Source organism: Streptomyces sp. NPDC028991 (assembly GCF_055564775.1).
This window is the reverse complement of record NZ_JBVHVP010000036.1, coordinates 1-46,029: the sequence shown is the minus strand read 5'-3', so window position 1 is coordinate 46,029 and position 46,029 is coordinate 1. Positions and strand designations below refer to the sequence as shown.

General features: G+C 71.4%; 42 protein-coding genes and 6 pseudogenes. 24 read left to right on the top strand and 24 right to left on the bottom strand.

Features of this window, described 5'->3' with window-relative positions; translation table 11 throughout:
* Window positions 1-318: 318 nt before the first annotated feature.
* The 7 genes and pseudogenes from ACZ4V1_RS34205 to ACZ4V1_RS34175 all read right to left on the bottom strand — a co-directional run.
* A complete protein-coding gene (locus ACZ4V1_RS34205) occupies window positions 319-726 on the bottom strand; it encodes a DUF6278 family protein (protein ID WP_468344484.1) in 408 nt (135 codons plus the stop codon).
* Window positions 727-874: 148 nt separating this feature from the next.
* Window positions 875-1,654 (bottom strand): exodeoxyribonuclease III, encoded by a 780-nt coding sequence (locus ACZ4V1_RS34200; protein ID WP_468344481.1) that lies wholly within the window; start codon window positions 1,652-1,654, stop codon window positions 875-877.
* A 130-nt stretch (window positions 1,655-1,784) separates the two neighbouring features.
* Window positions 1,785-2,420: an MBL fold metallo-hydrolase gene (locus ACZ4V1_RS34195; protein ID WP_468344478.1), complete on the bottom strand. Its 636-nt coding sequence runs from the start codon at window positions 2,418-2,420 to the stop codon at window positions 1,785-1,787.
* A 43-nt stretch (window positions 2,421-2,463) separates the two neighbouring features.
* Window positions 2,464-3,801: a bifunctional 3-oxoadipate enol-lactonase/4-carboxymuconolactone decarboxylase PcaDC gene (gene pcaDC / locus ACZ4V1_RS34190; protein WP_468344475.1), complete on the bottom strand. Its 1,338-nt coding sequence runs from the start codon at window positions 3,799-3,801 to the stop codon at window positions 2,464-2,466.
* Window positions 3,802-3,830: 29 nt separating this feature from the next.
* Window positions 3,831-4,214 (bottom strand): tyrosine-type recombinase/integrase, encoded by a 384-nt coding sequence (locus ACZ4V1_RS34185; RefSeq protein WP_468344473.1) that lies wholly within the window; start codon window positions 4,212-4,214, stop codon window positions 3,831-3,833.
* Between the two features lie 747 nt (window positions 4,215-4,961).
* Entirely contained in the window at window positions 4,962-5,858 is an 897-nt protein-coding gene (locus ACZ4V1_RS34180; protein ID WP_468344493.1) for an SCO4651 family lipoprotein, read from the bottom strand.
* A gap of 513 nt (window positions 5,859-6,371) precedes the next feature.
* Window positions 6,372-6,847, bottom strand: a pseudogene (locus ACZ4V1_RS34175) (IS630 family transposase); the annotation flags it as partial.
* A gap of 182 nt (window positions 6,848-7,029) precedes the next feature.
* On the opposite strand from ACZ4V1_RS34175, the gene ACZ4V1_RS34170 reads away from it, so the two are divergent.
* Together ACZ4V1_RS34170 and ACZ4V1_RS34165 are read left to right on the top strand one after the other, a co-directional pair.
* Window positions 7,030-7,599: a TetR/AcrR family transcriptional regulator gene (locus tag ACZ4V1_RS34170; RefSeq protein WP_468344469.1), complete on the top strand. Its 570-nt coding sequence runs from the start codon at window positions 7,030-7,032 to the stop codon at window positions 7,597-7,599.
* Window positions 7,596-8,231 carry a hypothetical protein gene (locus ACZ4V1_RS34165; RefSeq protein ID WP_468344466.1) on the top strand — a complete coding sequence of 212 codons (636 nt, stop codon included), beginning with the start codon at window positions 7,596-7,598 and terminating at the stop codon, window positions 8,229-8,231. Before ACZ4V1_RS34170 ends, ACZ4V1_RS34165 begins: the two co-directional genes overlap by 4 nt.
* Before the next feature lie 27 nt (window positions 8,232-8,258).
* Here ACZ4V1_RS34165 and ACZ4V1_RS34160 read toward each other — a convergent pair whose 3' ends face one another.
* The gene (locus tag ACZ4V1_RS34160; RefSeq protein WP_468344463.1) at window positions 8,259-8,633 is read right to left on the bottom strand and encodes a hypothetical protein; all 375 of its coding nucleotides are present in this window, start codon (window positions 8,631-8,633) and stop codon (window positions 8,259-8,261) included.
* Window positions 8,634-8,806: 173 nt separating this feature from the next.
* A complete protein-coding gene (locus ACZ4V1_RS34155) occupies window positions 8,807-9,187 on the bottom strand; it encodes an ArsR/SmtB family transcription factor (RefSeq protein ID WP_468344460.1) in 381 nt (126 codons plus the stop codon).
* A gap of 111 nt (window positions 9,188-9,298) precedes the next feature.
* Here ACZ4V1_RS34155 and ACZ4V1_RS34150 point away from each other — a divergent pair, with 111 nt between their 5' ends.
* Window positions 9,299-10,561, top strand: coding sequence for an MFS transporter (locus tag ACZ4V1_RS34150; RefSeq protein ID WP_468344457.1), 1,263 nt, complete (start codon window positions 9,299-9,301; stop codon window positions 10,559-10,561).
* 996 nt (window positions 10,562-11,557) lie between these two features.
* Window positions 11,558-12,056, top strand: a pseudogene (locus ACZ4V1_RS34145) (transposase); the annotation flags it as partial.
* Between the two features lie 15 nt (window positions 12,057-12,071).
* Here ACZ4V1_RS34145 and ACZ4V1_RS34140 read toward each other — a convergent pair.
* Complete coding sequence (locus tag ACZ4V1_RS34140) at window positions 12,072-12,719, bottom strand: ScbR family autoregulator-binding transcription factor (protein ID WP_468344454.1); 648 nt, start codon at window positions 12,717-12,719, stop codon at window positions 12,072-12,074.
* A gap of 187 nt (window positions 12,720-12,906) precedes the next feature.
* Here ACZ4V1_RS34140 and ACZ4V1_RS34135 point away from each other — a divergent pair, with 187 nt between their 5' ends.
* From ACZ4V1_RS34135 to ACZ4V1_RS34065, 15 genes and pseudogenes are all read left to right on the top strand, one after another.
* On the top strand, window positions 12,907-13,896 hold the full coding sequence (locus tag ACZ4V1_RS34135; RefSeq protein WP_468344451.1) for a ScbA/BarX family gamma-butyrolactone biosynthesis protein: 990 nt from the start codon (window positions 12,907-12,909) through the stop codon (window positions 13,894-13,896).
* Window positions 13,890-15,158 carry an acyl-CoA dehydrogenase family protein gene (locus ACZ4V1_RS34130; RefSeq protein WP_468344448.1) on the top strand — a complete coding sequence of 423 codons (1,269 nt, stop codon included), beginning with the start codon at window positions 13,890-13,892 and terminating at the stop codon, window positions 15,156-15,158. Before ACZ4V1_RS34135 ends, ACZ4V1_RS34130 begins: the two co-directional genes overlap by 7 nt.
* Window positions 15,155-15,856 (top strand): HAD family hydrolase, encoded by a 702-nt coding sequence (locus ACZ4V1_RS34125; RefSeq protein ID WP_468344446.1) that lies wholly within the window; start codon window positions 15,155-15,157, stop codon window positions 15,854-15,856. The genes ACZ4V1_RS34130 and ACZ4V1_RS34125 overlap by 4 nt, the downstream gene beginning before the upstream one ends.
* An 83-nt stretch (window positions 15,857-15,939) precedes the next feature.
* Window positions 15,940-16,569 (top strand): TetR family transcriptional regulator, encoded by a 630-nt coding sequence (locus tag ACZ4V1_RS34120; RefSeq protein WP_468344443.1) that lies wholly within the window; start codon window positions 15,940-15,942, stop codon window positions 16,567-16,569.
* A gap of 115 nt (window positions 16,570-16,684) precedes the next feature.
* Complete coding sequence (locus ACZ4V1_RS34115) at window positions 16,685-17,713, top strand: LysR family transcriptional regulator (protein ID WP_468344440.1); 1,029 nt, start codon at window positions 16,685-16,687, stop codon at window positions 17,711-17,713.
* A gap of 344 nt (window positions 17,714-18,057) precedes the next feature.
* Complete coding sequence (locus ACZ4V1_RS34110; protein WP_468344437.1) at window positions 18,058-19,056, top strand: NAD(P)H-dependent flavin oxidoreductase; 999 nt, start codon at window positions 18,058-18,060, stop codon at window positions 19,054-19,056.
* Window positions 19,057-19,106: 50 nt separating this feature from the next.
* On the top strand, window positions 19,107-19,697 hold the full coding sequence (locus ACZ4V1_RS34105; RefSeq protein WP_468344434.1) for a YciI family protein: 591 nt from the start codon (window positions 19,107-19,109) through the stop codon (window positions 19,695-19,697).
* A gap of 43 nt (window positions 19,698-19,740) precedes the next feature.
* Window positions 19,741-21,174, top strand: a complete 1,434-nt coding sequence (locus ACZ4V1_RS34100; RefSeq protein ID WP_468344431.1) for an FAD-binding protein — start codon at window positions 19,741-19,743, stop codon at window positions 21,172-21,174.
* Between the two features lie 33 nt (window positions 21,175-21,207).
* Window positions 21,208-22,143 carry a beta/alpha barrel domain-containing protein gene (locus ACZ4V1_RS34095; RefSeq protein ID WP_468344428.1) on the top strand — a complete coding sequence of 312 codons (936 nt, stop codon included), beginning with the start codon at window positions 21,208-21,210 and terminating at the stop codon, window positions 22,141-22,143.
* On the top strand, window positions 22,140-22,913 hold the full coding sequence (locus tag ACZ4V1_RS34090) for an alpha/beta fold hydrolase (protein ID WP_468344425.1): 774 nt from the start codon (window positions 22,140-22,142) through the stop codon (window positions 22,911-22,913). The genes ACZ4V1_RS34095 and ACZ4V1_RS34090 overlap by 4 nt, the downstream gene beginning before the upstream one ends.
* Window positions 22,910-24,694 carry an isocitrate/isopropylmalate family dehydrogenase gene (locus ACZ4V1_RS34085; RefSeq protein WP_468344422.1) on the top strand — a complete coding sequence of 595 codons (1,785 nt, stop codon included), beginning with the start codon at window positions 22,910-22,912 and terminating at the stop codon, window positions 24,692-24,694. The genes ACZ4V1_RS34090 and ACZ4V1_RS34085 overlap by 4 nt, the downstream gene beginning before the upstream one ends.
* Complete coding sequence (locus ACZ4V1_RS34080) at window positions 24,687-25,547, top strand: DUF6282 family protein (RefSeq protein WP_468344419.1); 861 nt, start codon at window positions 24,687-24,689, stop codon at window positions 25,545-25,547. The genes ACZ4V1_RS34085 and ACZ4V1_RS34080 overlap by 8 nt, the downstream gene beginning before the upstream one ends.
* Window positions 25,548-25,579: 32 nt before the next feature.
* Window positions 25,580-26,167, top strand: a pseudogene (locus tag ACZ4V1_RS34075) (phosphoenolpyruvate carboxylase); the annotation flags it as partial.
* Between the two features lie 49 nt (window positions 26,168-26,216).
* Window positions 26,217-26,468, top strand: coding sequence for a phosphoenolpyruvate carboxylase (locus ACZ4V1_RS34070; protein ID WP_468344490.1), 252 nt, complete (start codon window positions 26,217-26,219; stop codon window positions 26,466-26,468).
* A gap of 28 nt (window positions 26,469-26,496) precedes the next feature.
* Window positions 26,497-27,531 (top strand): MBL fold metallo-hydrolase, encoded by a 1,035-nt coding sequence (locus tag ACZ4V1_RS34065; protein WP_468344416.1) that lies wholly within the window; start codon window positions 26,497-26,499, stop codon window positions 27,529-27,531.
* 36 nt (window positions 27,532-27,567) lie between these two features.
* Here ACZ4V1_RS34065 and ACZ4V1_RS34060 read toward each other — a convergent pair.
* The 6 genes and pseudogenes from ACZ4V1_RS34060 to ACZ4V1_RS34035 form a co-directional block, all read right to left on the bottom strand.
* Window positions 27,568-27,858 (bottom strand): annotated as a pseudogene (locus tag ACZ4V1_RS34060) (spermidine/putrescine ABC transporter substrate-binding protein); the annotation flags it as partial.
* A gap of 274 nt (window positions 27,859-28,132) precedes the next feature.
* Window positions 28,133-29,020 (bottom strand): carbohydrate ABC transporter permease, encoded by an 888-nt coding sequence (locus tag ACZ4V1_RS34055; RefSeq protein WP_468344413.1) that lies wholly within the window; start codon window positions 29,018-29,020, stop codon window positions 28,133-28,135.
* Complete coding sequence (locus ACZ4V1_RS34050) at window positions 29,017-29,982, bottom strand: carbohydrate ABC transporter permease (protein WP_468344410.1); 966 nt, start codon at window positions 29,980-29,982, stop codon at window positions 29,017-29,019. Before ACZ4V1_RS34050 ends, ACZ4V1_RS34055 begins: the two co-directional genes overlap by 4 nt.
* Complete coding sequence (locus ACZ4V1_RS34045) at window positions 29,982-31,316, bottom strand: ABC transporter substrate-binding protein (protein WP_468344407.1); 1,335 nt, start codon at window positions 31,314-31,316, stop codon at window positions 29,982-29,984. The genes ACZ4V1_RS34050 and ACZ4V1_RS34045 overlap by 1 nt, the downstream gene beginning before the upstream one ends.
* Before the next feature lie 104 nt (window positions 31,317-31,420).
* A pseudogene (locus tag ACZ4V1_RS34040) lies at window positions 31,421-31,576 on the bottom strand (alpha/beta hydrolase); the annotation flags it as partial.
* A 2-nt stretch (window positions 31,577-31,578) separates the two neighbouring features.
* A pseudogene (locus tag ACZ4V1_RS34035) lies at window positions 31,579-31,737 on the bottom strand (hydrolase); the annotation flags it as partial.
* Window positions 31,738-32,012: 275 nt separating this feature from the next.
* Between ACZ4V1_RS34035 and rpmF the strand changes: the two are divergent.
* Both rpmF and ACZ4V1_RS34025 read left to right on the top strand, forming a co-directional pair.
* Window positions 32,013-32,183 (top strand): 50S ribosomal protein L32, encoded by a 171-nt coding sequence (rpmF, locus tag ACZ4V1_RS34030; RefSeq protein WP_468344404.1) that lies wholly within the window; start codon window positions 32,013-32,015, stop codon window positions 32,181-32,183.
* Between the two features lie 7 nt (window positions 32,184-32,190).
* Window positions 32,191-33,378, top strand: a complete 1,188-nt coding sequence (locus tag ACZ4V1_RS34025) for a GTP-binding protein (RefSeq protein ID WP_468344401.1) — start codon at window positions 32,191-32,193, stop codon at window positions 33,376-33,378.
* Window positions 33,379-33,997: 619 nt separating this feature from the next.
* On the opposite strand, the gene aztD is transcribed toward ACZ4V1_RS34025, so the two are convergent.
* From aztD to aztB, 4 genes are all read right to left on the bottom strand, one after another.
* Window positions 33,998-35,197 (bottom strand): zinc metallochaperone AztD, encoded by a 1,200-nt coding sequence (gene aztD / locus ACZ4V1_RS34020; RefSeq protein ID WP_468344399.1) that lies wholly within the window; start codon window positions 35,195-35,197, stop codon window positions 33,998-34,000.
* A gap of 88 nt (window positions 35,198-35,285) precedes the next feature.
* Window positions 35,286-36,248: a zinc ABC transporter substrate-binding protein AztC gene (gene aztC, locus ACZ4V1_RS34015; protein ID WP_468344397.1), complete on the bottom strand. Its 963-nt coding sequence runs from the start codon at window positions 36,246-36,248 to the stop codon at window positions 35,286-35,288.
* Window positions 36,245-37,483 (bottom strand): hypothetical protein, encoded by a 1,239-nt coding sequence (locus tag ACZ4V1_RS34010; protein WP_468344394.1) that lies wholly within the window; start codon window positions 37,481-37,483, stop codon window positions 36,245-36,247. Before ACZ4V1_RS34010 ends, aztC begins: the two co-directional genes overlap by 4 nt.
* A 10-nt stretch (window positions 37,484-37,493) precedes the next feature.
* Window positions 37,494-38,390, bottom strand: a complete 897-nt coding sequence (gene aztB / locus ACZ4V1_RS34005) for a zinc ABC transporter permease AztB (RefSeq protein WP_468344391.1) — start codon at window positions 38,388-38,390, stop codon at window positions 37,494-37,496.
* Window positions 38,391-38,404: 14 nt separating this feature from the next.
* On the opposite strand from aztB, the gene aztA reads away from it, so the two are divergent.
* The gene (gene aztA, locus ACZ4V1_RS34000) at window positions 38,405-39,148 is read left to right on the top strand and encodes a zinc ABC transporter ATP-binding protein AztA (RefSeq protein WP_468344388.1); all 744 of its coding nucleotides are present in this window, start codon (window positions 38,405-38,407) and stop codon (window positions 39,146-39,148) included.
* A 132-nt stretch (window positions 39,149-39,280) separates the two neighbouring features.
* On the opposite strand, the gene ACZ4V1_RS33995 is transcribed toward aztA, so the two are convergent.
* From ACZ4V1_RS33995 to ACZ4V1_RS33985, 3 genes are all read right to left on the bottom strand, one after another.
* Window positions 39,281-40,078: a DUF1963 domain-containing protein gene (locus ACZ4V1_RS33995; RefSeq protein WP_468344385.1), complete on the bottom strand. Its 798-nt coding sequence runs from the start codon at window positions 40,076-40,078 to the stop codon at window positions 39,281-39,283.
* 428 nt (window positions 40,079-40,506) lie between these two features.
* The gene (locus ACZ4V1_RS33990) at window positions 40,507-41,385 is read right to left on the bottom strand and encodes an alpha/beta fold hydrolase (RefSeq protein ID WP_468344487.1); all 879 of its coding nucleotides are present in this window, start codon (window positions 41,383-41,385) and stop codon (window positions 40,507-40,509) included.
* Between the two features lie 175 nt (window positions 41,386-41,560).
* The gene (locus ACZ4V1_RS33985) at window positions 41,561-42,139 is read right to left on the bottom strand and encodes a TetR/AcrR family transcriptional regulator (protein ID WP_468344381.1); all 579 of its coding nucleotides are present in this window, start codon (window positions 42,137-42,139) and stop codon (window positions 41,561-41,563) included.
* A 258-nt stretch (window positions 42,140-42,397) separates the two neighbouring features.
* Here ACZ4V1_RS33985 and ACZ4V1_RS33980 point away from each other — a divergent pair, with 258 nt between their 5' ends.
* Both ACZ4V1_RS33980 and ACZ4V1_RS33975 read left to right on the top strand, forming a co-directional pair.
* Entirely contained in the window at window positions 42,398-42,544 is a 147-nt protein-coding gene (locus tag ACZ4V1_RS33980; protein WP_468344379.1) for a hypothetical protein, read from the top strand.
* Window positions 42,545-42,879: 335 nt separating this feature from the next.
* Window positions 42,880-44,328 carry an alanine/glycine:cation symporter family protein gene (locus ACZ4V1_RS33975; protein ID WP_468344376.1) on the top strand — a complete coding sequence of 483 codons (1,449 nt, stop codon included), beginning with the start codon at window positions 42,880-42,882 and terminating at the stop codon, window positions 44,326-44,328.
* A 421-nt stretch (window positions 44,329-44,749) separates the two neighbouring features.
* Here the strand turns inward: ACZ4V1_RS33975 and ACZ4V1_RS33970 are convergent, their stop codons facing one another.
* Window positions 44,750-45,823, bottom strand: coding sequence for a hypothetical protein (locus ACZ4V1_RS33970; RefSeq protein ID WP_468344373.1), 1,074 nt, complete (start codon window positions 45,821-45,823; stop codon window positions 44,750-44,752).
* Between the last annotated feature and the right edge of the window lie 206 nt (window positions 45,824-46,029).

Genomic DNA, 46,029 nt, shown 5'->3' with positions numbered 1-46,029 from the left:
ACTCGCTACGACAAGACCCGCGAGTCCTACCAAGCCGCCGTCACCATCGCCTCAATCCTGCTCTGGATCTGACCTTTGAAGACGATCTCTAGGCCCGGTGCGCAGCTGACCTTCTTCTCGCCTGCGGACGGTCCGGCTTCGGGTCCTGTCCGCCGCGCGAGCAGTGATCTCCGGCTGCACCCCGCGTACGCCCCTGTGCGTTTGTGTGTGCTCCGACCACTGCAACGTATCGACACAAACGGCAGGTATGCCAACGACACGCACCTTCCGGGCATTAGCCCTATTTACGGCGGAAGCGGCGATCGCCGAGCCAAGGGTTCACGTTTCCGCGACTTCGCCGTAGAGCTGCGAGAGTTCGGGCACCCCGTCGGCCGCCCACGCGTGGCCGGACGCCACCACGTCGAACTCCCGGCCGGAGGCGAGCCGGACGACGGGCTGCCCGTCGGACCGGATGGACCAGACGGCACCGGGCACGGTGCGCACGATCACGGTGCCGAGGTACAGACCGGCGTCGTTGCCGAGCCAGGTGAGGATCTCCTCGTCGCTCCGCCAGCGCGGCAGCACCTGGTCGAGCTGCTCGAGCGAGACCGCGGAGTCGTCGAGCCGGACACCCTCCCGCGACGCCTGCGAGCGCAGCAGATCACACTCGGCGAGCAGCTCACCGATGCCCTCGGCGTCGTGAGCCCGGGGATCTTCGCGCCGCTTGCCCAGGAAGGGGAAGTTCATACCTCCAGACTGTCATTCGTACCGCCATGTGCACCACAGGCACGCAGGGGCCGCGCGACGGGGAGGCGAGCGGGGTGGCGGGCGAGCGGGGTGGCGGGCGAGCGGGACGGGCGGGCGAGCGGGACGGGCGGGCGAACAGGGGAGCGTCCTACACGTCCAGGTCCACCACGACCGGCGCGTGGTCCGAGGCGCCCTTGCCCTTGCGCTCCTCGCGGTCGACGTAGGAGTCGGTGACCGCCTTGGCGAAGGGCTCGTTGCCGTACACCAAGTCGATGCGCATGCCGCGGTTCTTGGGGAAGCAGAGCTGGCGGTAGTCCCAGTAGGTGAAGGGGTGGTCGTACTTCAGCGGACGCGGGACCACGTCGGACAGCCCGGCGCCGCGCAGGGAGGCGAGGGCGGCGCGCTCGGCGGGGGTGACGTGGGTGGAGTCATCGAAGGCGGCGCGGTCGTAGACGTCGTCGTCCGTCGGGGCGACGTTGTAGTCGCCCATCACCGCGAACGGGCGACCGCCGCTCGCGTCACCCTCGACGGCCGCGCGGAGCGCCTCGAGCCACTGGAGCTTGTAGGCGTAGTGGGGGTGCTCCACCTCGCGGCCGTTGGGCACGTACACCGACCAGACGCGGACCGGGCCGCAGGTGGCGGAGATCGCGCGGGGCTCCTGGACGCCGTCGTAGCCGGGGTCGCCGGGCAGGCCCTTGACCACGTCTTCCAGGCCCACACGGGAGAGCACCGCCACGCCGTTCCACCGGCCGGTGGCGTGCACCGCCGCCTCGTAGCCCTTCTCGCGCAGCTCGTCGAAGGGGAACTGCTCCTCGGCGACCTTGGCCTCCTGGAGGCACAGCACGTCGGTGCCGCTGCTCTCCAGCCAGGCGAGCAGCCTCGGCAGGCGGGCGGTGATCGAGTTCACGTTCCAGGTCGCGATGCGCATGTCCCAAACCTACCGGGCGGCACTGACAACCCGGCCGGGTCCCCGTCCCGCCCGGGCGCCGGGGTGGGCGGGGGGCCGGGACGGGCGGGGCAGACGGGCGAGCGGGCCGGTGGGCGTGCGGGACGGGCGGTCACACCCGCGCGGAGTCTCCGGGGGCCAGGCGCAGATGCTCCGAGCCGCCCAGCTCGCCGATCTGGCGGTCGTAGATCGGCCGGGCGAGGTCGGTGAGCAGCGCGTCGTGGATGTCGTACGCACGCTGCGGCTTCACCTCGCGGACGTAGTCGATGACCTCGGAGATCTTGTTCCACGGCGCCATGACGGGGAGCATCAGCGTCTCGACCGGGTGGTCGGGGACGGTGAGGGCGTCGCCGGGGTGGAAGACCTTGCCGCCGTCGACGAGGAAACCGACGTTGGTGACGCGTGGAATGTCCGGGTGGATCACCGCGTGCAGTTCACCGTGGACCTGCACGTCGAAGCCGGCGGCGGTGAAGGTGTCGCCGTGGCCGACGGTGTGCACGCGGCCCGGGAACGCCGCCGAGACCTTCTCCGCGACGGACTTCAGCGTCCAGATCTCGGCGGTCGGGTTGTTCTCCATCGCGGCGCGCAGCCGCAGCTCGTCGAAGTGGTCGGGGTGCTCGTGGGTGACGAGGACCGCGTCCGCGCCGAGGGCGGCGTCCTCCTCGCTGAACCCGCCGGGATCGAGGACCAGCGTGCGCCCGTCCTTCTCGAGGCGGACGCAGGCGTGCGACTTCTTGGTGAGCTTCATGACTCCATCCTGCCGCCGCGGGCCGGACCGCGGCGGCAGGCACTCACTCCGGCGGCGTGGTCTCCTCGCGGATGACCTGCTGCGCCACCCGGAAGGCGCCGTTCGCCGCCGGTACGCCGCAGTAGACGGCCGCCTGGAGGAGTACTTCCTTGATCTCGGCCGGGGTGAGGCCGTTGCGCAGGGCGGCCCGGATGTGCGGTGGGAGCTCCTCGAGGTGGCCGCCGGCGACGAGGGCGGTGAGGGTGACGCAGCTGCGGGTGCGCCGGTCCAGGCCCGGCCGGTTCCATACCTCGCCCCACGCGTATCGGGTCAGGAACTCCTGGAAGTCCCCCGAGAACTCGTCCGCCTGCGCCAGCGCCTGGTCGACGTGCGCGTCGCCGAGGACTTCGCGGCGCGCCTTGAGCCCCGCCTCGTATGGGTCGGGACGCCCCTGCGCCGGGACCTGCGGCGGTGCGGCGGCCGGGGCGATCTCGGCGAGGGGCGCGGTCGGCTGCGGCGGCGGGGCCATGGCCGGCTGGACGGGGGCGGCGGATACCAGGGCCGCGGGTCCCGCGTGGGCGGCGGGGACGGCGATCTGGCCGGTGGAGGCGTCGAGGCCGGTCTGCCAGGCGGTGGTGAAGTGCCGGACCAGGAGGTCGGTGACGGCCGTGGGCTGCTCGACCGGGACCAGGTGGGAGGCGCCGGGGACGACTGCGAGGCGGGCGTCCGGGATGCCGGCGACCAGGGTGCGAGCCTCGGCGGGACCGGTGACCTGGTCGTCGGAGCCGACCAGGACCAGGGTCGGGACGCCGACGTGACCGAGCTCACCGCGCACGTCGAACGCGGCGAGCGCCTCGCAGGCGGCGATGTAACAGCCGGGGTCGGTGGTCCGCACCATCTGCACGGCCCACTCGGTGATCGCGGGCTGGGCGGCGGCGAAGCCTCCGGTGAACCATCTCTCCGGCGAGCTGCGGGCGATGGGGTCGAGCCCGTTGGTGCGGACGATCACACCGCGCTGGCGGAACTCGTCGGCCGTGCCGAAACGCGGCGAGGCCGCGATCAGCGCGAGGGAGGCGAGGCGCTCGGGGTGGCGCAGGGCCAGCTCGAGGCCGACGGCGCCGCCGAAGGCGCAGCCCGCGTAGCCGAAGCGCTGCACGCCGAGTCCGTCGAGGGTGGCCAGCAGGCGCGTGGTGAGCTCGGCGACGGAACCCGCCGGGTGGCCGGGGGCGCCTCCGTGTCCGGGCAGGTCGAAACGGAAGACGCGCCACTGCTGCGCCAGCTCAGGCACCTGCCGGTCCCACATGTGCCATGTGGTACCGAGGGACGGCCCCAAGATCAGGACTGGTAGGTGTTCTGGCCCGTCAAAGCGGTATTGCAGCGTCTCGGTCTTGCCTTCGGTCACGGGTTCACACCTTCATCTGTCACGATCTTTCACACTCCCCCTGCGAGACCTCCCCACGCCTCCGCCGCCGGAAGCAGGTCCGCTACGTCTGGCTTCACGTACCACTTCTTCGTCGTCTTCACGTTCGTGTGCCCGGCCCACCTGGCGAGCAGGTGATCCGGCACACCGCTGTTGGCGAGGTACGTGAGGCAAGACGCCCGAGCATCGTACAGACGGACCCGACGAAGGCCGTTTGCGTCCATTATCTTGTCGGCCCGAGTCCGGAGCTGCCGACCGTTCAGCGCGCCCCCGAGTTCATCCACTAGCACATACCCGCCGCACTCGTACCCCTCGCCCGCGGCCAGGCGTTCCACTGCCTGCGCGGCGCGGAACGTCTTCAGCGCCTCCCGTACGAGGCCCGGCAGCGGCAACACACGCTCCCCCCGCCATGCTCTTCGTGTCCTTTTCCACCACCGTGCGGTTGCCCCTCATGGTCCGGGTGTTGGCGATGCTGAGCGTGGCGGCGTCCAGGTCGATGTCCGACCACCGCAGGCCGCAGACCTCCGCCGGACGGAGCCCCATCAGGGACAGCAGCAGCGGTGCGAACAGGCGGTCACCCTTCATCGCAGCAACGAAGGCACCCACCTCCGAGGCGTTCCATGGCTGGACAACCGCCTTGGTCCTCCGCTCCTCCTTCCGGGCCTTCAGCGGAATGTGCACCTCGCTGGCTACGTTGACAGTCACCGGACCGCGCGTGACTGCACGGTCCGGGGCGTCTTTCAACCTGGCCAGACTCATGTCACCCGAGGTGACCCCGAGACCCGTTCCGGCCTTCCCGCCTCGCGCCCGGCCTTCCTGGAAAGCCCACCGCAGCCACGCCATGACATGGTCCTCAGTGAGTTCTTGCAGCCGGACGTTCCCGAGCTTTCCGCGCGTCCGTCCGCGCGGTCTGCGAGCACGCGTTCGCACACCTGAAGAACTGACGCATCATCACCAAGCTTCGGCTGTCGGCCCGTTACGTGACGACGCTGCTGCGGACGCTGCTCGTGCTGGCCAACACCGAAGTCGCATGCCGACAGACGATCTTGAGAGCAGGCAACCGTCCGCCACCAGTACGAGTACGAGATCGCTGACTCACACCAGTCCCGATGACCTGCGTTTTGCAGTCGGAGGAGAGTGAATCAGCCCTGCAGGTTCTTGGACAGTTGTGCCGCGTCCAGCACCTCGTTCGCCGGAGGCGTGGCGACCTTGGGGGCGTTGCCGTAGGCGGAGTAGGTGGTCTGGATGCCGGCCTTGTAGGGCAGGCCGGGGTCGCTCACGCGGACCTGGACCAGGTGGTTCTGGTCGTCGATCCAGAAGTCGTAGGTGGCCGACTTCTGGTCCGTGGCCTCGGCGACCTCTTTCTGCTGGGCGGCGGTGAGGCCGGGGAGGGCGGCGGACCAGGCGTCGGTCTTGATGAGGCTTTGGATGTGGACCATGTTCGTGCCGCCGACTGTCTCCTTGCCCACCTTGGTGAGGCGGCCTGCCTTCGCGTTGGCGGTGAGCTGGGCGACAGGGTTGATGAACATGCGCATCTGGGTCATGGCGGCCGGGCTCGGCACTGAGAGGTCCGTCTTGCCCATGGTCGCGGAGGTGGTGGAGTCGTACTTCAGCCACTTCTTACCGCCGCCGTTTTCGGTGATCTTGTCGCCGCCGAAGTACATCGCCCCGCCGACGTGCAGCGTGATCTCCTCTCGGCTGCCGTTGTTCATGGACATCTGGAACACTTCGGGCGACTTCCAGGTGTACGACCCGCTGCCGTCGTTCCCGGAAGACGCTCCGCTGCCGCCTCCTGCGGGGGAGCGACAGTCGATGTGGCCATACGGGCGCTGCCCGCCTGGGTCATGGCGTCGGCCGCAGCCTCCAGTGCGTCCTTGGGGTCCAGGTCGGCGGCCTTTTCCGGGACTGGCGAACCTCCGCCCGACGACCCCCCGCAGGCCGACAGGCCGACCGCCAGCAGGGCCGAGACCGTGGCAGCGGCGGCAATACGCCAGGTGGTACGCATGAACAGTTCCCTCGTCTTGTCGAACCGTAGACATCTCAACCGGGCTGATATTGGCAGGCCTTGCGGACTTCCGTATGAAGATCCACAAGACTTTTGCGTGCCCTGCTCGTCTTGACCAACACCGAGATCGCACGCTGACAGACGATCTTGGCGCCAGGCGACCCTACCCGACCGGCACGAGTACAGGACCCTCCGCCCAGACCAGCCCCACGACCAGCAACTTCAGGTTGAACATCGCTCAATCGTCCATCTCCAGCAGACCTGACTTTCGCAGTTCGCCGAGAAGTATCGCGTGCAGGCGGGGCCAGACCCCGGCCTCAGTCCAGTCCCGCAAACGGCGCCAGCCACCGGTCACCCCCGAGCAGCCCACTATCCGGAGCAGGAACGTCCCACCAGGCCACGCCCTTACGGAGCACCTAGACGATTCCGGCCGGCGCGACCCGATCAGCCACTCGACGCCGACCGGGGTGCCGGTACCTGCGCTCGGGATGCGACGGAAGCAGCGGAGCTAGTGCTGTGACCGGATACGTTTGCCGGGATGCGGATGTCAGGCCGCTGCGTCGTTGATGGGGCGACCTCCCCAGCGGATGCCTTTCTCACTGCGGATGCGGGCTCGTTCGCGACGTTGAGCGGTGAGCACGTCGGGGTGGCGGGCGTTGGCGTTGCGCCAGCGCAGGTAGGCGTGCAGCGCTCGGGTCTGCGCGGTGTGGTTCGGGTGCTGCGAGTTGGCCAGGGTGAACTGCCGCAACGGCCCGAAGTGGGCTCCGGGCGGGCCGCTCTGATCGACTTCAGCGCGGTGAGGGTGTTGGCCGTGCCTTTCCGTTGGTGGTTGATGCCCCAGAGCGTGTCGTCGCCGATGGAGTAGCAGCCGTGGAAGTAGGTGACACCGTGGGTGCGGTGATAGGTCGCCGCCACCCGATCCGGTCGACCTTGCTCAGCCCAGCAGGCACCGCCGGTTGGCCGGATCCCAAGCGGGCCGAACTCGTCGAACGCGAACGTGCGGTCCGGAAAGTGTTCAAGCACGTTCCACGGATCGACGAGGTCCCCACCATCGAACCGGTGATGGCCCGTCACCACCTGGCGACACCCCGGTGAACCATTCCGGTCACCTCGGTACGGGCTCGTTCACAACAGCGCTGTTACACGCGTGTCGTACCCAACGATGTCGCGTTGACAATGACTGACCAGTCAGTCATTGTCACGGCATGGCGAAGGCAGTTGATCGGGTTCGGCGGCGGGAGGACATCCTGGGTGCGGCGGTGCGAGTGTTCGCGCGCAAGGGGTTCGCCACCTCGCGCGTGGAGGATGTCGCGGCCGAGGCGGGCATCGCCAAGGGCAGCGTCTACCTCTACTTCGACAGCCGCGACGCCCTGCTGGCGGGCGTGTTCGAAAGCTACCGGGCCCGCTCGGACGCGGTGCTGGCGACAGTGGGAGAAGGGCCGGCGCTGGAGCGTCTGGCGCGACTGGTGGGTGGGGTGGTCGACATGCTCGCCGCGCACCGCGAGCATGCCCGCGTCTTGCTGGATGTGTGGGCGTCGGCGCCATCGCTGGACATGGCCGCGTTCTACCGCCAGTACCGAGAGGCGATCTCGGAGTTGCTGCGCCAGGCGCGGGCCGAGGGCGAATCGCGGCCCGACGTCAGCGAACACCACGCCACGCTGATCGTCGCCGCGGTCGAGGGCTGCCTGCTGCAATGGCTGGCCGACGATCGGGTGCCCCTCACCGAACTGGCGGCACCGATCATCGAGCTGACCGTTGAGGGGATCCGCGCGTGAATCTCGTCGACCGTGCCATCGCCCCCGGCGCGACCCGGCAGGAAGCCCTGGCCGGGTTCGGAGCCGCCCTCGCCGGCGCCGGGCTCGCCCTGTCGCTCGCGCTGGACGCACACCTGCCCGCGCTGTCCGTGGCCGTCGTGGCGGTGGTGGCCTTCGACCTGTTCGGTGGGGCGGTCGTCAACGCCACCGACGCGGCGAAGCGGTGGTACCACAGACCGGGGCGCACCGCCCGGCACCACCTGACCTTCGTCGCGCTGCATATCCAGCCCTACCTGCTGGCTTGGACGGTGCCCGGGGTCACCTGGACCGCCGCCGCCGCGATCCACGGTGCAGCCCTGGCAGGAGCCGTATTGGTGACCGTCGCTCCGGCACCAGCGCGGAGGCCGGTCGCCTTCGCCGTCACCGCGTTCGCCCTGACGTTGACCACCAGCGTAGTCACCCTCCCGCCCGAACTCGGTTGGTTCGCCCCGCTGCTGCTCGTCAAACTCCTGCTGGCTCACCTACTTCCGGAAGTGCCCTCCCGGTGCCCCAACACCTCCACGTCGGGCTGCGATCCCGACTGCCACAACCAACGCGCCGAGAGTTGCTGGCCGCCTGACCACCCCGGCAAACCTTCCCGGTCACAGCACTAGACAGCCGTTCGCGCAGGGTGGGGTCGGCTATGACCAGGACGGGCTTGAGCTGTTGATCGCCTGGGTGCGGTCCTTGACCGTGGAGTCCTTGGCGAGCTTGAAGATCCGGGGGAGCTCGACACCAACGCCCTCCACCCCGACGTCCTGACCGCCGAGCGCTTCAGACTGCCGCTCCGAGCGATCGGGCCGGTTCACTTCAAAGGCCCGGACATGCTGGGCCGGCAGGTAGCGGGACAGGCCCGCGCCGAAGGTACCGGTGCCCCCCGCACCGGCCCGGCGGTAGGTGCTCCGGCGTTCGTGCCGAAGGAGCAGGACGAGGGTGACCTGATCACCACGCCCGCCCGCCCGCCCTGGCCGCAGCACGTGCCTCGCCTCCAGCTCGACGACCATCGCCGTGCGCACGGCAGCCGGATCCACCGCGGCAGGCCGCGCCGCACCCGGCGGGGCACGGCCGCCAGCTCCTCGGTGTCGTTCGCCGCCCAGGCGGCCGACAGGCCGAGCGTCACCCAGGCGGACGGCTTTTCACCGCTCGATGAATTGCCCACGCCGGTCATTCCGCTACGGCGGCACCGCCGTCACGCCTGCGGGGTCCAGGCCGCCACCAGGTCGAGGAGGCCGGGGAACCGGGCATTGAGGTCGTCGACCCGGACCTGGCTTCGGCGCTCGAGCCCGTACTGGCGCTGACGCGTGATCCCCGCCTCGCGCAGCGCCTTGAAGTGGTGGGTGAGCGACGACTTGGGGCGGTCGAAGCCGAACCAGCCGCAGGAGTGGTCGAAGTTCTCCGACTCCAGGAGGAGTTTGCGGACGATCGTCAGCCGCAAGGGGTCGCTGAGCGCACCGAGCACAGTCTCCAGGCGCAGCTCGCCCACCCCCGGCTCCGGCAGGGGTTCCGGCAGGTCGGGCGGCTCGGGGAACACCTTGACGGCGGGCGCGGCGGCGGCCGTGGTCGCGGGCATAGGCAACTCCTCATAACGGCATTCCTATGTACGACTTCGATCGTACTGCATGCTAAGTTCGACTCGACTCGTACTGCTGGAAGCCGGCAGGGAAGATCGGGAGGAACAGTCATGTCCGAGACCCGGACCGCAACCGACCAGGCCATCGACGGGAGGCGACGTACAGACAGCGCGGACGCCGGCGGGCGCTCCGTCACGCCGCTGTGGTGGGTGTGGCTGGCCGCATGGCCGGTGACGGCCGTGTTCGTGCTCTCCAACGCGGCGACGCCGCTGTACGTGCTGTGGCAGCGCGACATCGGCTTCTCCAAGGGCACGCTGACCGTGGTGTTCGCCTTCTACATCGTCGGCCTCATCGGCTCGCTGCTGGTCTCCGGCGTGGTCTCCGACCGGGTCGGCCGCAAGCCCGTCCTGCTGCCCGCCCTGGCGCTCGCCCTCGCCGCGTGCGCGATCTTCGCGACCGCCACCAGTGTGGCCGCGCTGATCGCGGCCCGGCTGTTCACCGGGATCGCGGTCGGCGCCGTCGTCTCGGCCGGCATGGCCGCCGTGACGGACGTCGCCGGGCCCGAGCGCAAGCGGATCGCCGCCCTGCTCGCCTCCTGCGCGATGGTCTTCGGCGCGGGGCTCGGCCCGCTGCTCGCCGGCGTGCTCTCCGAGACGGTGCCCGGACCGACCGTCACCGTCTTCGTCGTCGAGGCCGCGCTCCTGATCACCGCGGCGCTCTGCGTGCTGCGGATGCCGGTGCGCCGTCCCGAGGTGCGCGCCAAGGGCGCCTGGGTGCGGGTGCCGGGCGTGCCGCACGGCAACGGCCGTCAACTCGCCCTTGGCATCGCGGTGTTCGCGCCCGGCATCACCGCCACGTCCTTCGTGCTCTCGCTCGGCCCCTCGCTGCTGTCCGGCCTGCTCGACACCACCAACCGGATCGTCGCCGGCGCCATGGCGTTCGTGATGTTCCTCGCCGCCACCGGGGTGCAGTTCGCCGTCCAGCGGCTGCGCCGCCGCACCATCCTCACGGCCGGCGCGGTGAGCACCACGCTCAGCATGATCACGCTGGTGATCGCCGTGCACACCTCGGCGGTGGCGGTGCTCATCCTCTCCGCCCTACTGGCCGGCGCCGGCCAGGGCATGGGCCAGCTCGGCGGACTGTCGCTGCTCAACTCCAGCATCCCGCCGCAGCGCCTGGCCGAGGCCAACGCCGCGCTGAACGTGGGCGGTTACATCCCGGCCGGTGTGCTGCCGGTGTCCGCCGGCTACCTCAGCGACGCCGTGGGCCTGACCAACGGCGCCACGATCTTCGGCGTGGTCCTGATGGGCGTCGCCGTGATCGGCGGGCTGGTGGTCCTGGCCACCAAGCGCCAGGTGACGGACCCGGCCTGACCGGGGCCCGCCCGACGGGGCTGCCGTGGACGGCCTGCTCCTGGGGAGCGGTGCACCGCTGGACGGCGGCGGTGCACCGCTCCCCTGGCACACGCCGTCCACGGCGCCCCACACCCCCGACTGCCCGGGCCGGCGCACCTGCCGGCCCGCGGCGCACAGCGCCCGGCCCGTTCCTCGCGCCGGGCCGGGCCGTGCCGTATCGCTCGCCGGGCGACCCCTTCCTGGAGTCGGCCGCCCCGGGCCACGCGCGAACACGCCAGCCGACCCACCTCTCGCGCCGACCGACCCGGGCCCCGCAGGGAGCGCCACGGGCCACGCGTCGCACACGCCAGCCGACCCACATCTCTCGTCAGGCACCCTGTACCCGCTCGGCCGCCCCGGACCGAGTCTCGCAAGCGCCGACCGCCCGGGAACCCGCGCCCGTCGCCCCGGACCACGGACCGGACGCGTCAGCCGACCCCCACCCCGGGCACCCCGCACCCGCCCCGGGCGCCCCGGGCCGAGCCCCGCGAGCGCCCGCCGGCCCGGAACCCCACGCCGGGCGCCCCACCGCCGGGGGCGGGCGTCCCGGACCGCCCCATGCGAGCGCCGGACGCCCCGGACGGACCCACGCAGGCGTCGACCGACCCCCGGCGCCCCGCCCCCCGAGGGCCGTGCCTGGCAGCAACCCATCCCAGGCCACAGAAGAACTCCCACAGTTATCTTCTTCGCGGTCCTGCAAGAGGACCGCTGGCCTCCGGGCCCGGCATGACTGGTCCCCCCTGTCGAATGATGAGGAGCTGCGAGCCCTCGGGTATCGCTGAGTAGGGCCATGCTGGCGGAGTCGTCCGGATGTACGGAGTACGTCGAACGACCGGAGGGACCATGGTCTGGCATTGGGCGGGAACCGACATCGGCAAGGCTCATCACCACACGGTTGTCCTGGACAGCTAGGGCGAGGTGCTGTTGTCGCGGAGCGTGGTCAACGACGAGCCGGAACTGCTTGAACTCCGAATCCCGTCGCCGGCCCGCTCGCTCGGCGCCGTCCACGAACAACGCCGGGCCACAGAAGCCCAGATCAGCACCCTGCTGGAGGCGCACCCTCTTTCCCAGGTCCTGACGTCGCTGCCCGGCGTCGGCGTCAGGAACGCCGCCACCACCCTGCTGGGCACCGTCGGCGACGGCACCGGCTTCCCCACCGCCGCCCACCTCGCCTCCTACGCCGGACCCGCCCCGACCACGAAGTCGTCCGGGACCTCGATCCACGGCGAACACGCGCCACGCGCCACGCGGCGGCAACCGCGTCCTGAAACGCGCGATGTTCCTGTCCGCGTTCGCCGCCCTGCACGACCCGGCCTCCCGCACCTACTCCGACAAGTGCCGGGCCCGAGGGAAAACACATACACAGGCACTTCTCCGCCTGGCCCGGCAGCGGATCAACGTGCTGTTCGCGATGCTCCGCAACGGCACCTTCTACGGAACCCGAACACCACGCCTCGCGAGACCAAAGACATAGAGGCACCCCCGCGCGTCAGTCGGCCCGGATCGACCGGAAGAGCAGGTCGCTCAGGTCTCGCCAGCGTTCCACCACGTCCGCGCGTCCGCTGAGGACGTCGGAGACGTGCTGGGAGCCGAAGAACGCGGAGACCAACGAGCGTGCGGCCCGGCCGGGTTCGACCCCGGCACGCAGCTCGCCGGCCTCCTGGGCGGAGGTGAGCAGGGACTCCAGCAGGGAGACCCAGTCGACGTAGGGGGTGGGCAACTCGGCTTCGATCTGCGGGCGTTCCAGCTGCAACCGGGCACCGGCCTGCACGATCACGTCGTCCTGGAACGCGGTGGCCGCGCACTCGAGCATGCGCGCGGCGGTGTCCAGCGGTCCCCGACCCTCCCTGGTGACCTCGTCGAGCATTTTCGGCCAACGCCCGTAGTGCTCCTCCACGATCGCCACGGCCAGGGCTTCCTTGGTCGGGTAGTGGAAGTACACGGCGCCCTTGGTCATCTCGACGCGGTCCGCCACGTCCTTGACCGACGCATGGCGGAAGCCGCGCTCGGTGAACAGCTCCGCGGCCCCGGTCAGGACCCGCAGACGCGTGCGGGCGGAGCGCTCCTGTTTGGGTGCGGACCCCCTTCTGACCGTGGGTCTCGGCTGGGTGAACACGGTGGCTTGCGGCTCTGTCATGAGCGACGGTCCCCTGTCCTTCGGCATGCTCGCGCATGCGGAGTGCGGCTCTGTGCGGTGACGAAAAATGATCTCCCAATATACCTTCCCGAAGGTATATTTCTTCGAAGTCGCCACGTGCTGCGCCGGGACGATACCGACGCTTCGAAGTCACGGCGGCCAGGGGAGGAGTCTACGCGTGTACGTCATGCCTGAGCTCGAGCTGCGCACCGACCGACCGGGGCCTGAGCTCCACTGGGGAAGGCTGAACTTCGACCACCGGGTTCCGCGTGAGTCCGTCCACAAGGCGGCCGAGGCGGAAGTGTTCCTGACGGACGCCGAGCGGCTCGGCGACGAACGCTTCGCGGTCGCCGCCGCGTGGCGCCGGGACCACTACCTCGGCCACGAGGACGGCCCGGCGGCCGACCCGGTCCTGCTCGCGGAGACCGCGCGGCAGACCGCGATCCACCTGTCCCACCGTTTCCTCGACGTCCCGCACGGGATGCCGTTCGTACTGAGCGCCCTCACCGTCGACCTGACCGAGGCCCTGCCGCCGCTGGGCCCGGGACACCTCACCCTCGGACTCGACGTCGTCTGCCGCCCGCCCGCCGAGGGCGCGCGGCGCCTGCGACTGGAACTGCAGGCCGACGTCCTGGTGCAACACCGCCGCGCCGGACGGGTACGGGTGCACTGGGAACCGATGGAGCCCCGCCGCTACGCCCTGCTGCGGCATCGCGTCGAGCGCGGCCCGGAAGCGCGGGAGCCTCGTCCGGCGCCGCCGCGCGTGCCGCTGCCGCCGGCCCGTGTCGGCCGGCTCACCGAGCGGGACGTGCTCATCGAGACCGACCCGCTGCGGGCGAACGGCTGGTGGCTGCGGCTCGACCAGGAGCACCCCGTGCTCTTCGACCACGAGTCGGATCACGTCCCGGGCATGGCGTTCGTGGAGGCGTTCCGGCAGGCGAGCCAGGTCGCCGCGGCCGACGGTGAGCCGGGCGCCGGCGCGTTGACCCTGCTCGACGTGCGGTTCACGGCGTTCGGCGAACTCGACGCGCCGGTGGCGATCACCGCGGAACCGGCCGAACGCGGCGGGCGTTCCTTCACCGTCCACGCCCACCAGGGCGACCGCGAACTCGCCCGGGCCACGGTCCGCCGCGGCATGGCGGAGCCCGCCCTGACCCGGCTGGGCACGGCATGCTGAGCGAGCGCCCCGGCATACGGCGCGATGACGCGCCCAGGGGCGAGGAGGTCGCGCGCACGGGCGAGGAGGTCTCCCTCATGGGTGAGCGGATACCCGGCGGCGGGAGCGAGCGCAGCGGGCGCCACGACGGAAGCAGCAGGCGCCACGACGGAAGCAGCCGCCACCGTCCGGACGGACGGGACGCGCTCGGCCCGCTCCTCGAGATGGCCGAACGGGACGCTCCCGCCGCCGACGAGCGGCGCAGGCTCGACGCGCGGGTCGCCGCCGCCGTCGTCGACGCGGGGTTCGCGCGCCACTTCGTACCGGCCGAGTGGGGCGGGGCGGCCGGGAGCTTCGCCCGGCTGATCGCCGACGCCTCGGCTGTCGCGGAGGCCTGCGCCGCCACCGGATGGTGTGCCGCCCTGTACGCGGCACACGGCCGGCTCGCCGCGTATCTGCCCGAACGGGGACAGCGCGAGGTGTGGACTCAGGGCCCGGACGTCCGTATCGCCGCGTCGGTCGTGCCGCCGCAGGGCAGCGCCACGGCCGTGCCCGGCGGCTGGCGGCTCGACGGGGAGTGGCGGACGGCCAGCGGCGTCGACCACGCGGAGTGGGTGCTGCTTGCGTCCTGGACGCCGGGGTCCGACGGCGCCCGCGAGCACCGGGTCCTCGCCGTGCCGCGCGCGGAGTTGACCGTCCGGGACACCTGGGACTCCGTCGGGTTGCGGGGAACCGGCAGCAACAGCGTGACCGGTGAAGGGATCACCGTTCCCGCCCATCGGTCGTTCACCCTGGGCGCGTTGCTGCGTCCGCTGCCCGGCGCCGCCCGCTGCCACCGCGTCCCGTACCCGATGGTCGCCGCGCCGATCTTCGCGGCGCCGGTACTGGGGGCGGCCCGGGCGGCGGTGCGGGCCTGGACGGCCGAGTGCGTGCGGCCCGAGGCGCGCAGGCCCGGCCAGGACCTGCTGCTGGCGTCGGCGTCCGCGCGCGTCCACGCGGCGGGCCTGCTGCTCGCGGGCACTGCCGAGCGCGCCGACCAGGGGGAGAGCACGCCGCTCACGGTGGCCGAGAACCGCCGGGACGCGGCGACGGCGGCCGCCTGGTGCCGCGAGGCGGTGAACGACCTGTTCCATGCGTCGGGCATGCGCGGGCAGGCGCCGCACAGCCGGGTGCAGCGGGCCTGGCGGGACGTCACGACGGCCGCGTCGCACGGGGCGCTCGGCCTCGACGCGGCGGCCGGCGCGTATGCGGACGCGGCCCTGGCGGGCGGGGACGGGCGATGACGACGGTGGCCACGAGGACGCGCCCGGCGCTCGCCTTCTTCGATGTCGACGAGACGGTGATCGCCGCCAAAAGCATGATCGCCTTCTGGGACCACTGGATGCGCCGGCATCCGGCCGGGTCCGCCGCCCAGGCGCCCTGGCCGGATGCCGGTGCGGCGGCGCCCGTCGACCGCGCGGAGCTGAACCGCCGGCACTACCGGCGTTACGCGGGTGTGCCCCTGGCCACCCTGCAGGCCGCGGGCCGACTCTGGTACGACGGCTACCGGCGTGGTGAGGCGGCCTTCGTGCGGCCCGTCGTCGACGCCGTCGCCGCGCACCGGGCCGCCGGTTGCGAGGTGGTGCTGGTCTCGGGCTCGATGCGTCCGCTGCTGACCCCGCTGGCCCGGGACATGGGGGCCTCGACGATCCTGTGCACCGAGCTGGTGGTGGGCGCCGACGGCGTGCTGACCGGGGAGGTGCACCGCCCGATGATCGGGGACGCCAAGGCCGAGGCCGCGGTCGGTCTCATGCGGGAGCGCGGTGTGGACCCCGGTGAGTGCTTCGCGTACGGCGACCACGAGAGTGACCTCGCCCTGCTGCGCTCGGTGGGCAAGCCGGTGGTGGTGGGCGGTTCGCCCCTGCTGAACGAGGCCGCACAGCGCTTCGGATGGCCGGTGGCGCCCGCCCGACCGGGGCCGTTGCGGGCGGAGAGCGCGTGAGCCGTTCAGGGGGCCGGAACGCGACGAGAGCATTCCGCCGCGATGGTATGCATGTGCTCTCTTTCACGATGGAGGGCACGAACATGGCCACACAGGAACGGGCACGGCGAACCAGGGAGAAGGTGCTGACGGCCGCGGCCGAGGTGTTCGCCGCGCAGGGCTACGACAGGGCGACGCTCACGGCGGTGGCCGAGCGGATCGGCATGACGAAGGGGGCGCTCTACGGGCACTTCCCCTCCAAGCGGTCGCTGGCCGGCGCTCTGATCGACGACTCCCGGCAGGCGTGGACGAGTCTGCGTACCGAGCACGACGCTCCGGGCGCCCACGCCGGGGAGGTCCTCGAACGTGTCGTCCTGGGGTTCGCCGGGCGGCTGCAGACGGATGTGCGGCTGCGGGCGACGGTCCGGCTCGCGGCCGACTGCCCGTCGCTGGCCCGGGCGCTGTGCGACGTCCTCGTGGAGGTGCGCGGCGCACTGACGGAGCTGGTCCGCCGGGCCCAGCGCGACAGCGGCTTCCCCGCCTATCCGCCGCGGCTCGTGGCGCACCTGCTGATGATCGTCATGTACGGGCTGCTCCAGGCGCCCGCCGGGTGCGCCGGCGACCACGGCACACCCGGCGGGGAGCCGCTGTGGCGGCTGCTGTTCACCGCCCTGTCGGGTGTGGAGGTGCCGTCCGCCGTACGCGGAGAGGGCGGGGTCGTTTCGGGCCCGTAAAAAATACCTTCGAGAACGAATTCTTCTGTCATGCTGCATCGGGACCCGGCGGGCGCCGGGTCGGGTGGGCGCATCCCTGCACGGGGCAGGGATGGCAACGTTTAGGAGGAAGCGGATGAGCGTGCTGGACGAGTGGACGGGTCGGCGCGCAACCGGGCGCGCGGACCTCGGCACACCAGGACCGGATCAGACGGACGACGTCGTGCTGCGCGCGGTGTCCGACGCGCGTGACGTCGACGACTTCGACATGCGCCACCTTCGGTATTTCCTGACCGTGGTACGCGCCGGAACCGTGTCGGCCGCGGCCCAGCAACTCCGGATTTCACAGCCGAGCCTGAGTCAGCAAATTCGACGACTGGAACAACGGGTCGGCGCGGCACTGTTCATACGCAGTTCGCGAGGAGTTGAACTCACGAGCGGCGGCCGGGCCTTTCTCAGGGAAATCCAGGGAATTCCGGGCCAGCTGCGCTCTGCCATCGCCGCGGCCGCTCCGGCCCCGCGGATCTGGTCCGTGGGAGTGTGCGGCGGCGTGCCGGCGGACGTCCTCATCAAAGTGCAGAACGCGCTGTCCGGCAGGCGCCCGGACAACGGCCGCGCCGTGGAGGCGAGCCTTCGGATGCGTTCGGCGGAGGCCGCGGACCAGGGGGAACTGCTGCACCACGGCGAGATCGCCTTCGGCATCGTGCGCCTGCCGATCCCGATGCCGCACGTGGTGCGCGCCGTGGTCCGCGACGAACCGCTCGGCGTCGTCATGGCGCGGGAGCACCCGCTCGCCGCACGCACCGACCTGACCTTCGGCGACCTCGCCCGGCAGCGCCTGCTGTGGTACGAGGAGGGCTGCGCGCCGGGCTTCGCCCAGAGCGTGCCGGCGCAGCTGGCCCGGCTGGGCTGGAACGCGGTACTGCATCCGCTCAACCAGGACCAGGACGCGCTGTTCGTGCACGCCCTGCAGACGACCGGGGACCTGGTGGCGCTGCGCCCGCACCGCGCGGTGGAGCGGGAGCCGCACCTGGTCTGGCGGCCCCTGCCCACGACCGGGCCGCCGCGTGAGCGCCTGGCCGTCATCACCGTCAGCGGCGGCCGCACCGCCCGCGTCCTGCGCGAGGTCTCGGCGCGGTGCGGCTGGACGTTCCTGACCGAATAGCCCCCGCTGCCCCTGTAGGCGTGTGCTCCCGGCCTCCCCCCGGCCGGGAGCACACGCCTTTTCTGTTTCCGCCGACTACGGGCGGAGGATTTGGAAGCGATGATTCCGCGGTATAGGCGTCCACTTATGGCTGGCACGCGGATTGCGTCTTGGACGGCTGCGGGAGTTGGCGGATAGCCTCCTGAACGTAAAACAGCGCGGGTCTCTTCCGAAGCGGTTCCCCTCCCCCGGGACATCCCCGCCTGTTTCTCGCCCGGAATTCAATGTGGAATTCACCGGCGCTTCTTTTCCTCCTCGGCCCGTCGGGCCGTGTCATGCCATCGAACCCGGACCAAGGGAGCATCGTGATCTCGACCAAGCTGACCGAGCTGCTGGGCATCGACCATCCGGTCGTCTGCGCCCCGATGGGTTCGGTGTCCGGCGGACGGCTCGCCGGCGCCGTGACCCGGGCGGGCGGCCTGGGCCTCGTCGGCGTCAGCTACGGCGACCCGGCGTTCATCGACGAGCACGTGGCCCAGGCAGCCGAGAACGGCGGTGTCTGGGGCGTCGGCTGCGTCATGTTCACCTTCGACGAGCGGCCCGGTCTGTGGGACAAGGTGCTCGGCTACGCCCCGCCGGTCATCGCCCTCTCCTTCGGTGACGCGGCGCAGGTCCACCAGTACGTGGCATCCGCGGCCGACACCGGCGCCCATGTCGTCGTCCAGGTGCACGACCCCGAGCAGGCCGCCGTCGCCGTACAGGCCGGGGCATCGGTGCTCGTGGCGCAGGGCGCGGAGGCCGGCGGGCACCACGCGTCGCTGGCCACCCTGCCCCTCGTCCCGGCCGTGCTCGATGTCGCCCAGGGACAGGTGCCGGTGGTCGCGGCCGGCGGGTTCGCCGACGGCCGCGGGCTCGCCGCCGCCCTCGCGCTGGGCGCCGACGGCGTGATGATGGGCACCCGGTTCGCCGCAACCGAGGAGTCGCTGGCCACCGCCGGATTCAAGTCCCGGCTGGTCTCCGCGCGGACCGCGGACACCGTCAACACCCGCGCGTTCGACGTCGTGCGCGGCATCCCGTGGGACGAGGCCTACCAGGCCCGCTCCGTGAGCAACGACTTCACCCGCGCCTGGACCGGGCGGGACGCCGAGCTCGCCGCCCGGCGCGCCACGGTGGAGCCCGAGTGGACCGCCGCCGTCGCCCGCGACGACACCAGCCGGCGCGCCATGTTCGCCGGCGAGATCCTCGACCTGATCGAGGACATCCAGCCCGCCGCCCAAGTGCTCCAGGGCGTCGTGGCCGACGCCGAGGCCATCCTCACCTCCCTCGCCCGGCGCACCGGCCGCCCCGGCTCCCCAGCGGCCTGACCCGCCGCCTTCCGTCCCGACCACCCCCACCACCACACACGGAGGTCCCCGTGATCCACGTCCTGACCCTCACCTACCTCACCCCGCGTGAGACCGTCGTCGCGCACATGGCCGAACACAAGGCCTGGCTGCGCGAGCACGCGGACCAGGGCCGCATCCTGCTCAGCGGCCCCCGCCCCGACGGCGGCGCCGTCATCGTGACCGCCGACCTCGACGACAGCGGGGTGCGCGAGCTCATCGAGAGCGACCCCTGGCACAAGCTCGGCATCGCCTCGTACGAAACGATCTCGTTCGAGGGCCGCAACGCCAGCCCGGGCGTCATCACCGCCGCCGAGCCGGACGACAGCGTCCTGCTCATCAACGTGGCCACCACCGACGACGCGGCCGCCAGCGTGGCCGCGCTGGCCTCGGCCGTCGAGCACGTCTCCGGCACCGCCGACGGCTTCCGCGGTTCCCGCCTGCTGACCAGCGTCGACGGCGACGCCATCGTCAACTTCGCGGCGTGGACGGACCAGAAGCGGTTCGACGCGATCTTCGAGGACCCCGAGTTCCTGCGCCGCTACGAGGCGTTCGCCGAGACCACGACCGGCGCCAAGTACCGCCTCTACCGCACGAGCCGGGTCATCACCCCGGGCCGCTGAGCCCTGACCACCCCCAGCCACAGACCTTTTCAGAGGAGAGACCATGTCCGGCTCCACCACCCCGCCGAGTTACGACCTCATCGTCATCGGGTTCGGCGCCGCCGGCCTGTCGGCCGCGCTGTCCTTCGCCGAGACCACCGAGGGCCGCGAGACGCCCGCCCGCATCGCCGTCCTGGAGCGTTCCGGCAAGGAGGAGCGCGGCGGCGCCACCCGCTGGACCGGCGCGTTCCTGCGCATCGACCAGGACCGGCAGCTGGACACCGACTGGGCCGAGCACGTCAGCCGCGTCTCCGGCGGCCTGGCCGACATCGAGTACTGCCGCACCGTCGAGCGTGAGACCCGGCAGACGCTGGAGTTCGTCGAGAAGCACGGTGTCGAGATCGCCTTCGAGCAGTTCCCCCTGCCGCACACCTTCGACGCCGGCACCCCGTCGATGACCCCGCCGGCCAGCCCCCACGGCGGCGGCGCCTCGATCGTCGAGCACTTCGGCGCCGCCCTGGAGAACGACCCGCGCGTCGACATCCGTTACGAGACGGAGGCGCTGCGCCTGACGACGTCCGACGACGGCCTCGTCAACGGCGTGCTGGTGCGCACCGCCGACGGCCGCACCCAGCGTCTTGCCGGCCGCGCCGTCGTCCTGGCCTGCGGCGGCTTCGAGGGCAACACCGAGATGCTCACCCGCTACGTCGGCGACAGGGCCTGCGACCTGCCGCTGATCGCCCCCGGCATCGCCAACAACCGCGGTGACGCGCTGCGGATGGCGCTGGAGCTGGGCGCCGACACCGCCGGCCAGTTCGACGGCATCCACGCCGAGCCCGTCGACCGCCGCACCCGCAAGGCCGACTCGGTCCTGTACGGCTTCAGCACCGGCATCTTCGTCAACAACAAGATGAAACGCTTCTTCGACGAGGGCCGCGACACCTGGGACAACACCTTCGAGCACGTCGGCTACGAGATCTGGAAGAACCAGGACCAGGAGGCGTACTGGATCGCCGACGCCAAGACGCTCGCCATCCCCGGCATCGCCGACGCCTGGCTCAGCGACGTGCCGCCGGAGCAGGCCGACACCCTGGAGGAGCTCGCCGCGAAGCTCGGCATCGACGCCGAGGGCCTGGAGAAGACCGTCGCCGAGTTCAACGCGGCTGTCGGGCCCGGTGAGTTCGACCCGACCCGCCTCGACGGCAAGGCCACCATGGGCGTCGAGCCGCGGAAGTCCAACTGGGCCACGCCGCTGGACACCGCCCCCTTCATCGGCGTACCGCTCACCGCCGCCATCTGCTTCACCTACGGCGGCATCCGCACCGACCTCGACGGCCGGGTGGTCACCCCGTCCGGCACCGCCATCCCGGGCCTGTACGCGGCGGGCGAGGCCACCGGCCTCTTCTACCACGCCTACCCGCCGGCCACGTCCGTGCTGCGCTCGCTGATCTTCGGCCGGCTCGCCGCCCACCACGCCGCCGCCCAGCAGTCCGCCTGAACCCGGATCGCCCCGAACTCACCTGGAGGAACCATGAGCATCGTCAATATCGACGTCACCCTCCGCGACGGCGGGTACCGCAACGGCTTCCACTTCCCCCTGGACTACGCCCTCACGCACGCCCGGCTCAGCGTCGAGTCCGGCTTCGACTGGGTCGAGATCGCCTACCGCAAGGGCTCCCTGCTGCCGATCCCGAACCTCGGGCTGACCGGCCGCGGCGACGACGAGTTCATCGCCGCCGTGGCCCGGGAGATCGGCGCGGACCGGGTGGCGATGATCCTGCACCCGAAGAACATCACCGAGCACGACCTGCCCGCCATGTACGCCGCGGGCGCCCGCCTGGTCCGCATCATCCTGCCGTCTCAGGGCTACGAACGCGGACTGGAGTACATACGCCAGGCCAAGGACATCGGGTTCACCGTCGGCGTGAACTTCGCCCGGATCAGCAAGTGGTCGGGGCGGGCCGTGGTCGAGGTGGCGACCGCCGCCACCGACGCCGGCGCCGAGTGCGTCTACCTGGCCGACTCCAACGGCAGCCTCTCCCCCGTCGACACCACCGACCTCACCACCCTGACCAAGTCGGTCACCGGCGGCCCGGTCGGTCTGCACGCCCACAACAACCTTGGCCTCGCCCTGGCCAACGCGATCAGCGCGGTCGCGGCGGGCGCCACCTGGATCGACTCCTCGATCCAGGGCATGGGCAAGGGCCCGGGCAACCTCATCGCCGAGCAGTGGCTGGCCCACCTGGACCGCACCGACCCCGAGGCCGCCGCCCGCCTCCACCTGGGCCCGGCACTGGAGCTGGCGGACCTGCTCCTGGCCACCGTCCCCGAGGGCACCCCCTCCCTGCCGCTGTCCGACCTGGTCCTGGGCCGCTACGACCTGCCGGTCGAGCACCGCAAGGACCTGCTGGGCGGCAACCACCGTGAGGGCATCGCCACCGCGCGCACCCTCGCCACCGTCCGGTGACCCACGCCGGACTCGCTGTGCCGGCGGCGGTCTTCGGACCGAAGGCCGCCGCCGGCCCGGCACACGCCCTGGTCTTCGCCCCGGTCACCCCGCGCTGGGACGACGGAGCCTTCTTCACGCCCGTCACCCGCGTCCTGGCCGCCGCGGGCCTGCGGGTCACCGTCGTCGACACGCTCGCCGCCTGGGACGAGGAGACCGCCTCGCTGGACTCCTTCGCCGCCCGCTGGCGGACGCTGCTCCCCGAGTTCGGGCGCGTGGACCTGCTGTGCGGGAACGCGCTGGGCGGCGCGCTGGCCCAGGTGCTGCTCCCCGACGTCGCCCCGAACGCCGCGGCCCTGCTCGTCTCCGGGCCGGCCCGCAGCGACGCCCTCCTCGATGCCAGGCTCACCGAGATCGCCGACCTCGCCGCAGGCGGCCGCTCCGACGCCGCGCTGGCTCTGCTGAACCGGCGCGTCCAGCCGCGCGGCCACCGCCCCGACCCGGCCGGCGACGGTCCCGCACCGCACGATCCGGGCGCCGGGCGCCGGCTCGCCGCCGGACTGCGGATGCTGCGCGGCATCGATGTGAGCGACGCGGTGCGGGCCCACCCGGGACCGCTGCTGCAGATCGTCGGAAGCCACTCGCAGCTCGTCACCCAGCGCCACACCGCGGCGGCACCGCACCACCGGGTGGCCGTCATCGAGGGGGCCGGCATGCGCCCCCACTTCGAACGCACCGCGGAAGTGTCCGTCCTCATCGGAGACTTCCTGCGGCAGAAGGGACTCACATGAAGAGCGTCGCTGTCCTGCCCGGCGACGGCATCGGACCGGAGGTGACGTCCGCCGCCCTGGACGTCGTGGACCGGCTCGGCCTCCCCCTCGACCTGCGCTTCGGCGAGATCGGCTGGGAGTGCTGGCGCCAGGAGGGCGACCCGGTCCCGCAGCGCACCTGGAAGCTGCTTGAGGAGACCGACACCTGCCTGCTCGGCGCGATCACCAGCAAGCCGCTGCGCGAGGCCGAGGCCGAACTCCCCGACGGCCTGCGCGGCACCGGACTCACCTTCGTCTCCCCCGTCATCCAACTGCGGCAGCGGCTCGGCCTGTACGCCAACATCCGCCCGGTCGTGGACCTGGCCGAGAAGCGCTTCGACTTCACCGTGATCCGGGAGAACACCGAGGGCCTGTACGCCGGGTTCGACTTCCACGGCGTGGACGACGCCCTGTGGAACGTGGTCGGCGATCACCCCAACGCCCAGGCGTCCGGTCCGGGAGCGACCAGCGTCACGCTGCGCCTGCAGACCGAGTTCGGCATGGACCGGCTGCTGCGGTACGGCTTCGCCCACGCCCGCTCCCGCGGCTACACCCGGCTCACCCTGGTCGACAAGCCCAACGTGCTCCGCCACAGCAGCAATCACCTGCGGGAACGCCTCGAATTGATCGCGGCCGACCACCCCGGCATCGAGACCGAGATCCTCAACGTCGACGCGGTCGCCCTGTGGATGGTGCGCAGGCCCGAGCGGTTCGGCGTGCTGGTCGCGGAGAACATGTTCGGCGACATCCTCTCCGACCTCGGCGCGGGCGTCATGGGCGGCCTCGGCCTCGCGCCCAGCGGCAACATCGGGGACCACGGCAGCTACTTCGAGCCCGTGCACGGCAGCGCTCCCGGCATGGCCGGACAGGGCCGCGCCAACCCCATGGCGATGATCCTCGCCGTGGCCCAGATGCTCGACCACCTGGACCTCTCCGTCCCCGGCGAGGAACTGAGGGCGGCGGTGCGCACGGTCGCCACCCGACGTACGGCCGTCACCTACGACATGGGCGGCACGGGCGGCACACGGGAGGTCGCGCGGGCCGTCGCCGGCGAACTCGCCCCGGCCTGCGGGGAGTCGGGCAGCAAGGAGGACGCGATGGAACGGCTCGCCCGTCTCGATACCGCGTCCGTCTCCGACGCGCTGGACAGCCTGGGAGTCGGCGGCGTCCTCGCCGGGATCGCCGCGCGGGTGCCCGGTGCCCGCGCCGCCGGCCGCGCGTTCACCGTGACGTACCGGCCCGTGGACAGCGACGGCAAGGGCTTCCGCAACGCGGCCGACTACCTGGACGACGTGCCCGAGGGGTCCTTCGTCGTCGTCGACAACGCGGGCAGCACCAGCTGCACCAACTGGGGTTCGCTGCTGACGGCCCTGGCGCAGCGGCGCGGTGTCCGGGGCACCGCCCTGCACGGCTCGGCGCGCGACGTCGCCGAGATCCGGGCCGCCGGATACCCGCTGTTCAGCACCGGTGTCACCATGGTCAGCGGCAAGAACCGGGCGGAGCTCGCGGCGACCGGACGGGACGTCGTCATCGGGGACGTCACCGTACGCCCCGGCGACATCGTCGTCGCCGACGACAATGGCGCCCTGGTGGTACCGGCCGAGCAGGCCGCCGAGGTCGCGGAGCGGGCCGAACGCGTGGAGCGGACCGAGGGCGTGATCGCCGAGGCGGTCGGCGCGGGCCTGCGCCTCGACGAGGCCCGGCGCCGGTTCGGCTACGCCAAGCCCTGGGACGGTGGCGGTGCCCGGCCCGATCATGCTTGAGCCGGCGGGACGCGTGGTGGTGGATGTCCACTACCACGCGGGACCCGACCTCTACCGCCGCCGCCTCACCTCGGCCGGCGCGGGCCGCGCGTACGCGGAGGCCGGCGGCTGGGTCGTGCTCAAGAGCCATCTCACCTCGACCGCCGCCCGCGCCTGGGAGGCCCGCGAGGAGGGGCTGCCGGTCTCCGGCACGCTCGTGCTGAACGAACTGGCCGGCGGCGTCCGGCCCCGGGCCGTGGAACAGGCGGTCTACGCCCACGGCCCGGACAGCCCCGCCCGCCTCGTCGTCCACCTGCCGACCCTGACCGGCCCCGCGCACACCTCGGCCCTGCGCCGCACCCCGTTCCACCCGCTGCTCGACACCTACCGGTGGCGGGCCGGCCGGGTCCTCGACACCGAGGGGCGGCTGCGCCGGGACGTGCGCGAGGTCCTGCGGGCGGCCCGTGACCTGCCCGTCGCCGTGGCGACCGGGCACTGTGACCGGGAAGCGGCCCTGCGCGTCGTCGACGAAGCCGTACGCCTGGAGGTGCCGCGCCTGCTCCTCACCCACGCCACCCACCCCATGTCGGGCTTCACCCCCGACGACCTCAAGGACCTGCGCGACGTGCCCGGTCTCCACGTCGAGATCACCGCGCTGACGCTGCTGCTGGGGCACCGCGACGCCGCGCACCTCGGCCAGGTCGCGCGAGCCCACCCCCGGGTGGTGTTCAGCTCCGACCTCGGACAGCCCGGCCAGCCCGGCGTGAAGGAGTGGCTCGACCTGAGCGCGCACTGGTTCAGGGCCGCGCACCTGACGAGCCGGGAGATCACGGCCATCACCCTTACCAACCCCGCCCGCCTGCTGACTCCGTGAACGTCCGTCACCACGTCACCTCGGGAGCAGTCATGACCCCCGGTCCCTACCACGCCGCCCTCCAGGCGGACATCCAGCACCTCGCCGAGCTGCTGGACGAGACCCTGGCCCGCCAGGAGGGCCCCGAACTGCTGGAACTCGTCGACACGGTCCGCCGCTCGGCCCGCGAGGACGGCGACGGCCATGCCGAGCTGCTGCGCGGCGTCGACGCCCGGACCGCGGCCCAGCTGGTCCGCGCCTTCTCCACCTACTTCCACCTGGCCAACGTCACCGAACAGGTGCACCGAGGCCGCGAACTGCGCTCGGTCAGGGAACGGGCGGGCGCCGCGCCGGCCCGCGTCGTCCAGGACGCCGCGCGCGAAGCACCGGACGCCCTGATCCGCGCGGTGGAGCACCTGAACGTCCGGCCCGTCTTCACCGCCCACCCGACGGAGGCCGCCCGCCGGTCGGTGCTCACCAAACTGCGGCGCATCGCCGGGTTGCTGCAGACCCCGGTGGTCGAGGCGGACCGCCGGCGACACGACGCACGGCTCGCGGAGAGCATCGACCTGCTGTGGCAGACGGACGACCTGCGCGTCGTGCGTCCCGAACCGGCCGACGAGGCCCGTAACGCGATCTACTCACGTCGACACCCTCGTCCCCGAGGACCTCAAGCACGTCTTCGACCGGATCAAGGCCGAGCACGAGCTCACCGTCGCCGAAGTCCTGCGCGTCACCGGGCAGGGCGAACTGATGGAATCCCAGTCGGTGTTGAAGCACACTCTGGCGGTCCGCGACGCCCACCTCGACCCGATCTCCCGTCTCCAGGTCGCACTGCTCGCACGGCAACGGGCCGCGGGCGAGGACGCGGACCCGTCGCTCTGCCGGGCCCTGCTGCTCACCGTCAACGGCATCGCCGCCGGCCTGCGCAACACCGGTTGACCCACCACCCCGCGAAGGAGCCCCCGCCATGCCCGAGCCGGATCACGGCGTGCCCGCCCCCTCTCGGCGCGGCCTGCTGCGCACCGCGTTCGTCTCCACCGCGGCCCTGGCCGTGCCCCTCAGCGGCGCCGCCCCGCAGGCGCACGCCACCCGCTCCCGCGCCCGGTCCATCGGATCCCTCGGCCACCAGTCGGCCGTGCGCACCCTCACCGTGGGGGACGTCCGGCTGACCTACGTCGTCGACGCGGCCATGGAGTTGGACCGGACCGGCTTTCTCCCCGCCGTTCCCGCCGGCTACTGGGAGGAGCACTCCGAGGCGCTGGCCCCCTCGCGCCGCATCGCCGCCTCGGCGGGCGGCCTGCTCGTCGAACGCGGTGGCCGCCGGCTGCTGATCGACGTGGGCCTCGGAGCCAACGTGCTCTCGCCCTCGCTGGGCGTCTCCCGCGGCGGCGCGCTGCTGCGCACCCTGCGGGCGCTCGGAGTGTCACGGCACTCCATCGACACCGTGGCGTTCACCCACCTCCACACCGACCACACCGGCCTCGGCTTCCTCACCGGGCACGGCCGGCCGCCGCGCAAGGCGTTTCCCCGCGCCGACTACCTGGTGGCGCGGGCCGAGTGGGACCCGTTCTGGAACCGCGAGGTGGAGGTGGGGGCGCCGTCGTGGGAGGGGTTCGTGGTACCGATGTCGCGGGTGCTGCGCCGGTTCGAGGACGGTGAGGAGGTATGGCCCGGGGTCACCGCACTGATCACCCCCGGCCACAGTCCCGGGCACACCACGTATGTCGTCTCGGCCGGCGGCAGAAGGCGGATCCTGGTGTTCGGCGACGTCTTCCACACCCCGGCGCAGATGGCGCACCCGGAGTGGCCGTCCGGGCCCGACGTGGACGTCGACGGGGTGCTGAGGGCCCGGACGAGGGTGCTGGGTGAGCTGAGCGCGCCGCGTACCCACGGCTTCGCCTTCCACTTCGGCGACCAGGCGTTCGGCCGGATGGTCGAAGGGGGCCGATGGCGTCCGGTGCCCGCCCGCGCCCTGCTGCCCGCCCCGATCCGGCTGCGCTGAGCCGTGCCGCTCCGTCCTACAGCCCGGCGATCCTGACCGCTCGGCGAACTCCACCCGGTCCTCGGCCGTGATGTCACGGGCGATGGCCAGGCGACGGCGCGTCCCCGCGTCCGGGAAGATCAGCGGGTTCTCCGCGAGGGCGGCGGTGTCCCCGTCGTCGGAGGAGGCCAGGACGTCCTGGGCGGCCGGGGCCGGGCAGACGTCGTTGACCCAGGCGGCCGGCTCGGCGGCGACCTCGGGCCGGTAGTAGCGGTCGATCAGCCGCTCCGCGTCGGTCTTGTGCCCGGCGAGGTTCGGCACCATGAGCGACTCCGCCCACAGCTCGGACGCCCGTATAACGCGGGGGTGCTGCACACCGGTCCGACCAGGTTGAAGACCTCGCGGGCTGCGTATCGCTCGAGGCACCGGATGATCTCACGTCGGGTCTTGCCCTCCTGGGTGCGGCGTTCGTAGTACGCCTGGGTACGTGGGTCGTGGCGCAGCCGGGTGGACACGATCCGCTGCAGGGCCGCGTTCGCCTGGCGGTCGCTTGGCGCCTGCGGCCGAGTGGCCACCGACCTACCGGGCACCGCCATGCCTTCTCCCTCGGGCCGGCCGGGGCTCATCCCTTGACCGATCCGGCGAGCAGTCCCCGTGCGAAGTGCCGGCGGAGGGAGAAGAAGACGAGCAGCGGGACGAACGCCGCCACGAAGGCTCCCGCGGTGAGCCGCTGCCACTCGTTGCCGTACGTCCCGGACAGGCTCGCCAGTCTGACCGTCATCGGCGCGGTCTCGGCCGTCCCGCCCGACAGCGTCAGTGCCACGAGGAGGTCGTTCCACACCCAGATGAACTGGATGACGGCGAAGGAGACCAGGGCCGGGCGGGCCAGGGGCAGCACGATCCGGAGCAGCAGCGTCCCGTGCGACGCGCCGTCGACGCGGGCGGCCTCGATCAGATCCCGGGGCAGCCCCGCCAGGAAGTTGTGCAGGAGGAACACCGCGAACGGCAGCGCGAAGACCGTGTGGGCGAACCAGACCTGGCCGAAACGCGCGGGACCGGTGAGGTTCCACGCGGGCAGGAACAGCCAGCCCTGGGAGAACAGCTTCAGGAGGGGGACGAGCGCCATCTGGAGCGGCACGGCCTGGAGGGCGAAGATGCCGACGACGAGCGCGTCCCGCCCCCTGAAGTCGATCCACGCCAGTGCGTACGCCGCGAAGAACGCCAGCACGAGCGGGAACAGCACCGAGGGAAGGGTGATGACGACGGAGTTGACGAAGTACTCCGCGAGCCGCGCCGACCCGTTCCCGCCGCCGGACAGCACCTCGCCGTAATTGTCGAGCGTGAGACGCGGCGTGCCGAACACGGTCCACCAGCCCGTCGTCTTGATCTCCTCCTCGGGACGGAACGAGGAGAGCAGCAGACCGAGGGTCGGCGTCGTCCAGAGGACCGCGATCACCACGGCGATCGACGTGAAGGCGCGGGAGGCCAGACGCTCCCGGACGCCGTTCACGCTGCCCTCCGCCGCGCCCGGACCTGGTGGGCGACGAAGGGCGTGACGAGGACGAAGAGAAGCACGGCGAGCGCCGCGCCGCGGCCCGTCTCGCCGTAGCGGAAGGCCTGGTCGTACATCTCGTGGGCGATGACGCCGGTGTCGAACTGTCCGCCGGTCATGGTCTTGACGATGTCGAAGGCCTTGAAGGTGCCGATCGCCTGGGCGAGGACCACGACGAGCAGAGTGGGCCTGATCGACGGCACGGTGATCCACCGGAAGATCTGCCGGGGGGACGCGCCGTCGAGCCGGGCCGCCTCGGTCAGCTCGCCGGGAACGGCCCTGATCGCGCCTGCCAGCAGGACGGCCGCGAAGCCCGCCTGTGTCCACACCATCACCGCGATGAGGAGCAGTACGTTCCAGGGAGAGTCCACGAGCCATTGCCTCGGTTCGCCGCCGAACGCGACGACGAGCTGGTTCAGCAGCCCGATCTGCCCGGCCTGGGCGGGACGGTAGGCGTAGACGAACTTCCAGACGACGCCCGCGCCGACGAAGGAGATCGCCATCGGCATCAGGACGAGGGACAGCGCGAACGCGCTGAACCGCGACCGTACGACGGCCGCCGCGTAGAGCAGGCCGGTCGTGGTTGCCAGCAGCGGCACGAGCACCACCCATGCCAGGGTGTTGCGCAGCGCCACCAGCGCCCGGGGGTCGGTGACCGTCCACACGTAGTTGTCGAAGCCGGCCCATGTGTCACCGCCGTTCTCCGTGAACGACAGCGCCAGGGTCCGCAGACCGGGCAGGACGAGACCCACCGTGAGCAGCAGCAGCGCGGGGGCCAGCAGGATCAGGGCCGCGGCCCTTCTCCGGACCGGCCCCCGGTGCAGCGCCAGCAGGATCAGGGAGACCACCGCCGCGAAGGCGGCGATGCCCTGGAGCAGGTACAGCAGCTTGGGCTGCTGGGCGACGACGTCGAACGGCATCAGTAGCTCGGCCAGGACCGTTCGATGGAGTCGGCGACCTCACGGGTGCTCGCGCCGCCGATCCAGTCGACGGCTCCCTCCCAGAACGTCCCGGCGCCGACCGATGCGGGCATCAGGTCCGAACCGTCGAACCTGAACTGTGTCCCGGGGTCCTGGAGCAGCTGGATCGAGAGTCTGTCGACCGGGGTCGCGGCGTTCGCCGGATCCACGCCCCTGTTCGCCGATACGAACGGGCCCTTCTTCATGCGCGCGTTCGCGAAGTCCGCGGAGGCCAGATACTCCTGGAACGCCCGCACCTCGGGGCGGTCGGCGAACACCGCGGTGAACACCCCACCGCTCAGTACGGGGCGGTCGGCGGGGCCGGCCCCGGGCAGGAGGAAGGCGTAGACGTCCTCGTCCGGTCCGACCTCGGTGCCCTTGGGCCACATGCCGGCGTAGAACGAGGCCTGGCGGTGCATCGCGCAGTCGCCGGAGAGAACCGGCGCGCCGGCCTCCTGGAAGGAGATCGACGCCATCGAACGGGCGGGACCGAAACCGCCGTTGGCGTACCGGTCGTTCTTGAGGATGGATCCCACGGTGTCCATGGCCTTGATCACCCGCGGGTCGTTGAACGGGATCTCGTGAGCGACCCACTGGTCGTAGACGTCCGTGCCCTGCTGGCGCAGCAGGACGTCTTCGATCCAGTCGGTCACGGGCCAGCCGGTCGCCTCGGCGGACTCGATGCCCGCGCACCACGGCCGGACACCCGACGCCGCGATCTTCTCCGTCACGGCCATCAGCTCGGACCACGTGCGGGGAACGCTCAGGCCCCTGTCGCGGAAGAACTTCGGCGAGTACCAGACGAACGACTTCACGTTCGCGACCAGCGGCGTGCCGTAGAGGGTGCCGTCCACGGTCGCGTAGCTGTTCCAGTCGGCCGACCAGCCCTGCTTCGCGAGGGCCACGACCCCGGCGCTCGCGGGCTTGAGCTCCCCCGCCCGCGCGAAGCGTGCCAGGAGCCCGGGCTGCGGGAAGAAGGCCACGTCCGGCGCGTTCCCGCCGTCGACCCGGAGCTGTATCCGGGCCTCGAACTCCCCGTCCCCCTCGTACCGGACGTCGATTCCCGTGCAGTCCGCGAAGTCCGCCCAGGTCGCTTCGAACAGGTCGGCCTCCCGGTCCCGGTTCTCCGCGTAGACGGTGACCTCGGTGCCGGGGTGCGTGCCGTATCTGGCGTACGGCGAGCAGTCCTCGGCGGTGTCCGACTGCGCTCCACTGTCCTGCGGGACACCGCAGGCGGTGGCGAGGGCGGCAACCAGGGCGATGACGGCGAGCGCGAGCCTCGCGCCGGACTTCATGGGTCTATCCTCCTCCGATCGCCCGCCGGAGGGTCCTCGGGGGCGATCAGAAGCTACCAGCGCTCGAACATCATCGACTAATCGTTCTATCCTGAACGATTGGGTCAGTGGGCGGTGGACCGGGCCGCGTCCTGGATCAGCTCCGCCACGGCCTTGGGCTGGGCGAGCATGACCAGATGCGAGGAGTCGACCTCGGCGGTGGTCATGCCGGCGCGCTCGTACCCGTAGCGCTCCGCATCGGGGCTGATCGGGTGGTCGGAGCCCAGGCGTTCATGCTCGTACGGCCGATGACCTCCCGCTCGGGGAACACCTCGGCGAGCTGCGGCAGCGGGGGTCCGGAGAACGACTCGGCGGCCACCGTGGCCAGGACGGCCGGCACGTCGAACGCCTGCGCCGCCTTGGCGCGACCCACGGTGCTCTCGAAGCAATCGGTAACGTGCCCGCCGCGTCCGTGGCCCGGCACTTCATCAAGCCATGAGCGACCAGACCGACCGCGTCGACCTCCGGCGCCCAGGAGTTGACACGACAGCGCACAACCGGTCCGGGAGCGCCCTCCCCGTGGGAGAGAAATGGCTCGGGCCGGCACCGACGGGGCACCCCCGCGGCCGCCACGACCGATCAGCACACCAAGGTCGTAATGACATCCATTTTCATGTAACCTCTGTCGCGCTCACCGATCACACCCGGAGGTCCCCCATGGCCGTGCCCAAACGCAAGATGTCACGCAGCAACACCCGGCACCGCCGCGCGCAGTGGAAGGCCAGTACGCCCCAACTGGTCACGGTCACGGTGGATGGCGTCCCGTACCGCGTCCCCCAGCGGCTGGCCAAGGCGTACGAGCGCGGCCTGCTGCGCCCTGAAGGCTGATCCCTGTATGACCCACGCCCCCTCGCCGCGCCTTCCCGTCACCGTCCTGTCGGGATTCCTCGGCTCCGGCAAGACCACCCTGCTCAACCACGTCCTCACCAACCGCGAGGGCCTGCGCGTCGCCGTCATCGTCAACGACATGAGCGAGATCAACATCGACGCCGCCCTGGTGCGCGGCGGCGAGGCCGCGCTCTCGCGCACCGAGGAACGCCTGGTCGAGATGACCAACGGGTGCATCTGCTGCACCCTGCGCGACGACCTGCTGGAGGAGGTCGACCGCTTGGCGCGCGAGGGGCGTTTCGACTACCTCCTCATCGAGTCCTCCGGCATTTCCGAACCCATGCCGGTGGCCGCCACCTTCGCCTTCGCCCGCGACGACGGCGCCACCCTCGGCGACCTGGCCCGGCTGGACACGATGGTCACCGTCGTCGACGCGGCCGGCTTCCTGCCCGAGCTGGCCGGCGGCGACGAACTGACCGAACGGGGCCTGGACCAGTACGAGGACGACGAACGCACGGTCAGTGATCTGCTGATGGATCAGATCGAGTTCGCCGACGTCCTCGTCCTCAACAAGCTCGACCTCGTCGACGCCACCTCCGCCGACCTGCTCCGGGCCGCCCTGGCCCGCCTCAACCCCGCCGCCCGCGTCGTGTCCGCGGTGCGGGGCCGCGTCCCGGTCGGCGAAGTCCTGGGCACCAGCCGCTTCGACCTGGAGCGCGCGCAGCAGGCCCCCGGGTGGGTCAGGGAACTCAACGGCGACCACGTCCCCGAGACGGAGGAGTACGGCATCTCTTCCACCGTCTTCCGCTCCGCGACGCCCTTTCACCCCGGGCGGCTGTGGACGTTCGTGACGGAGGCACTGGACAGCGGGGCCTACGGGCAGGTTCTCCGGTCCAAGGGTTTCTTCACCCTCGCGAGCCGGCCCCATGTGACGGGACTGTGGTCGCAGGCCGGCTCGGTAGCCCGCTTCGAGCCCTCCTCCGCTCGGGACACCGACGGACCCCACGCTCAGGAAATCGTCTTCATCGGGACCCAGTTGGACAAGGACACGCTGAGCACGGCCCTGTCCGACTGCCTCATGCGGGAAGGCGAGGCGCCCCCCGCGTCCGACCCCTTCCCCACCTGGGACACCTACGGTTTCGACGAGACCTGCGCACACGAGCACGACCCCCTCACCGCCGTGACGAGGCACTGAGACTCCGGGCCGGCCGGTGGTCGCAGCCACGGCACCGTCCGGCCCGGTACACAGCTGTGCCTGGGATGCCGCTCACGGACAGGGAAAAGCCGCGCCTGGGGACGGTGCAGGAGACGCTCCTCGTCCCGCCGTACGCCCGTGCCGTGCAGACCCGCGGGGAACACGCCCTGCTCCGGGACCCACGGGCCGAAGAGATCGTCGCCTCGATCGACTACGACTTCGGACGCTTCGGCAACCCGCCGAGCCTCACCGGCGCACTGCTGCGCACCCTGCTGTTCGACCAGTGGGCAGCCGACTTCCTGTCCACTCGCCCCGACGCCACCCGAGGCCGTGCTTCCCCACCTGGACGAGGCCGACGTCCACCAGGTCGTCGATCTGCTCGCCGACCGCTTCCCCGGCTCCCTGCTCGCCCTCGACACCGCCGGCTCGGGGTCGCAACGTCCAACGACGTTGCGACCCCCGCCGTCGTGCGCAGGTATTCGACCCCGGCGGTCCGCGCCGTCATGACCTGCACCGCGGCGCATCAAAGCTCGCGTGAGCGCCTGATGCGCACAGCACCGAGCCGCCCGCCGGGCCGGGCCGGCGGGCGCTCCGTAGGAAGTGCTGGGAGTGGGACCGGTCAGTGACCGTCAACCGTCCCGGACAGTTCGTTGGTGGCCTTCGGCAGCGTCACGGACGTCAGCTTCTCACCCGAGTCCAGGTCGAAGGAGTGCAGTCGGCGCTCGCCCGGCTCGGAGACGTACGCCGTGTGGTCACGGACGAACAGCGTGGGCCTGGGCTGCTGCCAGTCCAGGGGCTCCGTCCAGTCGCCGACCGCTTCGATCTTCTTCTCCACCTTTCCGGTCTCCGGGTCGATGACGTGGAGGACACCGTTGGTGCCGAGCACGAGTGCTTCGCCGTGCGGGCCACGGCCGAGCGAGCGGAAGGAGTAGCTGGTGCCCAGGTCGACCAGCTTCATCTTCGCCGTGCGGGTGTCGATCAGCGATATGCGGGTCGGCCGTTCCAGTTCCGCCTCGGGGTCGGTCTTGTAGTCGCCCAGGAGGATCGGGGAGACGTCGCTACCGGCCTGGTTGCCGGTGCGGGCGTAGTCGTCGGGGGCGTCGACCTTGGTGAACTTGCCGTCCTTGTAGAGCAGGACGCCGTCCTCGCAGCCGAGGCCGACCACCTCGCCCTCGGCCGCTGCCTCGCCGTGCACACCCGGGCAGTTCTCGGCGCGCGCGATCTCCTTGTCGTCCTTGTCCAGGACGATCGCGCCGGTGCGCTTCTCCTCGGTGCCCAGGGTGGTGACGAGTTCGCCGTCGGCCAGTTCGATGGCGACACCGTGGTGAGGCTCCGCGGAGGTGTGACTCCGGCCCTCCGGCTGCTTACCGCCGGCCAGGTCCGCGGGGTCGAACACGTTCACCTCGCCCGTACCATCGGTGAACAGTGCCGTCCTGCCGCCGTGCCGCACGACGTGGCCGGGCTTCGCACCCTCGAACTCGGCGCCCGTGAAGGCCTGCCGGGCCGCGTCGAACACGCGGAAGCCGCTGTCGGTGGAGACGATGACGTGGTCCTCGTCTCCCGCCGGGTTGACCCGGTTGAAACCGGGCAGCTCGACGGTCTTCGCCAGCTTCAGGGTCTCGCCGTCGAGGACGTACAGCCCCCCGTCGTACGAGGCGACCAGCGGGTTCCCGACCGCGGCGGCCCCGCTGCCGTTCGTCTGCTTCTTCGGCGCGGCGTCGGACGAGGCGTCTTCGCCGCCGCAGGCGGTCAGCGCCATGGACGCCGCCAGGGCGAGTGCGGTGCCCGTGAGCGTTCTGGCGCGGGTCGACCTGTTCATCGAGTCTCTGTCCTCTCCGGCCCATCGGGCACGGGGTTGTGTGGTGGAACGGCCGGCGTTCGGTTCACCGGGCCGCGGGAAAGCTCGTTCAGTCGCCGGTGAGGCCCTCGGCCATGGCCGAGGTGTTGGCGCGCATCATCTCCAGGTAGGTGCCGGCGCCCTTGCCCTTCTCGGTCAGCGACTCGGAGTACAGGGAGACGACGTCCACGTCGCCGCCCATCTCCTGGCGCAGCACCTCGGCCAGCCGGGTGGGCTGGGAGGAGTCGGCGAAGACGGTGCGCACCTTGGCCTTCTCCATGGCCCGGGTGAGGGAGCGCAGGTCGGAGGAGCTGGGTGAGGCGAGGGTCGTGCCGCTGGGGATCACGGCGCCGATCACACGGAAGCCGAAGCGGTCGGCCAGGTATCCGAAGACGTGGTGATTGGTCACCAGGGCACGCCGGTCCTCGGGGATGGCGTCGAAGGACTTCTCCATCCACGCGGTGAGGTCGGCGAGTTGTCCGTCGTAGCGTGCGGCGTTGTCACGGACGGTCTTCTCGTCCACGCCGTCCACGTGCTCGGCGACCTGGTCGGCGATCAGGCCGGCCGCCTTGCGCACCCGGTCGGGGTCGGTCCAGAAGTGCGGGTCGGGCTCGCCGGCCTCCTCCTCGGGGCCGCCCTCCTGCCCGGTGTGGAAGGTGAGGGGGTCGGCCGCCTCGCCTGCCGCGAAGGTGGCCACGCCGGACTCGCGTGCCGCCTCCACGTGCCGCAGCACGTTCTCCTCCAGACCCAGACCGTTGCAGACGACGAGATCGGCGTTCTCCAACTCGGCGGCCTGCACGGCCGACAGGCCGAAGGAGTGCGGGTCGGCGTTGGGCTTCATCAGCACGCTGACGTCCGCCTCGTCCCCGACGACCTTCCGGGTGATGTCGCCGAGGATGTTGGTGGTCACCACGACCCGGGGCCGGCCGTCGTCGCCGCTCGCGCAGCCGGTCGCCGCACCGGCGAGGACGAAGAAGCTGACCAGGCTCGCCAGCAGAGCGCGGACCCGTGCCACCCCCACGCGCACGCTCATCGGCCCGTCTCCACCATCAGGGACGGCCGGACGTCGAGGTCGAACGTGCGGGCCACACGGAGGCTGTCGTTGTAGTCGATCTCGTAGACGCGCTCGCCTTCGGGGTCGTTGAGGTAGGCGCGGCTTCGGTCCACCTCGATCACCGGTGTCGCGGTGGTGCCGGAGCCGGCTTCGGGGGTGTCCTTCAGCAGAGGTCCGGTGAGCGTGGTCTGCTTGCCGGCGGATATGTCGTAGCCGTGCAGGGCTCCGTCGGTCTCCAGGACCACCAGCGGCGAGCCTTCACCGGCCGTGTTGGCGGCGACCACGGGTCCGGTCTCCACTCGGGTCCAGGCGCCCTCGGTGACGTCCAGGACCCAGACGGCGTCCTTCCCCGCGGGGGCCGTGAGTGTGGTGCTGCCCGGACGGTGCCTGAACTCCGTGGCCCGCTCCGGCTTCGGCACGTCCTCGCCGTAGGGGATCTTCTCGGCGGTGAAGGCGCCGCCGTCCTCGTGGACGAGCAGGGCGCCGTCGGCGCAGCCGAGGACGATCCCGCGCCGGGTGACCGCGTCGCCCTTCGGGTCCTCGCACTCCGCCTCCGGGACGGCGACACGCTTGCCGGACCGGTCGAGTACCGCGACCCTCGCGGGGCCGCCGGCCTCGCCGGTGAGGGCGATCAGGTGCTCCGCGTACGGCACGACGGCCGCGGCGTACGCGCCTGGAAGCCGGGTGGGAGTGCCGAGGTCGCCCTTCTCCAGGTCGGCGCGGGGGTACACGTTCGCCTTCCCGTCCGCCGCCGTGACCACGGTGACGCCCGCGTCACCGCGGACGCTCGTGCCGGTGCCGCCCGGGATTTCGCCCACCTCCTGGATCTTCGCTCGGTAGTAGTGCACGTGGTCACCGTGGTCGACCGTCCACGCGCCGCTGTCGAGGACCCGGGTGCCGGCCGCACCGTGGAAGTAGCCGAAGCGGCCGTCCGTGGTGAGTGCGGTGACACCGGGCCTGCGGGCGGTGTCGTGGACCTTGCCGGTGATCAGGTCCAGCACCCGGGTGTCGCCGCTCTCGGGGTCGCCGAGGAGGAGCCGGGACTGCTGCTCGGCCGCCTCGGTGGCACCTTCCACGTAGCCGTGCGGGGTGGCGGAGGCGGCGGGGTTCTCGGCGCCGGACTCGGCGTCGTCCTGGCCCCCGCACCCGGCGGTCAGGAGGAGGACGGCCGCCAGCGCCGGGGCCGTCGATGTGACGCTTCTTCGGACGAACAAGGAGATCGCCTCAGGTTTCGTTCGATCGGGACGTGGGGGTACCGGCGGCCGACGTGACCGCCAGGGCGGGAGGACCGGCGCGGCGCACACGACGGCGGTGCCGCGATCCGGACGCCAGGTGGGACAGGAAGAAGAGGCTGACCGCGAGGGCCGAGACGGTCGCGCCGGCCGCGGTGCTCAGGTGCCAGGACAGCAGCAGGCCGCCGAAGGTGGCGGCCGCACCGAGGCCCGCGGCGAGGACCATGACGCCGCGGACGCCGCGGACCCAGGGCAGGGCTGCCGCCGGCGGGGCGATGAGCAGGCCGAGGACGAGCAGCGTTCCCACGATGTGGAAGGAGGCGACGATGGCCAGGGCCAGCAGGCCGAGCAGCACGGCGTGCGCAAGTCGGGGACGCAGGCCGAGCGTTCGGGCCTTGCGCTCGTCGAACGCCAGGGCCAGGAAGGCACGGTGCCCGGCCACTGAGACGGCCAGCGCCAGCAGCAGCGCCGCCCCGAGGAGGACCAGGTCGCTCTCGCGTACGGCGAGGACGTCACCGAAGAGGAACCCGGTGAGATCCACGGCGAACGACTGCGAGCGCGACACGATGATGACGCCGAGGGACAGCATGCCGACGAAGAGCAGGCCGATGCCGGTGTCCTGGGACAGCCGCGGAGTGCGGCCGAGGGCGGTGACACCGGCCGTCATGACGGTCGCACTCACCACCGCCCCCACCAGCAGGTTGCCCCCGAGCAGCGCGGCGACCGCGACGCCCGGCAGGAGGCCGTGGGACATGGCGTCACCGAGGAAGGCCATTCCCCTCAGCACCACCCACGTCCCCGCGAGGGCGCATATCGCCGACACCAGAATCCCGGCCCACAGGGCCCGCTGCACAAAGGCCACCTCGAAAGGGGCCGTCAACCACTCCATACGAGGACTCTACAATGACAATCATGTTCAACAAGCACCCGGCGACGCCGCCCGGCGACGCGCTACGGAACGAGCGCGTCCGTTTCAGCGACCTGGACGCGGGCTACCCCGGCCGTCCGGTACTCCGCCAACTCACCGCGCACATACCGGCCTTGGCCATGACGGCGCTCGTCGGACCGAACGGCAGCGGGAAGTCCACGCTGCTCGGCGTCCTCGCCGGCGTGATCGACGCCACCTCCGGACAGCTCTGGTACGCGGAAGGCCGCCCGCCGGCCTTCGTCCCGCAGCGCGGCGCCGTCGGCGACGCACTCCCCCTCACGGCACGGCAGACCGTGGAAATGGGCCGCTGGGGAGAGCGGGGGCTGTTGCGGCGGCCGACCCGGCAGGACCGGAGCGTCGTCGACTCCGCCATGGAACGACTGGGCGTCGCCGGCCTCGCCGCCCGCCAGCTCGGCGAGTTGTCCGGTGGGCAACGTCAGCGCGTCCTGATCGCCCAGGGACTGGCCCAGCAGTCCGACCTGCTGCTTCTTGACGAGCCGACCACCGGGCTCGACCCCGAGGCCCGGGAACGGATCACGGCGCTGCTGACGGACCTGGTCGCCGGCGGCACGACCGTCGTCCAGGCCACGCATGACCTGGAGGCCGCCCGTTCGGCCGACGCCTGCCTGCTCCTCGGCGACGGACGGCTGGCCGGGCAGGGCGCACCCGAGCAGGTCCTCACCCCGACGGCCCTGTCCCGGATCTGGCAGCCGGCGTGAAGCGACCGGACCGGTGAGACCCGACGCGCCCACACCACCACCGTGTGGGCACACCGCCCCACGGCCCCCGGCCCTCGCCTCGCCGTCACCTCGACCACGGGTGCGGCCGACGGGTGCGGGCAAGGCCGGGCGTCATGCCATGTCGACGTGGCCGTACACGCGATCGAAGCGCAGGGACGCCAGGTCCTGACGGCGGATCATCCAGCTGACGACGGGCGAGTCGAGCTCGCGGACCTGCTCACCGCCACGCCAGGTGGCCAGCAGCACCCAGTCGTCGGTGTCCGCCGCGGCGTCGCCGGTCTCCGCCGCGTCGTCCCTGGCGAGGAGAAGAGGATCGTCGTTGAGGACGACAGGGTGGGCACCGAGTGCGAACGTCCAAGTCGGCCAGGAGCCCCCCACGTGCGTCCAGGCGCTCTCCAACTCCTCGGCGAGTTCGTACTCCTCGTCGTCGGGGGCGTCCCACCTGGCCTCCGCGAAGCTCTCCGGCATCGGCGGGGACGAGTGGTGCCACATCGTGCGCATGTCCTGCGACTCGAAAGGCTCCTGCCCGGTCTCCACACGCCGGACGGCCGCCGGTGTCCCGGCGGGAACATGGCACACCGCGTCGCTCGTCGGGCCGTGCAGGCCCAGCTCCAGGTCGGCGAAAAACAGCAGGTGCCCCGCTGACGGCAGGGGGAGCCCGGTGGCGCCCTGGGGTATCAGCGCGCAGTCGACGCGGGCGATCAGGGGGTGGCACGGATCCGGGGCGTCTTCCGGCACTACCGGATCACCACCCATCCGCACCACGAGCGGCCCGTCACCGCCCTGTGTGAAGAACGTGCCCGGCACGGCGGCGCGTATCCACTCCTCGACCTCCTCCGGGGGCAGCCCACGGGACTCCGCTTCGGCGCGGAAGCGACGCACTCGCTCGGTATTCCAGTCATCGATCACAGCCACACCCTAGCGAGGAGGAAGGACACCGCAGGGGGCCGCGGCGGCGGCGGTTCACGGCGGCGGCGGTTCACCGCGGCCAGGGCAACCGGCCTGGCCCCGCGTCCTGGGTCCCGTGTCGCGGGCGCCTGGGCGACCTGCTGCGAGAGATGGCGCTGGTGTCCCAGCGGACGCTGTACGCGCACTTGAGCACCACTGACTGACGCTCATTGGGCGCGGTGGCACTCCGGGACCGGGCGCCGAGGCGGGGCGGCGGTGGCAGTGGCGGTGGCAGTGGCAGTGGCGAGACCATCGTGAGGTGCGTGACCGGGCGGGCATGCCAAGGTTCTGTCCGGCCCGTCAAGTCAGCCGTCCACCTCGCGACGAGGCTGCGTGCGGTCACCGGTTCCGTCCGCCGGGGCCTTCCGGCCGCGGCGGACGGACATCGGCTACCGGCGCGCCGCCAGGAACGGCAGGACGACGTCGGCCATCTCGTCGGGTACCTCCTCCGCGAGGTCGTGGCCGGCGTCGAAGACGTGTCCGGTGACGTGGTGGGCCACGAGTCGCGCCTGGGACTCGTTGCGTTCGCCGATGAATGCGGAGCCGCCGAGTGCCAGCACCGGGATGTCCAGCTTCTTCCGGGCGGCCTGCCGATTCTGTTCCGCGTCGGTGAGCATCGCCCGGTAGACGGCGAGCATCGCGCGGATGCCACCGGGCATGGAGTAGCAGCGCACGTACTCCTCGATGGCGTCAGGGGTGGCCGTGTCGGGGTGGCTGCGCTCGCTCTTGATCATGTAGGTGATCAGTTCGCGTTCGTGCCCGGCGATCAGCATCTCGGGGACATCGGGCTGGAAGTAGAAGCCCAGGTGCCACAGGTGCATGCCGCTGGAGACGTTCTCGGGGTTGAGGGCGGTGTGGTCCTCGAAGCCGAAGCCGGGGAACAGCGCCTCGGCGAAGACGAGGGCGGTGGCGTGGTCGCGGTGGCGGGCGGCGAGCTGGTAGCCGATCACCGCTCCCCAGTCCTCGCCGATCACGGCGTAGGTCTCGTGTCCGAGACGGGCCATCAGCTCGGCGATGTCGTCGCTCATCGTCGCGGAGTCGTAGCCGGCCGCGGGGCGGGCGGAGTCGCCGAGACCGCGCAGGTCGGGCACGACGACGGTGTGGTGGGGCGTCAGCTTCGGGGCCAGGTGGCGCCAGTGGTAGCCGGTCTTGGGCACGCCGTGCAGCAGTACCACCGCGGGGCCGGACCCGGCCGTCCGGTAGTGCAGACTCGTTCCGTTGACGGCGGCGCGGCCGGTGCGCAGGGGCGTCATGGTGTGGTCGTACATCGTCACGTGGCACTTCCTGTCTTGTCGGGTGCTGTGGGTCGACGGGGTGACCTGGCGGTCCGGATGGCCGGCGCTGCCGGGGGCGCTGCCGTCGCGCCAGGCCTGCCACCCAATTTCTGGATCGTGCGTTACAGATTCAGGGCATGAGGAACTCCGGCCGAGGCCGCCGGGTTCCTCAGTCGAGAGCGGTCAGCGCGACTTCCACGAGGGGTTCGAGGGTGGGCACGTCCGGCGTGATCTTCGACGAGACCAGCAGTCCGTTGAGGAAGGTGACCAGGAACGCGGCGACCGTGTGCGGGTCGTGCCGCGCCGCGATCTCACCCCGCTCCATCGCGGCCCGCAGTACGTCGGTGAGCACCTCCCGGCTCGCGTCCTGCATGTCCCGCACGGTGCGCCCGGTCGCCGCGTCCTGAGGCAGCCGCTCACAGACGGCGTTCACGGCCAGGCAGCCCTGGCCGCCGTTGTCGACGGCGATGCGGATGCGCTCCGTGAGCAGCGCACGGATCGCCGCGCGGGCGTCCACTCCCTCCTCCAGACCAAGCAGGGCGTCCGCCGCGAGGGTGGTGCGGTAGTGCTCCAGCGCAGCCCGGTACAGGCCGTCCTTGTCACCGAACGCGGCGTACAGGGACCCCTGCCCGATCCCCAGATGCCGAGTCAGATCGCGCACCGAGGTCGCCTCGTAGCCACGCGTCCAGAACAGCTCCATGGCGCGGCTCACCGCCGCCTCGGTGTCGAACTCCCGGATCCTTGCCATGCCCTCACCGTAACTTATCTGGATCGCTCGCTCAAGAAAGGAGGGCCCGAGTCGAAGGAGTCCCTCGTGGAGGCCGGCCGACCGCGAGGTGGACGCACAAGGGGGAGCACACGCTTTCGGCGCGCTCCGGTGAGCGACTGAACCTGCCGCCGGCCGTGATCCGTTCGCCGACGTACACGGAGGCAGGGACGCGACCCCCCTCTTCACCGCCCGGCCCGACGCCGTGGTCTTCCCCGCCGGCACCCGGGAAGTCTCGGCGTGCTGGAGCCCGCCATCCGGCACGGCGTTCCGGTCGTCCCGCGCGGCGCCTCCGGCGGTGTACTCCCCGCCACCCTCAGCGCCAGCCCCACGAACATCCCCCAGCGGGTGGACGGCTCCCACCACATCCTGGGTACATGCGACTGAGCGCAGGCGGGTGGCCTGCCCGCCAGCTCGCGGCCGGGCGCCGGATCCGTGGGGCGTGCCGCGCCGGGAGCCGACGACGGCGGAGCGGGCCTCGGCGACCAGCTCTGACGACGGCTTCGGCCGGCGGCTTCCCGTATGCGTCGGATTCATGTGAGATAGAGCACTTTCAGGAACCATAGGCAGGGACGGTCGCCCCAGCCTAGAGTCCTGGGGTTTGCGGAGTGTTTACCTCCGCACCGCACGCCCGGCCCGACCGTCCGCTCCGTACACGACCTGTACGCGCATGCAGGAACCGGGCCGATTCCCCGACTCACGAGGAACCGGGAAGCATTCGCATGAGCACGTTGGAAGCCTGGGTCGTCGATGTCAACGACGTCTTCTGGACATATCTGCTGATTCCGCTGGTCGCCGTCGTCGGCGTCTGGTTCACGTTGCGCTCCAAGGGCGTGCAGATCCGCCTGATCCCGGAGATGTTCCGGGTCTTCAAGGACAAGCCGCAGTCCGGCGTCAGCCCCTTCGGCGCCTTCACCATCTCCGCCGCCGCGCGGATCGGCACCGGCAACATCGCCGGCGTGGCCACCGCGATCACCATGGGCGGACCCGGAGCCGTCTTCTGGATGTGGATGATGGCCCTGATCGGCGGTGCCTCGGCGTTCGTCGAGTCGGTCCTGGCCCAGCTCTACAAGGTGCGCGACACCGAGCCCGGTACGTACCGGGGCGGCCCGGCCTACTACATGCAGAAGGCGCTCGGCATGCGCTGGCTCGGCGTGGTCTTCGCCGTTCTGATCACGCTGACGTTCGGGTTCGTGCTGACCGCGGTGCAGTCCAACACCATCACGGTGGCCACGAAGGGCTCCTTCGGCTCGGACGCCTCCTGGTTCAACCCCGTCCTCGGCGTCGTGCTCGCCGTGCTGCTCGCGCTCGCGGTGTTCTTCGGCGTGAAGCGCCTGACGGCCGTCACCAAGGTCATCATCCCGGTGATGGCCGGGATCTACCTGCTGGTCGGCCTGGTCATCGTGCTCCTCGACCTCGGCAGCGTGCCGGGCATGCTCGGCGACATCATCGGCGGGGCCTTCGGCTTCCGCGAGGTCGCGGGTGGCGCCGTGGGTACGGCGATCCTGCAAGGCGTGCGGCGCGGCATGTTCTCCAACGAGGCGGGCATGGGTTCCGCCCCGAACGCCGCCGCGGCCGCGGAGACCACGCACCCGGTCAAGCAGGGCTTGGTCCAGACCCTCGGCGTCTACTTCGACACCCTGGTCATCTGCACCATGACCGCCTTCGTGATCCTTTCCGCCAACCCGACCCTCGGTGAGCGCGGCGGCGCGGACGTCACGCAGTCCGCCTTCACGAGCGCGCTCGGCGACTGGGCCGGTCACCTGCTGACCCTGGTGGTCTTCATGGTCGCCTTCAGCTCCATGATCGGTAACTACTACTACGGCGAGTCCAACATCCAGTTCATCACCCGCAGCAAGGGCGTGATGAGCTCGTACCGCGCAATGGTCATCGCCTGCGCCGTCCTCGGCGCGATCGGCTCCGTCCCGCTGGTCTGGAGCCTCGCGGACGTCACGATGGGCGCGATGGCCCTGGTCAACCTGATCGCGATCATCCCCCTCGGCGCGGTCGCCTTCCGCCTCCTCGACGACTACACGGCCCAGCGCCGCCAGGGCCTCGACCCGGTCTTCCGAAAGGACCAGGTGCCGGGCCTGCGCGGCGAGGTGGAGTGCTGGGGCGCGTCGGACGAGGACGCCACCCCGGAGGAGCGGACGCCGGTCGGCTCACGCTGACACGAACGCGCCCCCGCGCGACCGTACGCGTCGAAGGGCGGCATCCCGGGAGGGTGCCGCCCTTCGACGCGTCTCAGGGGCCGGACCCGGCTGCGGCGCGAAGGGGCGCGGGGCCCGCCGCGCCACCGAGCGCTTCATGGGCGAGGACGGCCTGAAGAGGCCGGCGGCGCCGGCACCGGAGGCGACTCCGAGTCGCGTCGCAGACAGGCGTGTCGTCCTCCATCCGGGCATCCGGGCATCCGGGCGTCCGGGCATCCGGCTCAGCGGGCCGACGTGATGTGACGGCGGCCGGCACTTGACCCGCAGGGTTGTTCACACGCTGATGGGTGGCCGGCCTGCGAGTGCGGTGCGGCAGCGGTGGTGGTGGTTGCAGGTGTGCGGGAAGTCCGCCAGGGCGGCTCTCCGCTCGTCCCTGTGGCCGTCAGACCCCGATCAGGGTGTACGTACCCGTACCGTCCTGCCTGCCGCTGGAGTACTGGCGTATGAACTCCCCGTCCGCGTACCGGTCGTGGCCCATCATGGAGCCGGTGTACTTGTTCTGCACACCGATCTTCGAACTGCCGGGTACGTCGCGGTAGATGTAGAACCGCTGGAGGTCGTCCTCCGCGCAGGGGACCGTCATCAGGACCGCCCGTTCGGTGGCCGCGTTCTGCGCGGCGATGGTCGCGCACCCGCCGTTGCCCCAGTTCCACAGGGACGCCTCGAGGACCCCGTCGCGCTCCGTCACGTTGCACAGGCGCCAGTTGTCCAGGTGCGCGCTGAAGATCGTCGAGGGCCGCAGCCGGACACCGTCGTCCGCCAGGAGCGGCGCGCCCCAGGACAGGGGCTTGCCGGGTACGGCGATCTTGTAGGCGCCGGCCTCGCAGTCGAGAGCGGCCCGCGCGCTGCTCCCGGTGGCCTTGGGCTGTTCGGCGGACGTGCCGCTCGTGAGAGCCGGGCGCTGCACGAGGCGGTCCCGCTCCTGCTTCGCCGTCGGCGCCACCGCACCAGCCGGGTGCCCGGCCTTCACGGCGGCCGAGCCGCAGTCGAGGAGGCCCTGCGCCTTGGCCATGATGCTGCCTGCGGGCACGCTGTCCTGGCAGCGCACCGCGCCTTCCTCGAGGGTGGTGTAGGTGGTGAAGCTGCCGCTGCCGGGCCCCTCGGTCCACTTCAACGCCCAACTGCCGTCGCCCTGTTGGGCGCGGTTGCAGTTGAGGCTCGCGTACGTACCGGTGACCTTCTTGGTGCCCTTGTAGACGCCGTAGTAGCCGGGCTGGTTGAAGTTCCACGTGACCGAATTCGACACGCTGCTGGTGGAGGAGTAGTCGACCTTTACGTTCAGGCCCAGGCTCGCGCCGACCTTGCCGAGGGTCTCGACGGCGAAACTGCCCTCGACATTGCCGTTGAGGCCGACGGAGACCGAGATGGTCGTCTGGGTGCTGGTGTTGACGGTCTGGTTGCCGGTTGTGCCCTCGGTGACGTACCAGCCCTTGAAGTGGGTGATCGTCGGGGACACTTCGGTGGTCTTGATGTACGGGTGGCGTGTGCCGAGGTCGGCCGCCGTACAGGTGTCGCCGGGCCGGGGCGCCGCCGTGTCGGCGGGTGCCGCGGCAGCCGGTGAGGCGGCAAGGCTCGTGGGGGGGGGGGGGGGGGGGGGGGGGAAAGAGCATAGCCAACCCGGGGGACAAAAAAGTCGTACTGCTCTTCCTATCCCCCCCTTGT

Coding starts and splice junctions, on each gene's coding strand:
- ACZ4V1_RS34205 (WP_468344484.1), bottom strand. CDS start 726: ATGAACTTCCCCTTCCTGGGCAAGCGGCGCGAAGATCCCCGGGCTCAC.
- ACZ4V1_RS34200 (WP_468344481.1), bottom strand. CDS start 1,654: ATGCGCATCGCGACCTGGAACGTGAACTCGATCACCGCCCGCCTGCCG.
- ACZ4V1_RS34195 (WP_468344478.1), bottom strand. CDS start 2,420: ATGAAGCTCACCAAGAAGTCGCACGCCTGCGTCCGCCTCGAGAAGGAC.
- ACZ4V1_RS34180 (WP_468344493.1), bottom strand. CDS start 5,858: ATGTCTACGGTTCGACAAGACGAGGGAACTGTTCATGCGTACCACCTG.
- ACZ4V1_RS34170 (WP_468344469.1), top strand. CDS start 7,030: ATGGCGAAGGCAGTTGATCGGGTTCGGCGGCGGGAGGACATCCTGGGT.
- ACZ4V1_RS34155 (WP_468344460.1), bottom strand. CDS start 9,187: ATGCCCGCGACCACGGCCGCCGCCGCGCCCGCCGTCAAGGTGTTCCCC.
- ACZ4V1_RS34150 (WP_468344457.1), top strand. CDS start 9,299: ATGTCCGAGACCCGGACCGCAACCGACCAGGCCATCGACGGGAGGCGA.
- ACZ4V1_RS34140 (WP_468344454.1), bottom strand. CDS start 12,719: ATGACAGAGCCGCAAGCCACCGTGTTCACCCAGCCGAGACCCACGGTC.
- ACZ4V1_RS34135 (WP_468344451.1), top strand. CDS start 12,907: ATGCCTGAGCTCGAGCTGCGCACCGACCGACCGGGGCCTGAGCTCCAC.
- ACZ4V1_RS34130 (WP_468344448.1), top strand. CDS start 13,890: ATGCTGAGCGAGCGCCCCGGCATACGGCGCGATGACGCGCCCAGGGGC.
- ACZ4V1_RS34125 (WP_468344446.1), top strand. CDS start 15,155: ATGACGACGGTGGCCACGAGGACGCGCCCGGCGCTCGCCTTCTTCGAT.
- ACZ4V1_RS34120 (WP_468344443.1), top strand. CDS start 15,940: ATGGCCACACAGGAACGGGCACGGCGAACCAGGGAGAAGGTGCTGACG.
- ACZ4V1_RS34115 (WP_468344440.1), top strand. CDS start 16,685: ATGAGCGTGCTGGACGAGTGGACGGGTCGGCGCGCAACCGGGCGCGCG.
- ACZ4V1_RS34100 (WP_468344431.1), top strand. CDS start 19,741: ATGTCCGGCTCCACCACCCCGCCGAGTTACGACCTCATCGTCATCGGG.
- ACZ4V1_RS34095 (WP_468344428.1), top strand. CDS start 21,208: ATGAGCATCGTCAATATCGACGTCACCCTCCGCGACGGCGGGTACCGC.
- ACZ4V1_RS34085 (WP_468344422.1), top strand. CDS start 22,910: ATGAAGAGCGTCGCTGTCCTGCCCGGCGACGGCATCGGACCGGAGGTG.
- ACZ4V1_RS34080 (WP_468344419.1), top strand. CDS start 24,687: ATGCTTGAGCCGGCGGGACGCGTGGTGGTGGATGTCCACTACCACGCG.
- ACZ4V1_RS34065 (WP_468344416.1), top strand. CDS start 26,497: ATGCCCGAGCCGGATCACGGCGTGCCCGCCCCCTCTCGGCGCGGCCTG.
- ACZ4V1_RS34050 (WP_468344410.1), bottom strand. CDS start 29,982: ATGCCGTTCGACGTCGTCGCCCAGCAGCCCAAGCTGCTGTACCTGCTC.
- ACZ4V1_RS34045 (WP_468344407.1), bottom strand. CDS start 31,316: ATGAAGTCCGGCGCGAGGCTCGCGCTCGCCGTCATCGCCCTGGTTGCC.
- rpmF (WP_468344404.1), top strand. CDS start 32,013: ATGGCCGTGCCCAAACGCAAGATGTCACGCAGCAACACCCGGCACCGC.
- ACZ4V1_RS34025 (WP_468344401.1), top strand. CDS start 32,191: ATGACCCACGCCCCCTCGCCGCGCCTTCCCGTCACCGTCCTGTCGGGA.
- aztD (WP_468344399.1), bottom strand. CDS start 35,197: ATGAACAGGTCGACCCGCGCCAGAACGCTCACGGGCACCGCACTCGCC.
- aztC (WP_468344397.1), bottom strand. CDS start 36,248: ATGAGCGTGCGCGTGGGGGTGGCACGGGTCCGCGCTCTGCTGGCGAGC.
- aztB (WP_468344391.1), bottom strand. CDS start 38,390: ATGGAGTGGTTGACGGCCCCTTTCGAGGTGGCCTTTGTGCAGCGGGCC.
- aztA (WP_468344388.1), top strand. CDS start 38,405: ATGACAATCATGTTCAACAAGCACCCGGCGACGCCGCCCGGCGACGCG.
- ACZ4V1_RS33990 (WP_468344487.1), bottom strand. CDS start 41,385: ATGTACGACCACACCATGACGCCCCTGCGCACCGGCCGCGCCGCCGTC.
- ACZ4V1_RS33985 (WP_468344381.1), bottom strand. CDS start 42,139: ATGGCAAGGATCCGGGAGTTCGACACCGAGGCGGCGGTGAGCCGCGCC.
- ACZ4V1_RS33975 (WP_468344376.1), top strand. CDS start 42,880: ATGAGCACGTTGGAAGCCTGGGTCGTCGATGTCAACGACGTCTTCTGG.